Annotated in this window: 45 protein-coding genes (1 of these 45 running past the window's edge); 35 read left to right on the top strand and 10 right to left on the bottom strand. The window is 35.7% G+C overall.

What is annotated here, in order from left to right; genetic code table 11:
- Window positions 1-1,015: the 5' portion of a hypothetical protein gene (locus AWV75_RS09395; protein WP_060874108.1), read on the bottom strand. It extends 509 nt beyond the left edge of the window; only the first 1,015 of its 1,524 coding nucleotides appear in the window; its start codon is at window positions 1,013-1,015; the stop codon falls past the left edge of the window.
- Window positions 1,016-1,221: 206 nt separating this feature from the next.
- Here AWV75_RS09395 and AWV75_RS09390 point away from each other — a divergent pair, with 206 nt between their 5' ends.
- Window positions 1,222-2,040, top strand: a complete 819-nt coding sequence (locus AWV75_RS09390) for a helix-turn-helix domain-containing protein (RefSeq protein WP_231738079.1) — start codon at window positions 1,222-1,224, stop codon at window positions 2,038-2,040.
- 85 nt (window positions 2,041-2,125) lie between these two features.
- Here the strand turns inward: AWV75_RS09390 and AWV75_RS09385 are convergent, their stop codons facing one another.
- Entirely contained in the window at window positions 2,126-2,845 is a 720-nt protein-coding gene (locus AWV75_RS09385; protein WP_060874106.1) for a helix-turn-helix transcriptional regulator, read from the bottom strand.
- A 335-nt stretch (window positions 2,846-3,180) separates the two neighbouring features.
- On the opposite strand from AWV75_RS09385, the gene AWV75_RS09380 reads away from it, so the two are divergent.
- The 8 genes from AWV75_RS09380 (at window position 3,181) to AWV75_RS09350 (ending at window position 13,028) form a co-directional block, all read left to right on the top strand.
- Window positions 3,181-5,565 carry an outer membrane beta-barrel family protein gene (locus tag AWV75_RS09380; protein WP_060874105.1) on the top strand — a complete coding sequence of 795 codons (2,385 nt, stop codon included), beginning with the start codon at window positions 3,181-3,183 and terminating at the stop codon, window positions 5,563-5,565.
- Between the two features lie 151 nt (window positions 5,566-5,716).
- Window positions 5,717-5,887 carry a hypothetical protein gene (locus AWV75_RS18705; RefSeq protein WP_156424187.1) on the top strand — a complete coding sequence of 57 codons (171 nt, stop codon included), beginning with the start codon at window positions 5,717-5,719 and terminating at the stop codon, window positions 5,885-5,887.
- 85 nt (window positions 5,888-5,972) lie between these two features.
- A complete protein-coding gene (locus AWV75_RS09375) occupies window positions 5,973-7,346 on the top strand; it encodes a radical SAM/SPASM domain-containing protein (RefSeq protein WP_060874104.1) in 1,374 nt (457 codons plus the stop codon).
- A gap of 2 nt (window positions 7,347-7,348) precedes the next feature.
- Window positions 7,349-8,263, top strand: a complete 915-nt coding sequence (locus tag AWV75_RS09370; RefSeq protein ID WP_060874103.1) for a hypothetical protein — start codon at window positions 7,349-7,351, stop codon at window positions 8,261-8,263.
- 43 nt (window positions 8,264-8,306) lie between these two features.
- Complete coding sequence (locus AWV75_RS09365; RefSeq protein ID WP_060874102.1) at window positions 8,307-10,508, top strand: peptidase domain-containing ABC transporter; 2,202 nt, start codon at window positions 8,307-8,309, stop codon at window positions 10,506-10,508.
- Window positions 10,509-10,563: 55 nt separating this feature from the next.
- Window positions 10,564-11,118, top strand: coding sequence for a HutD family protein (locus AWV75_RS09360; protein WP_060874101.1), 555 nt, complete (start codon window positions 10,564-10,566; stop codon window positions 11,116-11,118).
- A 20-nt stretch (window positions 11,119-11,138) separates the two neighbouring features.
- A complete protein-coding gene (locus tag AWV75_RS09355; protein WP_060874100.1) occupies window positions 11,139-12,485 on the top strand; it encodes an SMI1/KNR4 family protein in 1,347 nt (448 codons plus the stop codon).
- A complete protein-coding gene (locus AWV75_RS09350; protein ID WP_060874099.1) occupies window positions 12,486-13,028 on the top strand; it encodes an RNA 2'-phosphotransferase in 543 nt (180 codons plus the stop codon).
- Between the two features lie 296 nt (window positions 13,029-13,324).
- Here the strand turns inward: AWV75_RS09350 and AWV75_RS09345 are convergent, their stop codons facing one another.
- Both AWV75_RS09345 and AWV75_RS09340 read right to left on the bottom strand, forming a co-directional pair.
- Window positions 13,325-13,642 (bottom strand): hypothetical protein, encoded by a 318-nt coding sequence (locus AWV75_RS09345; RefSeq protein ID WP_060874098.1) that lies wholly within the window; start codon window positions 13,640-13,642, stop codon window positions 13,325-13,327.
- Window positions 13,614-14,636, bottom strand: a complete 1,023-nt coding sequence (locus AWV75_RS09340) for a M28 family metallopeptidase (RefSeq protein ID WP_060874097.1) — start codon at window positions 14,634-14,636, stop codon at window positions 13,614-13,616. Before AWV75_RS09340 ends, AWV75_RS09345 begins: the two co-directional genes overlap by 29 nt.
- Window positions 14,637-14,796: 160 nt before the next feature.
- On the opposite strand from AWV75_RS09340, the gene AWV75_RS09335 reads away from it, so the two are divergent.
- Both AWV75_RS09335 and fsa read left to right on the top strand, forming a co-directional pair.
- Window positions 14,797-15,606, top strand: coding sequence for an SDR family oxidoreductase (locus AWV75_RS09335; RefSeq protein WP_060874096.1), 810 nt, complete (start codon window positions 14,797-14,799; stop codon window positions 15,604-15,606).
- Between the two features lie 82 nt (window positions 15,607-15,688).
- Complete coding sequence (fsa, locus tag AWV75_RS09330) at window positions 15,689-16,345, top strand: fructose-6-phosphate aldolase (RefSeq protein ID WP_060874095.1); 657 nt, start codon at window positions 15,689-15,691, stop codon at window positions 16,343-16,345.
- A 78-nt stretch (window positions 16,346-16,423) separates the two neighbouring features.
- Here fsa and AWV75_RS18875 read toward each other — a convergent pair whose 3' ends face one another.
- Window positions 16,424-16,579, bottom strand: coding sequence for a hypothetical protein (locus tag AWV75_RS18875; protein WP_197429575.1), 156 nt, complete (start codon window positions 16,577-16,579; stop codon window positions 16,424-16,426).
- Between the two features lie 536 nt (window positions 16,580-17,115).
- Entirely contained in the window at window positions 17,116-18,321 is a 1,206-nt protein-coding gene (gene gltS / locus AWV75_RS09325) for a sodium/glutamate symporter (RefSeq protein ID WP_060874094.1), read from the bottom strand.
- Between the two features lie 252 nt (window positions 18,322-18,573).
- Here gltS and guaA point away from each other — a divergent pair, with 252 nt between their 5' ends.
- The 5 genes from guaA (at window position 18,574) to AWV75_RS09300 (ending at window position 24,446) form a co-directional block, all read left to right on the top strand.
- Entirely contained in the window at window positions 18,574-20,100 is a 1,527-nt protein-coding gene (guaA, locus tag AWV75_RS09320) for a glutamine-hydrolyzing GMP synthase (RefSeq protein WP_060874093.1), read from the top strand.
- Between the two features lie 68 nt (window positions 20,101-20,168).
- Window positions 20,169-22,196, top strand: coding sequence for a LysM peptidoglycan-binding domain-containing protein (locus AWV75_RS09315; protein WP_060874225.1), 2,028 nt, complete (start codon window positions 20,169-20,171; stop codon window positions 22,194-22,196).
- Window positions 22,196-22,603, top strand: a complete 408-nt coding sequence (locus AWV75_RS09310) for an OsmC family protein (protein ID WP_060874092.1) — start codon at window positions 22,196-22,198, stop codon at window positions 22,601-22,603. Before AWV75_RS09315 ends, AWV75_RS09310 begins: the two co-directional genes overlap by 1 nt.
- Window positions 22,603-22,824: a DUF3820 family protein gene (locus tag AWV75_RS09305; RefSeq protein WP_002985168.1), complete on the top strand. Its 222-nt coding sequence runs from the start codon at window positions 22,603-22,605 to the stop codon at window positions 22,822-22,824. Before AWV75_RS09310 ends, AWV75_RS09305 begins: the two co-directional genes overlap by 1 nt.
- A gap of 317 nt (window positions 22,825-23,141) precedes the next feature.
- Window positions 23,142-24,446 (top strand): NAD(P)/FAD-dependent oxidoreductase, encoded by a 1,305-nt coding sequence (locus AWV75_RS09300; protein ID WP_060874091.1) that lies wholly within the window; start codon window positions 23,142-23,144, stop codon window positions 24,444-24,446.
- Here the strand turns inward: AWV75_RS09300 and AWV75_RS09295 are convergent.
- Window positions 24,427-25,542 (bottom strand): DUF3810 domain-containing protein, encoded by a 1,116-nt coding sequence (locus AWV75_RS09295; RefSeq protein WP_060874090.1) that lies wholly within the window; start codon window positions 25,540-25,542, stop codon window positions 24,427-24,429. The genes AWV75_RS09300 and AWV75_RS09295 overlap by 20 nt on opposite strands.
- A gap of 64 nt (window positions 25,543-25,606) precedes the next feature.
- On the opposite strand from AWV75_RS09295, the gene AWV75_RS09290 reads away from it, so the two are divergent.
- The 7 genes from AWV75_RS09290 (at window position 25,607) to AWV75_RS09250 (ending at window position 31,479) form a co-directional block, all read left to right on the top strand.
- Window positions 25,607-25,885: a (2Fe-2S) ferredoxin domain-containing protein gene (locus tag AWV75_RS09290; protein ID WP_002985161.1), complete on the top strand. Its 279-nt coding sequence runs from the start codon at window positions 25,607-25,609 to the stop codon at window positions 25,883-25,885.
- A 24-nt stretch (window positions 25,886-25,909) separates the two neighbouring features.
- Window positions 25,910-26,731, top strand: a complete 822-nt coding sequence (locus AWV75_RS09285) for an AraC family transcriptional regulator (RefSeq protein ID WP_060874089.1) — start codon at window positions 25,910-25,912, stop codon at window positions 26,729-26,731.
- 75 nt (window positions 26,732-26,806) lie between these two features.
- A complete protein-coding gene (locus AWV75_RS09280; protein WP_060874088.1) occupies window positions 26,807-27,559 on the top strand; it encodes an MBL fold metallo-hydrolase in 753 nt (250 codons plus the stop codon).
- Window positions 27,560-28,863: 1,304 nt separating this feature from the next.
- Window positions 28,864-29,106 (top strand): hypothetical protein, encoded by a 243-nt coding sequence (locus tag AWV75_RS09265; protein WP_060874085.1) that lies wholly within the window; start codon window positions 28,864-28,866, stop codon window positions 29,104-29,106.
- A gap of 135 nt (window positions 29,107-29,241) precedes the next feature.
- A complete protein-coding gene (locus AWV75_RS09260; protein WP_060874084.1) occupies window positions 29,242-29,703 on the top strand; it encodes a hypothetical protein in 462 nt (153 codons plus the stop codon).
- A 129-nt stretch (window positions 29,704-29,832) separates the two neighbouring features.
- Window positions 29,833-30,354 (top strand): STM3941 family protein, encoded by a 522-nt coding sequence (locus AWV75_RS09255; protein WP_060874083.1) that lies wholly within the window; start codon window positions 29,833-29,835, stop codon window positions 30,352-30,354.
- An 804-nt stretch (window positions 30,355-31,158) separates the two neighbouring features.
- Window positions 31,159-31,479 carry a hypothetical protein gene (locus tag AWV75_RS09250; RefSeq protein ID WP_060874082.1) on the top strand — a complete coding sequence of 107 codons (321 nt, stop codon included), beginning with the start codon at window positions 31,159-31,161 and terminating at the stop codon, window positions 31,477-31,479.
- Window positions 31,480-31,560: 81 nt separating this feature from the next.
- Here the strand turns inward: AWV75_RS09250 and AWV75_RS09245 are convergent, their stop codons facing one another.
- Window positions 31,561-32,787 (bottom strand): MFS transporter, encoded by a 1,227-nt coding sequence (locus AWV75_RS09245; protein WP_060874081.1) that lies wholly within the window; start codon window positions 32,785-32,787, stop codon window positions 31,561-31,563.
- Window positions 32,788-33,456: 669 nt separating this feature from the next.
- On the opposite strand from AWV75_RS09245, the gene AWV75_RS09240 reads away from it, so the two are divergent.
- The 4 genes from AWV75_RS09240 (at window position 33,457) to AWV75_RS09225 (ending at window position 38,451) form a co-directional block, all read left to right on the top strand.
- On the top strand, window positions 33,457-34,317 hold the full coding sequence (locus tag AWV75_RS09240; RefSeq protein ID WP_231738077.1) for a helix-turn-helix domain-containing protein: 861 nt from the start codon (window positions 33,457-33,459) through the stop codon (window positions 34,315-34,317).
- Window positions 34,318-34,402: 85 nt separating this feature from the next.
- A complete protein-coding gene (locus AWV75_RS09235; protein ID WP_060874080.1) occupies window positions 34,403-35,722 on the top strand; it encodes a TolC family protein in 1,320 nt (439 codons plus the stop codon).
- 17 nt (window positions 35,723-35,739) lie between these two features.
- Complete coding sequence (locus AWV75_RS09230; protein ID WP_060874079.1) at window positions 35,740-36,855, top strand: HlyD family secretion protein; 1,116 nt, start codon at window positions 35,740-35,742, stop codon at window positions 36,853-36,855.
- An 18-nt stretch (window positions 36,856-36,873) separates the two neighbouring features.
- On the top strand, window positions 36,874-38,451 hold the full coding sequence (locus AWV75_RS09225; RefSeq protein ID WP_060874078.1) for an MFS transporter: 1,578 nt from the start codon (window positions 36,874-36,876) through the stop codon (window positions 38,449-38,451).
- 330 nt (window positions 38,452-38,781) lie between these two features.
- On the opposite strand, the gene AWV75_RS09220 is transcribed toward AWV75_RS09225, so the two are convergent.
- Complete coding sequence (locus AWV75_RS09220; RefSeq protein WP_060874077.1) at window positions 38,782-39,549, bottom strand: sulfite exporter TauE/SafE family protein; 768 nt, start codon at window positions 39,547-39,549, stop codon at window positions 38,782-38,784.
- A 52-nt stretch (window positions 39,550-39,601) separates the two neighbouring features.
- Window positions 39,602-40,141: an AAA family ATPase gene (locus tag AWV75_RS09215; protein WP_060874076.1), complete on the bottom strand. Its 540-nt coding sequence runs from the start codon at window positions 40,139-40,141 to the stop codon at window positions 39,602-39,604.
- A gap of 534 nt (window positions 40,142-40,675) precedes the next feature.
- Between AWV75_RS09215 and AWV75_RS09210 the strand changes: the two genes are divergently transcribed.
- The 8 genes from AWV75_RS09210 to AWV75_RS09175 all read left to right on the top strand — a co-directional run.
- Window positions 40,676-41,059: a DUF6660 family protein gene (locus tag AWV75_RS09210; RefSeq protein WP_231738074.1), complete on the top strand. Its 384-nt coding sequence runs from the start codon at window positions 40,676-40,678 to the stop codon at window positions 41,057-41,059.
- A gap of 68 nt (window positions 41,060-41,127) precedes the next feature.
- On the top strand, window positions 41,128-45,465 hold the full coding sequence (locus AWV75_RS09205) for a CusA/CzcA family heavy metal efflux RND transporter (RefSeq protein WP_060874075.1): 4,338 nt from the start codon (window positions 41,128-41,130) through the stop codon (window positions 45,463-45,465).
- Window positions 45,466-45,477: 12 nt separating this feature from the next.
- Window positions 45,478-46,653: an efflux RND transporter periplasmic adaptor subunit gene (locus AWV75_RS09200; RefSeq protein WP_060874074.1), complete on the top strand. Its 1,176-nt coding sequence runs from the start codon at window positions 45,478-45,480 to the stop codon at window positions 46,651-46,653.
- A 154-nt stretch (window positions 46,654-46,807) separates the two neighbouring features.
- Complete coding sequence (locus AWV75_RS09195) at window positions 46,808-48,733, top strand: LTA synthase family protein (protein WP_060874222.1); 1,926 nt, start codon at window positions 46,808-46,810, stop codon at window positions 48,731-48,733.
- 320 nt (window positions 48,734-49,053) lie between these two features.
- Entirely contained in the window at window positions 49,054-50,667 is a 1,614-nt protein-coding gene (locus AWV75_RS09190) for a CTP synthase (RefSeq protein ID WP_060874073.1), read from the top strand.
- 48 nt (window positions 50,668-50,715) lie between these two features.
- Entirely contained in the window at window positions 50,716-52,614 is a 1,899-nt protein-coding gene (yidC, locus tag AWV75_RS09185; RefSeq protein ID WP_060874072.1) for a membrane protein insertase YidC, read from the top strand.
- A gap of 257 nt (window positions 52,615-52,871) precedes the next feature.
- A complete protein-coding gene (locus AWV75_RS09180; protein WP_060874221.1) occupies window positions 52,872-53,651 on the top strand; it encodes a hypothetical protein in 780 nt (259 codons plus the stop codon).
- A gap of 366 nt (window positions 53,652-54,017) precedes the next feature.
- Window positions 54,018-57,671, top strand: a 3,654-nt coding sequence (locus tag AWV75_RS09175) for an MBG domain-containing protein (protein WP_197429574.1), incomplete at its 3' end; no start/stop codon positions are given.

Below are 57,671 nucleotides of genomic sequence, written 5' to 3'. Positions count from 1 at the left end.
TATGAGCAAGTAGCGTAAAATAAATGCCTTCTTTGTTCGATTCAATTTCCTGTATGATTTTTTTTATTTCTTTGTCGGGCTCTTCTTTGGTGATAACCAGCAAATAAACGTGTTTTTGTTGTTTTGTTGGGTATGAATAAAGAATTTCATGAAATTGATAAATCTCCTCAATTTGATTGGTCGCTAAAAGGGAGCATAGTTTTTCTTGGTAGATAAAAGGTTTGTTTTTTTTCTTTCTTGTTTTGCGTTTGAGGGGTATTCGTGTTGAGGGTCTATCCATTTGTTCTAACACCAACAGGACAATGCGGTGAAGTTTCTTTTGAATTTTTTGAAGGGCTGTATTCCACATCTGATAAGGAACATCTTCTACCTCTTGCGCCAAATCATCCAAAATATAGTACACATCTGCTTCGCGTTTGACAAATAGTGTTTTCATTTTAGGTATAAGTTGTTCCAAAAGCAATAATCGATGGGTTAATGTGGTCGCTGTTTGAGGCACACCTAACAAAACAGTTTCTAAGACATCTAAATCATAGGTCAATAACTTGAGCAATGCAGAACTACTTCCGAGGTAATGCTGTGTCATAAAATCGCTACAATACGAAGACAATAAAGCGTGTTTGTCTTGGTAAAGTGCAATAAAGTTCCCTAAGGAGCTAGATACTGCTGGAGGGAGTGGGATGGCTATTGTTTGATAGATGATACGACTAGGAAGTAAGCTGGTTTTGAAGAGAATATTGCCTATTGTTTGGTGATAGGTTAAGTCTGTGGCGTCTAGTATAATAATTAGCAGTTGCTCTTCGTCTAGTACGTTTTTTTTGTATGCGGTAGAAAACAGTGCATTGGTTTGATCTTTATCTTTTACATACATCCATAATCCATGAGGGCTTGAAGATTTCCAAAGGGTTCCAAGCCAAAGGGTGAGTAGTTGTTTTTCTTGAATAGAAACGCTTAACTTCTGGAGAAGTTCTTGCGAAAAATCTTGTTGGGATATGTTTTGCCAAGGGGTACTCATACTAGTTGCTTTTTAGAAGGATTTATATTTGATTTTTGTAATAAATGTGATTTATGTTTGAATTATTATAAATAAAATTGATTATTTTTTATTGATTTTTCTGTATTTTTGCTATTTAAGTGTAAAATCAAATATACGAACAAAGTTTTTTTCTACCATGAAAAATTACGTATAACGTTCGTGTATTTTTTGTAAATTATTTAGATATGGATAAAATTGAACGCCTCAATGAGGCCGTTAAGTGGATTATTTTTGAAGGTTTGGCTAAAAATCATACCGACCTTGCTCAAAAATTAGGGTATAAGAAATCTTCTTTCTCCCAAATTGTCAATGGAAAAGTGAATATCAGTACGAGTTTTATTAATCGACTAGTGACATTTGCACCGATATTAAACCGCAAGTGGCTAGCAAACGGTGAAGGAAGTTTATTTATTTCTCAACCCAAAACAATACATGATGAAGCAATGAAAGGGCAAAAAAGAGGGATACATGTATTATTTGAAAGTGAAGCTACGTATTTGACTAAAAGTCATGTACCCGAGATTTTTTACAATAAGCGCGGGAATACTTTTACTTTTTACCCTGGACAGAAAATAGACATGGAGGTTTTTAAAATTCCATTTACAGCGCATACAACCTATCTTGAAAAGTATCAAGATGTCCATTTGCTTCAAGATCATTTTATTCGGGCAGAGTTTAGCGTAGATTATTTTGAGTTAGGTTATTATCAGGCATTTGAAGTAGTGGGCGATACCATGAATGGAGGAAATATTGAAGATACACCAAATGGAGCAGAGATTCTAGCTAAAGAAGTTCCCAAGAATTTGTGGGAGGGTGGTTTTAAAGAAACAAAATACGGTTTTGTACTGGTGACCAAAGATCATATTCTTCATAAAGATATCGGAGATTTCAATCCGCAAAGTAGACAGTTAATCTTGTCTAGTCGAAATGCTAGTTATGCGATTATGGAATATTCTATGGATGATGTTTATCAAATTTTTCAGGTGATTAAACGCTTTTTTTAAGTAGTAAACTTATGATACAAAACATGAACGCCGTTCGTGTTTTGTAGTTATAGGGAGACAGAGAAAGAGGGTAGAGCATGTATTGTTATAGTAATTTGTTGACAATAGCGAAGCGAATGGCTTCAGCAATGGTATGTACCTGTAATTTTTCTAAAATTTTTTTACGGTGAAATTTAATTGTATCAGGTGTTACATAGATAAAAGACGCTATTTCTTGGATTTTATAGCCTCTGATAGAATACTGTAAAATTTCCAATTCTCTAGGAGAAAGTCTTGGCTTGATTGTGGTTTTCCACGTGTTTTGGTTTAAATCATATGCCCAAGTGGATGCACTATTTAACTTAAATATCTTGCTATTTCCCATTTGATGTGCGGTTGATAGTGAGACAATACAAACAGATTTCCACAGTTGTCCTGTTTTTGTTAAACAAAGTGGGGTTATCTCGTGATGAATCAAAAGGAGTTGAATTTGCTTGTGTTGAAGATGAAAATCACACGCTAATGTATATTGTGTTCGTTCTTCAATAGGAATCGTATACAAAAAATGAAACCCCGCTTTCGTTATTTTAATTAACATATTCCGATCATGATCTGGGATACATTGCGTATAAAATTCAAATCCCATTTTTTGTACTTCATGAGCGGAATGACCACAGAGAAAAAGAGGATTGTCTGAAACGTAATCAAATACTTTCTTTTGATGATCAATGATGTAAATGCTTTTATACGTCATTCTAGCTAAGGCTTGTACTGCCTCTAGGTAATTAGGGAAATTTGTTGCTTTTTCTGACTGTGTTACTTCCATTTTTTTCGTTTTTTCATAATGAATAATGAGGTTTTTACTTTAAAAATAATAGAAAAAAACAGAGGTAAATCAACGATATTTCTTAGTTGTATGTAATAGGTGTAGAATGTTTGAAAAATGATAGGAATAAAGGAATGAACACCTATTTACTCTTAGCTTGCGAGATTGACCTAATCCTTTGACTACTCCTAGGGGTAGTTTTTTGACGTTAGACTAAAAACTACCCTTACGTGTAGTGACTATTTATATCCTCTTTTTTAATTTAGATTTTATCAATTAACACATTGATTTGTAGTGTTTTGATTTTTAAAATCTAAATTAAAAATAGTTGAATTATGTATAACCTCTACTCTTATTTGTTTGTTGTTTGTTTGCTTTTTTGTACAGGAAGTCAAGGGCAATCGTTTCGGCTACAAGGGCAAGTGACAAATGAACAAAAGCAGCCGATTGAATTTATAGACGTTTATTTAACGAGCGATATCCTGTTAACTACACCTCATGTGTATACGGATAGTTTAGGGCGTTTTACTTTAGAAGCACCAAGAGGTTCTTATGTTTTAGCGCTAGCTGAATTTGGTACACAAAAATACAGCCGTGATATACTACTCACTCAGGATATAGATATAGGGATAATTACAGTAAATCAAACGGTTTTATTGGATAGTATTACGATTCAAGCTAAGAAAAAGCTGATTGAACGCAAGGTAGATCGCTTGGTGTTTAACGTAGAAAATTCGGTTTCTGCGAGCGGTGGTGATGCTTTGGATGCACTGAAAGTAACGCCTAGTGTTCAAGTAAAGAATGATAAAATTGCTGTAGCTGGGAAATCCAATGTTTCAATCCTAGTTGATGATAAACGTATAGTCCTATCAGGAGATGAATTAATCCAATTCTTAAAGAGTATAGCTAGTGATAATATAGAGCGGATAGAAGTAATGACAACTCCTCCTTCAAAATATAGTGCTGAAGGAGATGGAGGGCTTATCAATATTAAGCTAAAAAAATCAGCACTACAAAGTTGGAGTAATACGAGTAGAACCGCATATACGCAGGCAACTTATCCATCGACTTCTATCGGTAATACTTTTAATTATCAAAAAGATAAGGTAAGCCTTTTAATAGACGCATCAATGAGGCAAAACAAAACTATTTATACCAATGAAATTCAGTATTATTATCCTCAAGAACATTGGAAAAGTGATTTATATGATCAGATGAAAAATTTAGGTTTTTCTAGTATGTTTAACCTGGGTTATGCTCTTAATGATAAACACAAGATCAGTTTTCAATACATAGGGAGTACGGCTACACCGAAGACAAAGGAAGATGGACTAATAGCAATTTACAAGGAAGAAAATCAGCATTTATCTAGAACATTATCTTCCAAGAGCAATGCAGAAAATAAGTATGACAATCATGCTTTTACCACAGCATTGGTGACTAAATTAGACACGTTAGGTAAGAAATATACCCTAGATGTCGATTATTTTCTTTATTCCTCTACTAAAAATAATAAGCAAATCACTGAAATGATTCAGGAAGTGGATCCCCTTACTGCTACGACAGTATTGAATAATAATGCACAGTATATTAATAATCTGGCGAGTCAAATTGATTTTGAACTTCCTTATACTTGGGCAACCTTGGAATTCGGTGGAAAAATAAGTTTTACTAAAATTAGCAGTGAGATTGATATTGAGACAGCGGAACAGCAAAAGGCAGGATATCAACAAGAAGATCATTTTTTTTATCGAGAAAATACACAAGCACTCTATTTTTCTAGTGCTAAATCATGGGGAGAAAAATGGCAGGTAAAGGCCGGTTTACGGGCTGAATCTACTCAAAATAAAGGGAGTTCTTCTAGCGTGAATCAAACTAATAAGAAGAAGTATATGGAGGTATTCCCTACTTTGTATGTGGCTTATAAATTAAATGACAAGCACGATATCACCCTTCGTTATGGTAAGCGCATACAACGTCCTTCTTATGCAAATTTGAATCCGGCTCGATGGTATTTAAGTTCAACATCCTATGAAGAAGGTAATCCTTTTTTACAACCCTCTTTTACTACAACTTTAGAGCTCTCTCATTCTTTCAAAAATAAATTGTTTACAACGGTATCCCTTAGCCAAGTGAAGAACGGATTTGGACAGCTTACTACACATAATGAAGAATACGATTTTCAAAAATTTACACAGTTAAATTATTATTCCATGCATCGTATTAATTACAATATGTATGCGAGTGCTGATATTCTTTCTTGGTGGACTAATACGTTTGAATTCAACACATTCTATGTGGAATCCAAAACGAATACGACCTATTTAAAACCCAAATATTCTGGTTGGGGTGCCTATTTTATCGCTACAACTACCTTGACTCTTAATAAAGCAAATACAGTGATTGCTGAAATTAGTTATGAACAAAATTTTGATTCCAACTATGTTGGAAATAAGGCAGGTGCAAATGCCAATGTAACTGCAGGAATCAAGTTGTCCCTATTAGACAAGAAGTTGCAATGTGTATTAAATGCCAATAATATCTTAGGGACGGACCGAATGTTACTTTCGAATACTACTCAAAATGTATTTCAAACTTTCAAACAATATTATGACACACAGTATGTCCGATTCTCTATGTCTTATTCTTTTGGGAACAAAAATATTTCAGTAAAAAAACAAAATAGTAGTAATGAAGAGGAAAAAGGGAGAGCAAATTAAGGAAATCAGCGGTTGTGAGTTAGTTGTTCCTTAAAACACTGTTTTAGGAGATATTATGATTGAAATTAATATGGTTAAGAATATTTATATATAAATAAAGGAGATGCCTAAAGCCTATCCAAGTTTAGGTAAACTATAAATTTTATCCAAAATGAAAAGTGAAAAATTAAGAGTCTTTCTTAAAGACATCGACAAAAAATTAGATTTAAAAGATTCAGAAATTATTAAGTTAAGAGGAGGGAATCAGGCTTTGAAAAATAAAGCATCCGATTGTTCTGGATTTGCATGTGGCGCTTATCATGTGCTTGAACCAAATAAATAAATTAACTAATTAGGTCTTATTGAGTTATCTAATAGCTCAATAGGACCCATTTTTATTTTGTTAATAATAAATATTAAATGTTAGGATGAAAAATAAAAAATTTAAACTATCGAGATATAAAGTGACAACAGCATTAGATCAGGGATTTACACTAGTATATTCTACAAGGACATCACAATTATTGCGAATAAAGTCTACCATATTTAATCTAATTGAAAATCAAAAATTTGAAACGATAAATAGTGATGTATTATTGGAGCTTTTTAATAGCGAGATTCTTATTCCTGCTGATGAAGACGAATTTGAAATTGTAATTAATTCGTTTACTAAAGCCACAATGGCGTCTTCGGATATATTTAGCTATACTATTCAGCCTTCAGGTAATTGTCAGCTAGGATGTGGATATTGTGGTCAAAATCATGAAAAGCTAAATCTAACAGATGATCAATCAGAAAAGATATTCGAGTATTTAAAAATTCAGTTGAATAAACATAATTATAAGGAAATTAATATTACTTGGTATGGAGGAGAACCTTTATTAGGAATTAATGGTATTCGTTATTTAAGTGAAAAACTAATTAGATATTCTAAATCAAAAGGGATAAAATATAAAGCGTCTATTATTACTAATGGTTTGGCTCTGAAAAGGAATATTTTTGAAGAATTGGTTAATTTAAAGATATATCATTTTCAAATAACCTTAGATGGAACTGAGCTATTACATGATAATAGTAGATTCATGAAGATCAATAAAGGGGCGACGTATAAATATATTTTGAAGAATGTGATTAATGCAGTAAAAACCCCAATTTATGATGAATTTAAGTGTAATATTTTAATTAGATGTAATGTTAGTAAACAAAACTATTTAGATATACATAATCTAATTGAAGAAATATATAAGCTGAAACTTCATACTAGAATTAGTATGAAGTTTGAACCTATTCATGATTGGGGAAATAATCATATAGATGAAAAAATCGGACTTACACCTGAAGCTTTTGGTGAAATAGAAATAGAATATTTGATAAAATTAAGACAGTTAGGCTTTAGAAGAAATATACCTCTGTTGCCAACTAGAAGATTTAATACTTGCATGATAACAAGTAGTGATTCTGAGTTAATTGATGCTAAAGGTAGAGTGACTTATTGTTGGGAAGTTCCGTTTACTCCAGAGTTTGATTTTGAAGATAGTCCCTTTATAATTGGAGAAGTTAACAATAATGCTCATAAGAAAAATCGTAAAAAACTTCCTTTAGGTGATTGGTATCAAGATATAAAATATAAAAAGTATAATACTTGGTGTAAGGAATGTAATTTTCTTCCTGTTTGTGGAGGCAGTTGCCCAATAAATTGGTATAAAGGAAATCCTGCTTGTCCTTCTTTTAAATACAATTTTGAAGATAGGATTTCTCTTCAATATCTTGACGAGATTAAGTATGATTTTACAAATAGTTAGTTATGAGTGATATTGATACACTAGTAAAAAAATATTTGAAAAAAGATGAAAAATCAAAGGATTTTGAAAGAGGATTGATTTTTATAGAGATGCTCGATTTTATTAATTCTTTCATCCCAAATGAGAAAAGGTTATTGATAATTTATATGTTCTCAAGAATTCAAGAAACTTTTCGTTTTTTTAAAGATAGATCTAATATGGATAATGAGAATGAGTTAGAAAAAATTAATAATTTATATAGATACCTTGATGAAGATATTAAGTTTTACTTAAGCATTTTTTATCTCCCTATGCGTGCATATTATTACTATTCAATATCAAATTTCAAATTGTCATTAGAAGATTTAGAATCTTGTATGGTTAATTCTCATATTATTCTAAATGGAAATTCAAGGTTAGAAGCGTTATTCAAATGCGAACAAGTTCTGAATAAATTTAGGGTATATTTTAATTTAGGAGATTTAGAAAATGCGAAAATCTATGCAATAGATCTTATTATGTGCTCTGTTTATAATAAAGGAAATAATACGACTAAAAATTTAGAAATAAGAGATATTGAATATAGATTTTATTGGACATCACATATTGTTGAATCCATATTTATAAAATACTTAAATGAACATAATATAAGTGATTTAATTATGAGTATTGATATGGATATGAATTATCAAGAAAATAAGTCTTTTCACACAGGTTTTAAATTTTTAAAATCATATTATTCAGGAAACTATAACGATGCTAAGAAATATATTATAGGGTTATTCGAAATTTCTAATGAAGATATCTTACCTGATGTTTTTTTATGCACCATTCTATCTAAATTAGAAAAAATTATGATGATAGATAATAATAATGATTTGGATAGTTGTATAGATACAATTCATGCTTTTATTAGTAGAAAAATAAAAAATACCTAAACCCCCATTCTCTATAATTAATTGTTAATTAAAATCATTATTAATGAAGTTTATCCCTCAACACGACCAAATGGATTGTGGTCCCGCTTGTTTAGTGATGATTGCGAATCATTACAGGAAAAAGATAAGTATTCAATATATAAGGGAGCAGTGTTTCATTACAAGAGAAGGTGTTTCGCTCTTGGGAATTAAAGAAGCAGCGAAAAAGATTGGTATGAAATCAAAAGCAGTCAAAATTACTACACTAGATTTAGATCAATCACTTTTGCCCTGTATTTTACATTGGAATCAAAATCACTTTGTTGTTCTTTATAAAATTTCAACTACTTTATTCTCCAACCAGAAAAAATATAAAATTGCAGATCCTGGATATGGAATGATTTCTTTATCTCAAGAGAAATTTGAAAAATCGTGGTTAGCAGATGAAGGACGAGGTGTCTCTTTGCTTTTAACGCCAAAAGCTACTTTAATGAACAATCTAGCTCCAATAGAAGAAAAACAGACACTTCGTTATGTTTGGCACTATTTAAAGTCCTACCAAAAACAAGTACTTCAATTGTTTGTTTTACTTTTTTTAGGTACTTTGACGATGTTGTTTTTTCCATTTTTAACGCAACAACTTATTGATGAAGGAGTCAACAAAGCTAACTTATCCGTAATCACATATGTGTTGATGGCTCAGCTAGCCTTTTTTTTGGGCAATATTGTGTTCAGTGTAGGTCGAAATTGGATCTTGTTAATTATAGGAACCCAAATCAACATTCAAATTATCTCCGATTTTCTAAAAAAATTATTACAATTACCCATTAAGTTTTTTGATACCAAATTGATGGGAGATTTTAATCAGCGTATTCAAGATCATGAGAGAATTGAACAGTTTCTAACTTCGGATAGTTTGCTAACCGTTTTTTCAATGTTTACCTTTTCTGTTTTCTTTGGGGTATTATGGTATTATGATATTCAGATTTTAATTGTTTATATCAGTCTAACGATTATTTCTATTGGTTGGTCCTTGTATTGGATGAAAAAGAGAAAAATGTTAGATTATTTTCGTTTTCAACAACGCAGCGAGAATCAAGAAGCAATTTATGAAATTATCAATGGAGTTTCAGAAATGAAATTGAACCAACTAGAGGAAAGTAAACGAATCGAGTGGGAAGAAATACAACAAAAACTCTTTGTTACCAATAAGCGGATTTTAAAAGTAGATCAAGTGCAACTTTCTGGATTTGAATTTATCAACCAGTTAAAGAATATTGTGGTAACTTTTCTCACTGCCTATTTGGTGGTACATCAAGCAATGTCATTAGGAGCTTTACTCAGTGTTTCTTATATCATTGGACAAATGAACAGTCCGATTAATCAACTTATTTCATTTTTTAGGTCATTTCAAGATGCGAAGCTTAGTTTAGCCCGATTAAATGAAGTACAACATCATCCTATAGAAGAACATGAGGCATTAAAACCACTAATCGTGGCAGAGGAAAAACAAGATAATGGGAGAAAAAGAGGAATATATTTAAATAAGCTTTCCTTTCAATATGAAGGACCTCAATCTCCCTATGTATTGAAAAATCTCCACTTATTGTTTCCAAAGGGGAAAGTAACCGCGATTGTAGGTGCCAGTGGAAGTGGTAAAACGACATTGATGAAGCTTTTATTAAAATTTTATGAACCTACACATGGAACAATCTATTTTGATGAAGATTCTTTGACTGCACTTTCTCCTAGGAGTATTAGAGAAAATTGTGGTGTGGTTATGCAAGACGGTTTTATTTTTTCAGATACCATTGCACGTAATATTGCCACAAGTGATCAGGAAATGAATGAATCAAAACTAAGATATGCTGTTCAAATAGCTAATTTAGAGTCATTTATATTGGGGTTGCCTTTAGGATATCAAACTAAAATTGGTGCAGTAGGGAATGGTATTTCTGGCGGACAAAAGCAGCGCATTCTAATTGCTCGTGCTGTGTATAAAAATCCTCATTATCTGTTCTTTGACGAGGCAACTTCTGCTTTAGATGCTGAAAATGAGAAGGTAATTCATGACAATTTACAAGCTTTTTTTAAAGAAAAAACCGTATTAATCATCGCCCATCGTTTGTCTACTGTAAAACAAGCAGACCATATTGTTGTACTCCAACAAGGTCAATGTATTGAAGTAGGGAACCATCAAACCTTAGTCGCGAAAAAGGGTACATACTATAACCTAGTAAAAAATCAACTAGAATTAGGGAGTTAATAAGCCAAAAAAATGTGGTAGTTTTAACGTCTCAATTACAAGGTTTATTTGCACGATGCATATTGAATTTATACAAAAAGAAACGTTGACAGCTAACCAATGGTCTGGCGGACAAACGAGAGAATATTTCATTTATCCTAAAACAGCCCAATATGGGGATCGAAATTTTGCATTTCGTATTAGTAGTGCTACTATTGAAACTATTCCCTCTGAGTTTACAAAATTTGAAGGGTATCACCGCTATTTGGCGATGTTAGATGGTAAGCTGGATTTAACCATCAATGAAGTAGATCAGCACTATGAAAATCACGAGCTATTTACATTTAAATCAACAGATACGATTACGTCCTATTCACAAGGTACAGATTTTAATTTGATGCTTCAAGATGCTATTGTCGATGAGGTAGTTGCTGTGCGTCATGAGCCTTTTCAAACGAATCAATCGTTTATTCTATTATTTGCTTTAGCGAAAGGAGAAGTTGTGATTAATACCCAATCTTTTGAAATGCAATCGTGGGATTGTATTCTGATAACCAATGAGGAGGAACGAACAGTAAAAGTAGAATTGAATCAACAGACCATTGTAGGCTATTGGTCGATTCCAAAATAAAATAAAGAAGGAGGAGTAAAGTGGAGATACAACTAAGTAGAATTAAAGCAAAATTAGCGAATATTGAACAATACGATGAAGACTTTGTTGTATTTGGTGCAGATTCGCATGAATATAAAGTAGGAATAGGGATCAATTTTCAGGAAATAACAGCTTTTGAGCAAAAGTGTGGGATTGAATTACCAGAAGCTTATGTGGCTTTTGTAACCCAAATAGGAAATGGAAATACAACAGAAAACGCCTATATGGGAAGTGCTGCTGGCCCTTATTATGGAATTTATCCTTTTGGGGATGGATTAGAAGATCTCAATGCAGGGGATGTCAAACGCTATTTGAGCTATCCTTGTCTATTGCATCCCGATATGACCGATGAGGCATGGACAACTTTAACGCAGGCGATGTATGATGAGGAATTATCTGATGAAGCCTACGATGCAATTGTAGGGCCTTTATTTGGTGGATTATTACCCATTGGTACCCAAGGATGTGCCATTACAACTTGTTTGATTTTAAATGGACCGCATAAAGGTCGCATTGTTTACCTCAATGAGGATTACAAACCTATATTTGCTTATGAAGCTCATTTCTTAGATTGGTATGAGCGTTGGCTAGATGAAATTATTGCTGGGGATTTACTCGCAGAGCAGGCTGGATGGTTTGGCTATAGAAGGGGTGGAACGAGCCCTTATTTATGGGAGGCTTTTCAAATGGCTACGACTGAACAGGAGCAAGTAGAATATTTGGATGGATTAATCAATAAAAATGAAATAAGTGAACCTATTCTTCAAGGGATAATACAAACAATCCCTCAAGTAACAGTTGTAGTAAGACAACGCTTGCTTTCGATTTTAGCGAAAACAGCTTTTGATCGCGCAATCCCTTTTTTAGAACAAGAAGTGGAGGCGAATTTGTTATTTGTCTTACAGCAAATTCACTGGTATGGAGCTAACGAGGCATATTGGCTTCCTGTATTAGAAGCGCATAAAGATCAAATAGAAGAGGAAGAAACGTATCGTTTCTACAGTTATATCGCAATAAAAGCAACAGCGGACTATGCCCATTTAATTGTACCTGGTTTAACGTCAAGACTGGCTGAAATTCGCAGTCAAGCCATTTATACGCTAGGTAAATTAGAAAATAAAGAAGCTTATATTGTTTCTTTTAAAGAAGCATTACAAGATGAAAATGAAAATGTGGTGTTGTATAGTTTACAAGCGCTAAGAGGGATCATAGATGAAAGTTTACTACCAGTATATCAAGCCGTTTACCACAAGTATAAAGACAGTGCGGAAGAGAATTACATTATGACTAATCTAACGCAGCGTTTGAAAGAAATGAAATTAACTGTAGAAGATTTACAAGCCTAAATGGAAGAAGCTAGGAAGAAAAGTATAGGGAAGTTTTTGTCTTTGATTTTGCGTCATGAACCTAGTAAAATAGGAATTCAACTGGATGCGAATGGCTGGGCAAATATTGATGAATTAATTCAGAAATGTGGCAAGCACCGCGTATCCTTTACCCGAAAAGAATTAGATGAAATTGTAGCAACTAATACAAAGAAAAGATATTCTTTGAATGAGGATCAAACGAAAATACGCGCCAATCAAGGGCATTCGATTGTGGTGGATTTAGAATTTACTCCACAAGTGCCACCAGTATACTTGTACCATGGAACAGCCGATCGTTTTTTGCCTTCCATTTACCAAGAAGGAATCAAAAAAATGAATCGCCAACATGTACATTTGAGTCGAGATAAAGAAACCGCAATTGCCGTTGGCTCCCGTCATGGACGAGTTGTTGTATTAACGATTTTAGCAGGGAAAATGCAAGAAGATGGTGTGTTGTTTTTCTGTTCTGCAAATGGTGTTTGGTTGACCGATTATATCGATAGGAAGTATATTTCTAAATAGTATACGGTTTACGGTTTACAGTTTACAGTATACGGTTTACGGTGTACAGTTTACGGTGCCCAGTTGTTCGGACACTCATCGCCTCATCGCCACACCTTCTTACATCGCCACACCATCTCACCATCTATCTCACCTATTTTATATTGGTTTTGGTGTTCGATGAATCTTCACTACGTTTCGATTTCACCCTCTCACCTCACATCGCCACACCATCTCACCATCTCATCCTCTCACCATCTATCTCACCTACTTTATATTGGCTTTGGTGTTAGATGAATCTTCACTGCGTTCCGATTTCATCGCAAAATAAAAATCAAAATATACGTAATAACCAATGACTTAAGGGATAGAAAAGCAAAAGAATCTACTGATAGTTTGCGGTTTATCACGCTAAATCCCAAGGCAATAGGAAGTGCATATAGCGCATAATACATGGAAGTATACAAATGATTGTATACCCAGGTTGCCCATGGTCCTGTATGGGAACCCGTGATATAGGAAGCGCGAATAATCCACAGGATTAAATGAACAAAACAAAGGACGAAAATCGAAATATCAACGATTTTAGCCCATTTTATTCTATTTTTAGTTGAGTTGAGGTCTGTTTGCTCCATTAGCTAATTTCCAAGCAGTTTCAAATATAAATTGGGTTCTTTTGGTTAGAATAGGAAAATCTATTTTATCAAACGTATCAGAGGGTAGGTGATAGTCATCATGCGTACCATTGTAAAAAAAGATCGCCGGAATATTGTTTTTAGCAAAATTGTAATGATCAGATCGATAGTAAATTCGCTGTGGATCATTATCGTTATTAAAGGTGTAATCCAAAATTAATTGTACCGATTCCGCATTGGCTTTTTCTGCCGTATCATGTAAATCCTGACTTAATTTATCGGACCCTACTAAAAAGATATAATCATCTGCTGAAGGATGTTCAGGGCTTCGTCTTCCAATCATGTCAATGTTTAAATTGGCAATGGTGTTGGCCAATGGAATAGGTGGGTTTTCTGTGTAAAATTTAGAACCAAATAAACCAAATTCTTCCCCTGTAAGATGGAGAAATAAGATGGAGCGTTTAGGTCTAATGCCTTCTTTTACTAAGGATTGAAAAACACGTGCAATTTCCATTACTGCAGAAGTACCTGAACCATTGTCATCTGCGCCATAGTAAATTTTGTTTAGCAAAATACCCATGTGATCAAAATGAGCAGAAAGGACCAAAACTTCTTCTGGTTTTTCACTTCCTTCAATATACGCCCAAACATTTTCACTATCTTTTAATCGCATTTGCCAGTTGGTCATAAATGAGGCAGGAATCGGTTGAAAATAACTCGTAGTCTGTGGAGGCATTCCAATCCCCAGTTTTTTATAGTAATTCGCCAAATAGTGAGCAGCTTTTTTTTGACCAGGTTCACCTGTACGACGCCCTTCTAAACTATCTGCCGTTAAAACCAATAAACTTTTCTGAATTGAATCAGAAGAGATGCGCTTAAAATAAGCCTCTTCCGTTAATGTAGGAGGGCTTTGTACCACGGTTTGTGGGGATTGGCATTGAACGAAGCCCAACGACAAGGCACTAAGGGTAACTAGGATACTATATTTTTTCATAGGATATTCGATAGGATAAGTATTGGATCACAAGTGTTCAAAAATACTAATTATTTTCTGTTGTATAGACATCTTCTGTGATTCCCTTTCTTTTTAAAAGACGACTTCCAATTGTCTTTTTTATTAGTTGTGCTATATTTGTTGAAAACAAAGCAAAAACATGACGAAGGTAGTTTTTATTACAGGAGGATCATCTGGGATCGGTAAATCGATTGGTAACTTTTTACATGAAAAAGGATACAAAGTATATGGAACTAGTAGAAATCCAGAGCGTGTAACGACTTCTGTGTTCCCTCTAGTGCAATTAGATGTTCGCGATGAAGCTAGTATTGCGAAAGCTATTCGAACTGTAGTAGAGCAAGAAGGGCGCTTGGATATTCTGATTAACAATGCAGGTGTTGGAATTACTGGAGCAATTGAAGAGGTGCCTACTGCTGAAATTGTTAATAATTTTCAAACCAATGTATTCGGACCTATTGCGGTTATCAAAGCAGCTTTACCAACCATGCGCAAGCAAAAGACAGGATTGATTATTAATGTAACATCTATCGCAGGGTATATGGGATTGCCTTTCCGTGGCTATTATTCTTCCTCTAAAGGGGCACTAGAATTGATTACAGAATCCTTGCGTATGGAGTTGAAACCGTTTGGTATTGAGGTGACTAATGTAGCGCCAGGGGATTTTGCTACGAATATTGCAGCAGGGCGTTATCACGCACCTGTGATTGAAAAATCACCTTATGAAGAGGTGTATAAAATGTCGTTGGAGATGATGAATGAACATGTTGATGATGGAGGAGACCCTATTGAAATGGCACAAGCGATTTACAAAATTATCCAAACTCCCAAACCGAAAGTGCGTTATGTAATTGGAGCACCAATGCAGAAATTCTCGTTGTTTTTGAAAAAGATTCTCCCTGGTAAAACCTATGAAAAGCTCTTGATGAACCACTATAAAATTAAAGGGTAAAAAAGAAGAGTAAGGATGCCGGAAACGGAAATTAATATTGTATTTTTGACACACAACATAACAAATTTTAAGTTTTAAAATTATGAAGTTTTTTATTGACACCGCTAACTTAGATCAAATTAAGGAAGCAGAAGCACTGGGGGTATTAGATGGAGTGACGACCAATCCTTCACTAATGGCTAAAGAGGGAATTACAGGTGCAGCAAACATTTTAAACCACTACAAAGCGATTTGCGAAATTGTAGAAGGTGATGTTAGTGCTGAAGTAATTTCAGTAGATTACGAAGGAATGATTAAAGAAGGAGAAGAGCTTGCAGCTTTACACCCACAAATCGTGGTAAAATTACCAATGACAAAAGAAGGGGTAAAAGCTTGTAAATACTTTTCATCAAAAGGTATTAAAACAAACGTTACTTTAGTATTCTCTGCTGGTCAAGCTTTATTAGCTGCTAAAGCAGGAGCTACTTACGTTTCTCCTTTTATTGGTCGTTTGGATGATATTTCAACAGATGGGTTAGTGCTTATCGAAGAAATTCGTCAGATTTATGATAACTACGGATATGAAACACAAATTTTAGCTGCTTCAGTTCGTCATACAATGCACATTGTGAATTGTGCAAAAATCGGAGCTGATGTAATGACAGGTCCTTTATCTGCTATTTTAGGATTGTTGAAACACCCTTTAACAGATAACGGATTAGCTCAATTTTTAGCGGATTACGCAAAAGGGAATCAATAACCTTTACAATACAAAACTTATTTACAAACATACAAACTAAAAAAAACCAACCTCAAAAGGGTTGGTTTTTTTGTTCATCTATTTTCCGTGTTTTGATTTGTTCATTAAGAATAATACTCCTATAAGAATAAAACCAATCCCTGTGATTAAAGGAGGTTGCATACTCGCTTTAACTCCTAGAAAAATCATGTAGATTCCTAATAAGATGACGACAATAGCTAGAATACGATACATAGAGATATTTTTTTGAGGGTTGTTCTTTGTTCTTTGTGAAATGGTGAAATGGTGAAATGGTGAGGGGGTGAGGGGGTGAGATTGGTGAGGTTTGCTTTTTGTTAGGTTTGTTCTTTGTGAAATGGTGAAATGGTGAGGGGGTGAGGGGGTGAGATTGGTGAGGTTTGCTTTTTGTTAGGTTTGCTCTTTGTGAAGTGGTGAGGCGATGAGAGGGTGCGATTGGTGAGGTAGTGTCGACTTGTGAGGTTGTTCACGCCTAACTCTCATCATCTCATTATCTTGTATCTACACCCAGTATGTCACCCCGACAAAAGGAGGGGTCGCATCCTCCGAGTCCATAATACGTTGTGCTTTGTGAGGTTTGCTCTTTGTGAAGTGGCTAGGCGATGAGAAGGTGAGATTGGTGAGGCAGTGTCGACTTGTGAGGTTGCTCACGCCTAACCCTCATCATCTCATCGCCTCATCGCCTCATCGTCTCATCGTCTCAACATCTCATCGCCTCATCATCTCAACATCTCATCGCCTCATCATAACCCCTAAGATATAAACGTCAAAAAGATATTCAAAATCAATGCATTGATGATATCAATAAAGAAAGCTCCTACTAAAGGAATAATTAAGAATGCCTTATAAGAAGGACCAAAACGATTGGTTACTGCTTGAATATTAGCAACAGCCGTAGCCGTAGCACCTAGTCCAAAGCCACAGTGTCCAGCACTTAATACAATTGCATCATAATCTTTCCCCATCCAGCGGTAGGTAACATAAGCAGCAAAAAATAGCATTAGTGCTACCTGGAATAAGAGAATAAGTAAAATAGGCAGTGCTAAATCAACAATTAGCCATAGTTTTAGTGACATTAAAGCACAAGCTAAAAAGATAGAAAGACCTGTATTTCCTACAACATCAATATTTCTGCTGTGTACTTTATATTTAAAGATATACGTTAAACTATTTCGAATAAGTAATCCGATGAACAAACACCAAACAAAGGTTGGTAATTTGAATGAATATTTCGCATTCCAATCCGCTAACCATTGCCCTAAAACCAAACAAATAGCCATCATGGTTACTGTATGCATCATGGTAGTATAGCTAATAGGAGAGAAGTTTTTGGATTTGGTAATATCCTGTGCTTCCTCTTGCTTTTCAATAGTTGCTGGATCAACTTCTTTGTAATTGTTTTTCTTCAATAGGCGGTAAGCTAAAGGGCCACCAATAGAGCCACCAAAAATTAAACCGAACGTAGCACAAGCCATTCCGATTTCTTTGGCTCCTAAAAGAGGATTTCCGCTCACGGCAAAATCATCTGCCCAAGCACCCGCTGTACCATGTCCTCCAGTAAGGGTAATTGAACCAGCAATCAAACCAAATCTCAAATCCAAGTTAAGTACCTTCGCTAAAAGCACCCCTAAGGAATTTTGACAAACGATAAATAATGCGGCAATGACAAGAAAAATAACGAGTGATTTCCCTCCTTGTAGTAATTTAGAAAAATCAGCATTTAATCCAATAGAAGAGAAGAAGACAAGCATCATGCTCTGTTGAATGGCTTCATTAAAAGTAAAATCAGTTCCTAAAAAAGAATGAGCTCCCCAAGTAAATAGGGCGATAAGGAAGCCACCGACTACGGGTTCTGGAATATTATACTTTTGTAGCCAGTTGACTTTTGATACAATAAAATGTCCCAGTAATAGAACAAAACAAGCTAACATTAAGGTTTCGTAAATTCCAAAATCCATATTGAATATATTTAAGTTTTTTTCCTCCTGTTCGTAAGGGAAACAAGGATACTTGATGCACAAATATAAGTAAAGATCAAGTGAGTTCGCACGATGTAAAATAATTTTTGCGTGTTTTTTAAGTATTTTATTTATGGGAATGTGAAAATATTTAAGTCTTTTGTTTTATTAAGACGTAATGCTGAGAATTTAGCAATAAAAAAAATGCAGTAAAACTTTTTTGTAGTCTGTGTGAAATATCTATTTTTGCATATGCAACACAATGTACTTATTTTAGATTTTGGTTCGCAATACACACAGTTAATTGCGAGAAGGGTTCGAGAATTAAATATATTCTGCGAAATCCTGCCTTATAATGCTTTACCCGAGGATTTATCAGCGTATAATGCGGTAATTTTATCAGGAAGTCCTTATTCTGTTCGTTCACAGGAAGCTTTACATCCAGACCTTGCTCAGATTAAAGGTAAAATGCCTTTATTAGCCGTGTGTTATGGTGCGCAGTATTTAGCTCATTTCTTCGGTGGAGAAGTAGCTCCATCAGATACACGTGAATACGGAAGAGCAAATCTTGCTTTTATTGCTGAGGATCCTTTCTTAAAAGATATTCCACAAAACAGTCAAGTGTGGATGAGCCACAGTGATACCATTAAAGTATTACCTACTAATGCTGTTTTATTGGCAAGTACTGCTGATGTTACCAATGCGGCTTATAAAATTGAAGGAGAGCAAACGTATGCGATTCAATTCCACCCTGAAGTATACCACTCAACAGATGGTGCTCAACTATTGAAAAACTTCTTAGTAGATATCGCTGGCGTAAAACAAGACTTTACTCCTGCCTCTTTTGTAGATGAAACAATAGCTGATTTACGTGCTAAAGTAGGAGATGAAAAAGTAGTTTTAGCTCTTTCTGGAGGGGTTGACTCTACCGTTGCTGCTGTTTTATTAAGTAAAGCAATTGGAGATAACTTACACTGTATTTTTGTAAATAACGGATTATTGCGTAAAAACGAATTTGCTAACGTATTGAAGCAATATGAAGGAATGGGATTAAACGTAAAAGGAGTAGATGCTTCTCAACGTTTTATGGATGCTTTAGCAGGACAAGATGATCCTGAAACAAAACGCAAGACAATTGGACGCGTGTTCATCGAAGTATTTGATGATGAATCAAAATTGATTCAAGATGCGACATTCTTAGGACAAGGGACTATCTATCCAGATGTAATTGAATCAATCTCTGTAAAAGGACCTTCAGCTACGATTAAATCACACCACAATGTTGGTGGATTACCAGATTTCATGAAGTTGAAAATAGTAGAACCTTTGCGTATGCTATTCAAAGATGAAGTACGTCGAGTAGGAGCTTCTTTGGGAATTGATCCTGAATTATTAGGTCGTCACCCATTCCCAGGTCCAGGTTTAGCGATCCGTATCTTAGGAGATATTACACCAGAGAAAGTAAGTTTATTACAAGAAGTGGATGCTATCTTTATCAATGGATTAAAAGAACACGGATTATACAATTCAGTTTGGCAAGCAGGAGCAATCTTGTTGCCAGTAAACTCAGTAGGAGTAATGGGAGATGAAAGAACATACGAAAAAGTAGTAGCGCTACGTGCAGTTGCTTCTACAGATGGTATGACAGCAGATTGGGTACACTTACCTTATGAGTTCTTAATGGAGATTTCAAATAAAATCATCAATAAAGTAAAAGGGGTAAACAGAGTGGTATATGATATCAGTTCTAAGCCACCTGCAACAATTGAATGGGAATAAAATTAGAAAAATAAATAAGTCGCTGTATATTTGTATAGCGACTTATTCGCTTTTATAAAATGACCAAGATGAAAAAGAGAATTGTTATAGCTATTGCAGCATTTATTTTTACCAGTGGATTAGCATTCGCTCAAGAGCAAAATTATACAACGTATCGCGTGAGTAAAGGCGAGACAATTAGTAAGATAGCCCGCGAGCATAAAATTTCTGTTAGTGAAATTTTACGATTAAACCCAGATGCAAAAACCGGGATTAAAGAAGGAGATGTTATCCAAGTTCCTGCAAATAAAACGCAAGCAAAATCTGCTGTAACGAGCAAACCTACCACAACACAAACGGCACCACCAACTGATAGCAAGCGAAAAACACATCTTGTACAATCGAAAGAAACAGTTTTTGGAATCAGTCGTCAATATAATGTGAGCGTGCAGGATTTGTATCAATGGAACCCTGAATTGGAACGCAACGGATTAAAAGCAAATTCCTATCTTTATATTTCTCCTGCTGCAGCTTCTGTAGCAACAGATCAATCGGCACAAGTGAATGTCTTACTTTCGGCGACAAAAGCAGATACCCCTGTAGATAAAGCAAAAATAGGATATAAGGAAATTGAAATTGAGCCAAAACAAACGCTGTATAGCCTAGCTGTAGAATACCAAACCAGTGTTCAGAAAATTATGGAGCTAAATCCAGAATTGAGCGAAGGCTTGAAAAGTGGACAGAAGATCAAAGTACCAACAACAGGTAAAGGAACTGTTTCTACAACGACGACACCAGAGGTAAAACCGACCACTACAGGAACTACATCGAAAGAAACAGAACAATATAGTACGATTACCGTAGCACCTAAGCAAACCCTTTTTGGTCTAGCTAAGGAAAATAATATCTCTATTGAGGATTTGATTGAACTCAATCCTGAATTGAGAAAAGGGTTACAAGTGGGCATGGAAGTAAAAGTACCTACTACAGGAGAAGTAAAAGCGAGTGGTTCTACTACAGCACCCAAATGGAACATAGAATCTTCAGGTTCTTTTGTAGACTTGACGCAGTCTTTGGATCGTTATACCGCAAAAGAATTAGTCTTGTTGTTGCCTTTTAATACTTCACGTGTTGGAGATAATGCCAGTGAACGCATGAAAACGGATGGGTTCTTAAATATGACGATGGATTTTTATTTAGGAGCTAAATTAGCGATCGATAAAGCAGTAGGTATGGGATTACCCCTTACAGTCAAAGTTTTTGATTCTAACGAGACAAAAAGCAGCTCAGATGTGAAGCGAATCTTAGCTAATGAAAACCTGGCGAAGACAGAAGTTGTCATTGGACCTTTTTTTCAAAGCAATGTAGATGATGCAGTAAAAGCATTACCAAATAGCGATATTGTTTTGGTTTCTCCTTTGTCTAATGAAAAAGCCAATCCCTCTTCTCAATTGGTGCAAACGATGCCTTATGGCGACGTGTTAAAACAATCGTTGCTGGAGTACTTTATTCAAAAAGACAGTAAGATTACAGTTATTGTAGACGAAAAGAAAGCTTCTACGAAGCGTTTCATGCAGCGTCACTATCCGAATATTAAGTTGATTGAAACAAAAGACTTAAAAGATATTGATAAAACCTTAGTGGCAGGAAAAAACAATGCGTTTATCTTAGATTCGAACAGCATTGAATCTGCGCTATTGTTGACCGATAAATTAAAAAACAAAACAGATAAGTTCGATATTCAAGTCGCTTCTTTTGACAAAAGTGAAGTATTTGACTATGGAGAAATTAAAATTGAAACCTTAGTTGCTTTACATTATACCTATCCTTCGGTAACAAGAGATAGTGAAACGAGTTTGGATACTGCTTTTGCAAGAGAATATAAAGCACAGAATAATGTGGTACCAAATCGCTTCGCAATTCGAGGATATGACGTAACCTTAGATGTTATTTTACGCATGTTCCAAAAAGATGGATTTACAGGTGCTTTGGGATTGAAATCGACAGAAATCGAAAATAAATTCGTTTACAGTAAGAATCCAGAAGGAACTGTACGCAATAGAGGAGTGTATATCCTACAATACAATGATGATTTAACCGTAAAAGTAGTAGAGTAATGCTGTCAAAAATAACATACTTAGGAGATTTAAGAACAGAATCGGTTCACTTGCAATCAGGTGAACATATTATAACTGATGCGCCAGTAGACAACCACGGAAAAGGCCAAGCTTTTTCCCCAACAGATATGGTGACCAATGCAGCAGGCTCTTGTGCAATGACCATCATGGGCATCAAAGCCAATGAATTAGGGGTAGATTTAGTGGGTTCAACCATTGAAGTGTACAAAGAAATGCAGGCAGACCCAAGGAGAATTAAAAAAATTACTTTGCACTTGTCGATGTTGAGTACAGCCAATGGGAAAGAGCGTATCATTTTAGAACGTGTGGCGATGCATTGCCCCGTTTTGTTGAGTTTACATCCAGAAATTGAGAAAGAAGTAACCTTTAAGTGGACGCAAAAATAATGCTAGACAATCAAAAAGAACTGATTGAGTTGGCTAAAGCCAAAATGCCCTTCGGTAAATACGAAGGCAAATATTTGATTGATTTGCCTGAATATTACGTGGTATGGTATCACAACAAAGGTTTTCCCAAAGGAAAATTAGGACAACAATTGGCCTTGGTATACGAATTAAAACTAAATGGTTTAGAACCGTTAATCCGAAATATTCGAAATAATTTTTAACGATTAAACTGACTCTTTGGGGTCAGTTTTTTTGTTGATAGACCTTGCTGAAATAAGCTGTAATGCCCGTAAATAGGGCGAAGAGTGTTAATTCTTTCTTTAAATAAAAAATTAGGACAAATTAAAAAAGAGGAAGGTATTTTGCTTAATTTTTTTGAATCGTTAGTTTAACCTCCTTTTTTTAGTAATTGAATAGGAAAAACCTTTATTTTTTGTGTAGTAGATAAAGTGATTGCTTGCGTTTCCTTCATTTGCCCAAACAGGAAACGCAAAACTTGATAAATAATCGTAAATTTGTAAGATAAAATAGTGCAGTTATGATGAATATTCCTACATCTAATCGTCCGAGAGTAGTAATTATTGGGGGAGGATTCGGTGGATTAGCATTAGCTAAGAAATTGAAAAATAAAAATTTTCAAGTTGTTTTATTAGATAAGCATAATTATCATACGTTTCAACCTTTACTTTATCAAGTCGCAACAGGCGGTCTTGAGTCGGGATCTATTGCATTCCCAATTCGTAAGGTGGTTCAAAATTATGAGGGAATTTACTTTCGCGTAGCTCAAGTTCAACGCATCGATACCGAAAACAAAAAAGTAGTGGCTGATATTGGAACAATCTTTTTTGATTATTTAGTTATTGCAACAGGATCTAAAACGAACTTCTTTGGCAATACTGCTATTCAGCAACACAGTATGGCGATGAAAACGATTCCACAATCGTTAAATATCCGAAGCTTAGTGTTGGAAAATTTTGAAGAAGCACTATTGACTAATGACGAGAAGGAAAAAAGAGCGTTGATGAACTTTGTGATTGTTGGAGCAGGACCAACTGGTGTAGAACTAGCCGGTGCTTTAGCAGAAATGAAGAAACACGTTTTGCCTAAAGATTATCCTGATTTAGATATCAGACAGATGGAAATCAACGTAATCCAAGGGGGATCTAAAGTATTAGATGCCATGTCTGAAAAATCTTCTCGACGCGCACAGGAATTTTTAGAAAAATTAGGGGTTAATGTGTGGGTCAATGAAATTGTAACCAATTTTGATGGTAAAACAGTAGAGACCAAATCAGGCTTGTCGTTTCAAACAGAAACAGTAATCTGGACAGCAGGAGTAATGGGAGCTGTGATTGATGGTTTTGAAGCCTCTGTCATTCAGCGAGGAAACCGTTTAAAAGTAAATGAATACAATCAGGTAGAAGGCTTTACGGATATTTTCGCTATTGGAGATGTTGCTGCCATGGTAACGGAAAATTTACCTATGGGGCATCCGATGATGGCACAACCAGCTATTCAACAAGGACAACTATTAGCAGCGAATTTAATTCAGTTGAGAGATGGAAAACCATTGAAGAAGTTTGCCTATAATGACAAGGGATCAATGGCGACCATCGGAAGAAATAAAGCGGTAGTTGATTTGCCAAAATTTCACTTTAGTGGATTCTTTGCTTGGTTTGTATGGATGTTTGTCCACTTGATGTCGTTGATTGGATTTAGAAACAAATTCTTGGTGTTTTGGAACTGGGTGTACAACTACTTGATGTTTGATCGTCAAGCGCGTTTAATCGTACGACCATACAAGAAAAAGAATGAAGAAAGTTTTACAAAGAATAATGAATAAACGAAAAAGAGCCTGTAAATACAGGCTCTTTTTTATTGTAGTGAATCAGTAGATCGATAAATTTATTATAGGAACGAATCCCTTCTTTTTGGTTGTTGATTTTGAGGAAGTTGCTGTAAATGAACTTGAAAATCGAATCGGTTACCGTTTTATAGGATTCCCAAAAGAGCGTGTTTTCAATTAAATTAGTTTGTACCCCTGGGTGAATCTGCGCATACAATGCTTGGAAATTAGCCTCTGTTTCTTCAGTTCCAAGCGCTTTTAGACAATAGCGCAAGGCAAATATATTAGCAGAATATTGATAGCGGATATCCTGTTGTTTTTTGGCTGCGAGAAAACCAATAAAATTTGCCTCACTCTCTTTGGCATAGCCCACTTGGTGTGCAATTTCATGAGAAGATGTAACGATAAGCGTAGAGGCTGGTATTTTGGTATTGACTTGTGCTTCTAAAGTAAAGGGATTGATATAGCCCGAAAATCCCATATAGGTTAAGGGTAAACTGTAAAGCGAGCCTTTGGCTTTTTGATTCCTATAGGTAAACCATTGGGTAGCTTCGCTTAATCGCTGTACGCCAAATTGAGCATCCTGTCTAATTTGTTCTTTGTCAGCGGGCAGGACAACTGCTTGTAATGAATCTTGGGTTATCGCCAATTGTAAGGTATTCGTTTGTTGAATCATTGCTTTCGTCAGTTCCAAAAGCTCTTGTTTGGTATATCCTTGTTGTAAATCGAGTTGAGTGGCTAGGGGAATTCGATAGTTGTTGAGTCCCCAAAAGAGAGTAAAGGCTACGTAAAAAAGAAAACACCCTTTGATAAGTAAACGGGCATAAGCGCGTATCCGTTGCTTTGTTTCTTGGTTCTTTTTCCAAAGCTGGCGAATTTTCCAACACAAGAAGAGACCTACCGCAAAGTATAGAACATCGCCAATAGAGAAGGGGAATAGGTTGGTACAAGTGGTAATTATACGTAAATAAAACGCATAAAAGCCATGAGTATAAAACCGTTCAACCCATTGAGGGTTAGTGGTCAATATTGTTTTTAGTAGGAGAAAAGCAACAAACCCTACCAGATAAAATCTCAATTTTATTGGGCGCATTTTAACTAAAATTTATTTAGAATAGATAAATATAACCATATATTTGCAGCAAACTTTGATCCAAATGAGTAAAGTTAAGAAAGGTGAGCGAACAATCTTCGTTTGCGATGGAAAAAAATGTTGCCGATACAATGAAGAAGCCAAAGCGTGCTTTGAAGACCTGCTAGAAGAAAGTGGTCTTGGAGCAGATTACGCTTTGTGTAAAATGAAATGTCAAGGCATGTGTAAAAAGGCTCCTGTAGTCTACCTTTCTGAACATGATACCTATAAAAAAGAAGTAACAAAGAAAAAAGCAAAAAAAATCTTCGAAAAATACGTCACAGCTGCCGTTTTATCTTCTTAACTTTAGTCTTTACCTAAAGACAATATGACGATACAACTTTTTGAACCACCTGCTGCTTTACATTGGATTGTAAAGGGATATTGGTATTCCGATGCAACGAGTGGGAAGCATGCGTCTTATCGCATCTATGCGGATGGTTATCCTGGAATGATTTTCCAACACCGACAAGGACAATCGGGGTTGTTTAGGGGAGATACTCCTTTGCCTTTGTGTTTTGTTTATGGGCAAAAGACCAAGGGATTTTGTTTGAATCAATGTGTAAACGGAACGCTGTTTTTCGGTATTCAATTTCAACCCTATGCGTTGAAACACATTTTCGGAATCGATACCGCTCAATTGACGGATCAATGTATCGATGCTCAAGAATTGTTTGAAGGTATTCAACTGGATCAATTGTTGCACTTGACGAATGGACAGCAGTTCCTCGATTATTTTACGACTTATTTGAGTCAATTTATCCATCAAAGTATTGCTCAACCGTCTTATATTATGCCTATTGCGCATGCTTTTGAACAATATATCGGCTGTTCGAGTCTCCAACTAGCAAAAGAATGTCGCGTTTCTCCTCGTACTTTTCAGCGCGATTTTAAAGCGCATATCGGATTGAGTTTTGAGGCTTATAAACAATTGATTAAATTTCAACTGGCTGTATGCCAATTGCAACAATTGCAGGAAGAGAAGCTCGTGGAGGTGGCTTACGATTTGAATTATGCCGATCAGGCTCACTTCGGGCGTGTATTCAAAAGCTATGCGGGCTATACACCCAAAGAGTTTGTACAAAAAATCGGGCGTTACAAACAAGAGGAGCAGTTGTATACCCAACGGTTGCGGATTGTAGCCAATTAATGCTGTCGTTTTTGTTCTATTTTTTGTGAAGGAGATACCCGTAGTTTGTTGCCTTCATTTAAAATTTGAATATCGATGAAAATACATCACCTGAATTGTGTCTCCATTCAATCTCCAATAGGCGATAATGCAATTGGACATTGTGTACTAATTGAAATAGGAACAGAATTAATGCTGCTAGATGCTGGAATCAGCAGTATTGATTTAGCTCAACCTTCTCTTCATTTTAGCGAGGAACTTATACAGCAAATTGGACTTGACTTTACTAAAATGCGTTCAGCAAAAGAACAAATCCTTGCTTTGGGATTGGATCCCAATCAAGTAACAGCCGTAGTGTTGACTCATCTCGATTTCGACCACAGTAGTGGATTGCTCGATTTTCCGCAAGCTACGGTGCACCTAGGCGCAGAGGAATTGAACAGTTTTGTTCAAGGAAATCCTCGATACTTGTCTTTCGTATTGGAACATCAACCGAAAATGAAAACATATGCTACTTCTCCTGCAAATTGGTTGGGGTTTGAAGCGAGGTATCTCTCGATTTACCCAGCGTTAAAAATGGCCCTAATTCCCCTGTTTGGTCATACGATGGGCCATTGTGGTATTGCTTTTGAAGTCGATAACCAAGTGTACTTCTATATTGGGGATGCCTATTATCTACGTGCAGAATTAACAGATCCCCATCATCCTGTCCATGGGTTAACTGCCGCTCGGGCAGTAGATAATGCTCAACGCATTGAAACCTTACACCGACTAATGACTTTCGTCAAAGACCATCCAGAAGTTTGTATGTTTGGGTATCACGATGCAGCGGAGTTTAAGGGTTGGTAGGTATCATGGTAATTCTATACCTCATTCATGACTTTGTTTTTTATTGGTATTTGGTGCACTTCGTGAGGGAAGTACTTCGTATATTACAGACGTTTTTATTTTATATTGGTATTCGATGCAAGTTGTGAGGAACGATCGTGCAATACTTAGAGTATTTACCGTTTGGGGAAATCGAAACGTAGTAAAAATCAAAACGAGAGTGGTATAATAGAAATAAATCTAATTCGAGTTATCCCAAAAGATTAAATCAAGTAAATTGATAGATATGAAAAATAAAATATTAATTGGAGGAATTCTAATACCGCTATTTTTTATGATTCTTGGATGTCAGAATAAAAAAATATCAGAAGGAAGATAACTCTGGTGTCTTGTATAGTTTAGTTAAAATTAAATATAGTTTGCTTAATCTAGCATTAGAATGGAGTAAGGAAGGAATAGATGCAGTACAAATAGGTGGAGTAAAAAAAATATCTAAAGATTGTATTTTTACAGCTTGGAATAATAAGAATATTTTAGTTATAAATTCAATTGAATACTTACCATTAATACTATAAGGACTTATAATAGATATGCTTATAATGGGATTAGAACAAGCCATAGATCATGGTAGAAGTAATTTAGTTGGATCATTTTATTCTGGATATGATAAGTAGAGTTTTATTATATATATTATTATTGTTATGTGTTTATACAGTTATTTACACAATAATGGAAAAAGATTTTTGGAATAAAAATAGAACGCTTTATAATAATTTATTTACTCTTAAATCTTTTATTATGGGAGTAATTTTTGATTTAATTTTAATTTTTATGATTTTAAAAGACAATGGTTTAATATGAAGTATTAGCTCCTTTATTGCGTGGATTTGAAGTTCGTACGCATAAATTGTAAAAGAAAAAGATGGTAGTGTATATAATGGACTCATCAATGTACCTCAAGTCAAGGAACTAGAATTACTAGTTCATATTAGGATGCTGGAGGCAACCTTTTACCAAATGAAAGGAGTGTTCAAGTAAAAATGTGAAAGAATATGTCAAATAGAAAGATATTTAATTTGTTGCTTTAAATCATTGAATCAATCCATTCATGAAGTTATTATGACGGAGTATATGGAATAGGTGTGGATACTCAAAAGAACGATTCTTTTTTACCCAGAAGATTTCTCCAGTTCGTATGTCCTTGAGGCACATTACAAAAGAAGTACGAATAAAGTTTTGAATTCTCTAATGCTTGAAATAACGTGAGAATATATGTAAAAAAGCTTTAGAATCATAAGTAGATGATACTGTTAACTAACTTTAATATGAAAGAAATTTATATAAAGAAGTGCTGGGATGAAGAAAATGTATTGTTTTATTTGCATTTTCAGGATGATAAAGCAGTAAGACAAGTAGAAATAACATCTACATCTAAAGTATTGCTTACATTGGATAGTCCAATGATAGGAGATACGATGTTGTATGATCAATCACTTGAAGAATTGGAGCTAAAAGAAGCTGATTTTATTACGGAAGTGGAGTTTAATGAAATTTGGGAGGAAAAATAGGACAAAGCCCTATTCTTGTTTGTTGCTTAAAATCAATGATTGTTTTTTTGAAATAGCTAAATAAAGTATCGCTTATAATCACATTGAGTTGTCATCTAGACTAGATCATATTATAAGGATTTAAAAAATAGGATAATGAAAAAAATACTAGTTTTTGGTGTTTTACTCCTCTGTGTATTGGGGTGTAAAAATAAGAATACAGAGGAAGAAGCTACAAAGCTGCAAGAAGATTACGGTACGATATATTTTGTTCGATTTATGGTTGATACCGAAATGGCTGTTAGCTGTAATAATTTTATGAACAGCTTGGGCTCTTTGAGTTCCTATTTTAAGATAGAAGATGAACATTTCATAGATGAACTATTGTATGGTACAGAAATAGATGAAACGGTAAGTGGAAATTATGGGATGGATGTCCGTTATCGAATTGAGTTGGAAGATAAAATAATTTGTATTGATGATTTTGGTAATTATTCTATTGATAATAAATATATTGGCAAACTAAGTAATTTTCAACTACTTTTAGACTATATTGAAAAACATAGAGAACATAGTATAAAACTGGAAGAAGATTTTCCTTTTTTGGATGATAATTAGGATTGAATTTATTCTCTATTTATACATTGGAGAAAAATCCCTTACAATCACATTAAGTTGACACCTGATACACAGGAGGTAGCCCCTTCTAATAGATGCAAAGCGTCATTTTGCATAAAAGATAAAATAATGAGTGAAAAAGTTATATTTAAATTGAATAAAAAAAATATTGTTTATACTCTTTTAATATTGTTTTTATTAATTATTGCTGGGGCTTTATTTATATTTTATTCTTCCATTTTTATTTCTTCTCTTGTTAGGAGTGAGGTTTTTATTAAAATAGTAGGAAGCCTTCTGATTTTTTTTTCAATCCCCCTTTTTATTGGATATTGCATACTTCTAATTGATGAGGATGGGGTGATTGTATCGAATGAAGGAATGATAAATAACACTAATTTAATTAATACAGGACAAATAGAATGGAAAGATATTACGCTAATTAGAACGAAAAAATTGAAAAAGAATATTTTGCTCCTTATTTTTGTTAAAGATGAAAGCAAATATTTTAGAAATAAAGGTTTATTAAAAAAATTAAATGCTTTTGGATATAAAAGTTCGTATGGAACATCTATTGTTATAGAAACAAAGAATTTGCATTGTTCTTTAGAAGAATTAAAGTCGATTCTTAGTAAAAATGTCAGATTTGAATAAGATTTATTTATCTTTTTGTTTGAGTCAATAAAATCAAACTACCCCCAACCTTCCAAAACAGATTGCTGGGGTTTGTTCTAGTTAAGAGTTTACTGTTAACGGTTGATAGAGGTATTATGCTATACAAAGTGAATTAAAACTGTTCTTGCCATGTATAGTAATCAATCGGAGTGGATGAAGGGGTGTATTTGTGATGCAAAAGCAAAAACACAACGAACAAAAAGCAAAATTACATGGAGTGACCGATGCGATGCTTCCTTCGTCAGCATGACATACTGTTCGGCATGTGCTTGTGTGAGTTCCTGTATAGGATAGCAGTCGTTGTAGTTCTGTTTCATATGCTGTCTCCAGTACCTAACCAGTATGTCACCTCGACGCAGGAGAAATCGAAGTGAAGATTCATCGAACACCAAAGCCAATATAAAATAGGTGAGATAGGTCGCATCTCGCGTTCGCGTTATGCTGTGAGTGACAAGTGTTGTAGTTCTGTTTCATATGCGCTGTATCCAGTACCTAACCAGTATGTCACCTCGGCGTAGGAGAAATCGAAGCGAAGTGAAAATCGGAACGTAGTGAACATTCATCAAACACCAAAGCCAATATAAAATAGGTGAGATATATTCATCGAATACCAAAACAAAATATAAATGCTATGAGATAGGTCGCATCCTATGCTCACAAAAAAGCAACTAGCAAAAAAACAAAATCACACCCAACAAAAAACAAAAAAGCCTTCATAACAAGTATTATTTTTCTAAATCAAGAATTTAAATTGTAGTTTTATCCAAATTAAATATACACCCATTGAAAAAGAGTATTATTATTGTTGCAGTAGTTGTCATTGTTGCTATTCTTCAGTTTACTTATTTTATGAAGAATCAGCCTAGTACAGCAGAACAAAAAGAAGAAATTTATTTTGTTGTAGATCAAGTTGAATTCACACCAGATTCGACCTATTCTTTTTACGATGTAGAAGGAACTAAATTTACGAGCTATACATTCTCTTCACCATCAACAATAACAAAAGGAGATATTATCGCTAAAGAAGCAAATTCAAATGAAATTGTTGTGTATCGATTTGACCAAAATGGCAAAAAAGAGATCTTTTTAAAAGTTAATAGATAGGAAAGTGGAAAGTGGAGAAGGGAGGAAATTCTTTTTTAATCGATAAACCTCACAAAGCACAAATCTCACAAATCACAACCCTCACCTTTTCGTATTAATCAATTGATTGACGCGATACATCAACACAATACTCAAACAAGAAACCCCTACGACTACGTATCCTACGATATCATAATTCATTAAGGGACTGTTTTTGTGCTCTTGATAAACGATGAGTCCAGCAATAGCTGCGGCGATTCCGCCAGCAATCTGTTGAATAGACGCGTTGATACTCATGAAGGCTCCGCGGTCTTTTCCTTCAGGAACCGCACTTGTAAGGGCAGAAGAAGGCACCATGCGACTCATAATTCCAAACATCATCAAGATATTGATAACCATGACCAACCACAGCGGAATTTGCGCCAGATTGGTATAAACCACACAAACGAGCATCAACCAGATAGAAGCAATACTAAACAGAAGGTATTTGTTCATTCGATCACTCAATTTTCCGATAAATGGCATGAAAATAAGAGAGGTAACACCAGAAACCATGAACAATAAAGGCAGTTGATCGGGGTGCACCCCTAAGTTATTGACAGCGAATATCGTTCCAAAAGGCATCATCATAAAGCCCCCAACCGATAAAAAAGCGGTGGCGATAAAACCAACGCGATAATCTTTGTTTTTTACCGTATTCCACAAGTGAATTAAGGGTTTATGATTCTGTTGTAAGGCAAGATGTGCATTGACTGGATGTAAACACAAGCGAATGAGAATCGCAATGATAATAGAAAGAACGACAATCAAAAAGAAAGGCGCTTCCCAGGCCCATTTGTTGGCAATATATAGCCCTATAGGAATCCCCAATACCTGACTAGCTCCAAAGCCCATTTGGATGAATCCCATAACACGTCCACGTTGTTGTAAGCTAAAAATATCCGTAATAATGGCCATAGAGATAGAGCCAATCACTCCACCAAATAACCCTGTAAAGATTCGAGCAGCAACCAATGTTTCATAAGAATAGGCTAAACCACAGCCTAGAGTTCCTATAATAAAACCGATATAGAAAAATAGCAATAACTTTTTGCGGTCAAATTTATCCGCAAATCCCGCGGTTAATAAACCAGAGGCACCTGCACTAAATGCATAAGCGGATACTGCAATACCGAAATCTTGCGTATCCATAGCTAAACTTTTGAGCAATAAATCCCCTAGAGGAGCCATAACCATGAAGTCTAAAATAACGGTAAATTGTGTAATAGCGAGTATAAAGATGACAAATTTCTCATACCTTGAAAAAGGCACGGTTGAAGTTGCTTTCATAATTGACAAATAAATAGATTGAGCTTATTTTGCGTTTGACTATTGTAACGCTACAAGCAATAGCAGGCAAAGATAGCATATTATTCATGCTATTTTGGAGTTGTTCATCATGTAGCCAGCTATTTAGAACAAGATAAAATAGAAGAGTAGAACAGAGGTTCCTTTTGATGACTTCTTTGTTGGTTCAGCTGTGGAATATCGACTTTAATAAAGACAATAGAGGAAAAAAGAACTACTATTTGCAGCTGCAAATCCAAATCAAATCTATGGGCAATCTAATTTTGTGCTTTATAAGCATCAAAAAGTTTTGCAAATAGTAGTTCAAAAAAACAAAAAAATGTGGGAACGCAAGCTTTCTTTTCGATGAGAGGTAGGTTTAGTTCTTAATCAATGAAAAACTTATAACGATACGATTACAACATAACAAACTAAATCGTTCAACCTATAACCTAGAAAACTCGCTGGCCTTTTTTAAGTAATTCAAAAAACATGCCTAATTGGAAAAAAAAGCTGGATAAGACAGGATAAATTTGAACATTGCATGCAATACCAGTAATTTTTTTGAATATTGTAAGTTTTAGATGAAGGAAAGATTATTGTCGTTCTTTTATTCAATTATAGCTTAGCATTTTGTACTTTGTACCCCATAAGATGGAAAACTTGGCCGAAATGTCTATACCAGAACCGAAAATCTATGATGCACTTCGCATTTATGACGAAGATACTATTTTTGAAACTGCAGCTTCAGGAAGGCCGTATCGTCCGAAGCGTTCTTCTATCTTGTTTGTCCTGAAAGGGCGTATTCGAATGAAGGAGCAAATTAACGAAATTGAAATTGTAGGTTATTCGTTTCTCCTCATCAATACCAAATATGTATATGAAATTTTAACGATAGATCCCCATACAGAATTTCGACTGTTGGGGTATAATCGGGCTTTTGTTGAAAATAGTACCTTTCAGCTTAATAGAGTTAAAGTCTACAAAGACCTGAAAAATCAGTTGAAACGAACCTTTACAATTTCAGCTGCTGAATTCGCAATCTTTTGGGAGAATTTGAGTTTGTTGGATAATTATATTAAACATTTTCAAACCACTACGTATGCGGAACAAATCATTCAAAGTTATTTCAATATTCTGCTGTATCACTTAGTAAGTATCGTCGCTCCTTTACATGAAGAACAAGTTGCACATTTGAATCGGCAAGAAAAATTGACGTATAATTTTGTCAATTTAGTTTCGGATCACTATTTACAGGCAAAAAATGTACAGTTTTATGCAGATGCCCTGTCGATTTCGATTCGATATTTGAGTGCAGTTGTCAAAGAAGTAGCGCAACGTACCCCCAATCAAATCATCAGCGAATTTATTGTGAACGAAGCTAAAGCCCAATTGTCCGATTCGTCTATTTCCCTCAAAGAGATTGCCGCTAAACTCCATTTTAGCGATCAATATGCTTTTACTCACTTCTTTAAAAAACATCAAGATATGAGTCCGACGCAATATAGAGCGTTGATTAATAAGAGTAAATAGTACTTTTGAACATCTTATCGGTCATTTTAATCATTGTATGCCCTAAAGGCAAGGGTTACCTTTGTAAGCATCAAACAAAGGAAAAATGAAAAGAAAATTGCGCACAATCCTCGGTGGTTTAGGTGCTTTATTGTTTTCAACTATAGGAAGTTACGCTCAAGAAAAAACAAAGCAACTCTCCGTAGAAGAACTCATTGAATTAGCGTTAGCCAATCATCAACAACTCAAAATAAGTGCCCAACAAAAAGAAATTGCAACCCAACAAACTCAAATCTTAAAACTACAACAAGTACCGACAATTGGTTTAACTGCAACAGCTGCTTATCTAGGAGATGCAGTAATTCTCGATCGAGATTTTTCGAAGGTCATGACTCGAGATATGCCTCATTTTGGCAATTCGTATGCTATTCAAGCTTCTGAATTACTGTACAAAGGTGGGGCAATTAGAAAGTCAATTGAGCTTGCTGAAATCGGCGAACAGTTGGCGGAGTTAGATTGGGTCAACGATCAACAAAGTATTAAGTTTTTAGTGATTTCCAACTATTTGGATCTCTATAAGTTGTTGAATCAACAGGAGGTGTACCAAAACAACAAGAAGTTAGGACAGCTTCGCTTAGAGAATGTCAAACAATTTTACAGTCAAGGTATGTTGACGCGCAATGAAGTGATTCGCGGAGAATTGGCGCTTCAAAACATAGATCAAGCGTTGTTAGTTGTCAATAACAGTAGAAAAATTGTCAATTACAATTTGAATATCGCCTTGGGATTAGAAGCAAACAACCAACTGATTCCTTCAGAAACCATAACAGAGAAAGAATTGATGGGGAAATATGAAAGTTATTTGGCTTTGGCTTATGAGCATCATCCAACTTTACAAATGACGCAAAAGGCGATAGAGGCGGCGGATAAAAAAATTGAATTGGCCAAAACCGATCAATATCCTGCTTTAGCTGCTATTGGCGGTTATAACATGAGTCGACCTATTACGACTTCTAATCCGGTGCAAGATATGTATGCCAATACGTGGCAGGTGGGTGTATCATTGAGTTATAGTCTAGATAATCTGTACAAGACACCTAAAAAAATCAAGTTGGAACAACTCGAAAAAACAAAGGCTACGGATACGCAAGTACTGGCGATGCAACAAATTGAAATGAGTGTGCATGCTGCTTATACCAAATATGAAGAATCCATTCAACAGGCAAATCTCTTAGAGAAAAGTCAGCAATTGGCTCAGGAGAATTACCGCATCATTGAAGCAAAATACTTCAATCAATTGGCTATTCAAGCGGAAATGACGGATGCGACCCATGCAAAACTAGAAGCTGAATTACAGTTTGCCAATGCTCAAATTAACGTACTTTATCAATATTATAGTTTATTAAAAGCAACGGGAACGTTGTAAAAATTGCTACAATTACTATGGAACAAACAGACAAAACTACACATACAGAACCTCAAGAAAAAAAGAGTGCACCCATTACGATTAATTATAAACAAGAAGTAAAAAAGAAACGCAAAATTATTCTGGTGAATATGCTGACTTTTTTAGTTGTTGCTTTTGCATTTTATTGGTTGCTAACCCAATATTTTCATATTGGAGATAAGGACTATACCGAATCTGCTCAAGTAGAAGAGTATATTAATCCAATTAATACCCGGGTATCTGCTTATATCAAGGAAATAAAATTTATAGAACATCAACAAGTAAAAAAAGGAGATACGTTAGTTGTGTTGGATGATCGAGAGATACGCACCCAGTTAGAACAAGCGGAGGCAGCCTATTTGAGCGCTTTAGCAGCGAAAGAAGTAACCCAATCTAGTATGCAAACGGCAAGTAACAACATTGGAGTATTTGATTCCAATATTCAAGGAGCACAAGCGCGTTTGTGGAATGCAGAACAAAATCAAAAGCGCTATCAGCATTTACTTCAAGTAGAAGCTGTAACACAGCAGCAGTTTGATCAGGTGAATACGGAGTATCAAGCCGCGAAATCTGCCTATGAAGCATTGAAGAAACAACAAACAACGACGCGTTTATCAGTGTCAGAAATACAAACGCGAATCGCATTAAACGACGCAGATATTAAGCGTACGAAAGCGATGTTAGACATGGCTCAACTTAACTTGTCCTATACGGTGATTCAAGCACCTTATGATGGTACGATGGGAAGGCGTTTAATTAATTCAGGACAATTACTAAACCCTAGTCAGCAAATTACTACGATTGTACGCGACGATGAAAAATGGGTAACGGCAAACTTTTTAGAATCCCAAATGCCAGATGTACAAGTGGGAACCATTCTGACGATGACAGCAGATGCAGTAAAAGGCGAACGATTTGAAGGGGTGGTAACAGCAATTTCTGCCGCAACAGGAAATCGCTATTCTAGTATGCCAACAGATAACTCAACGGGTAATTTTGTAAAAGTACAACAGCGTATTCCCGTGCGTATTGAATTTACGGAAGCGAATGCACAAGAAGCAATTCACCGCTTAAAAGCAGGAATGAATATGAATGTACAACTAAAAAAATAAGAATAGAACCAACTAAAGATGAAATATAATCAAGGTTTATTTTACGCTTGGGTACCCAAGTCAGTCATGCTATTGCTCATTGTAGTGATTGCATTGATTTTCTTTGGAGTAAGCGCTATTTACACCCCAAATATTACGTATTTGGTAGGGAGTACAGGCGCCATGAGTGAATATTATTTATGGGCTAACTATGCCAGTGTAGTGGGGATGGGAGCGGTTATGCCTTTGATTGTTCGCATCAAAGCACGATTTCGAACCAAAGAAATTCTAGTTGGTAGTTTGACGGGAATTGCACTCTTGTTTATCGTCATGGGTACAACACATCAGCCTCAGGTGATTATTGGCGCTTCTTTTCTGATTGGTGTCTTTAAAATGGTAGGGATGATGGAGGTAGTATTACCCTTGATGTTTATTCTCGCTAAAGATGGTAATCGCGGGCGTTTTTACAGCATTTTTTATACTGCAGTTTTACTTGTTACGCAAGTTTCAGCTTACTACATCACGAAAGTATCCTACTATGCTAATTGGCAATTCGGCTATTTGATTTATGCTTCCATTTGTTTAGTAGCCGCTTTAATTTGTTTGGTATTTCAACACAATCAGCGTTTTATGCGCAAGGTTCCGCTGTATTATATTGATTGGCTCAGCGTTCTCTTATATATCAGTTCTTTTATGATTTTGGGTTATGTACTGGCTTTTGGCAAGCAACAAAACTGGTTTGAATCCAACCAGATAAAATATGCAATTTTGACGTTTTTACTCTTGGTATTTGTTTTTTTCTTGCGCCAACAAGTACTTACTCGTCCTTTCTTGTCCTTAAAGGCATTCAATAAGAATAATGTACGCCATGGTATTGTGATGTTGCTTTGCCTAGGGATGTATTTGGCTACAACAAATTTACAGAATACGTTTGCCATGGGGGTATTGGGATATAATGCCTTAACGAATGCTTCATTGAATGTGATGATGATCCCAGGACTATTAGTTGGGGCAATCATCGCCTATAAATGGTTCAATCGTTTAGTCCCTATTCGCTTATTGACCTTTTTGGGATTCGCTTCCTTTATGCTCTATACCGTGACGATGTATTTTTTTATGGTACCAGAATTAAACTACAACCTGTGGTTGTTACCTCAATTCTTTAAAGGAATGGGAATGAGTATTTTGTTTATTGTTATTTGGTATTATACGCTGGATAAATTGGATATTCCAAGCTTATTGAGTCTTATAGGCTTCGTTTTGCTTTGGCGTACGTTCATTTCGCTGGGAATTTTTAGCGCATTATTCACCTGGTTGCAATATAAATTACAACTACAGAGTATGAGTAATTTAGCCGTGTATCTCGATGATGTATGGCTGATTCAATCAGGAGGAAATGTCAGCTTGAGTGCCGTTCAACTCAATGCAATCTTAGCTGCAAACAAAATAATCTTTGGATGTATTAATATCTTAGGGATAGGTATTCTGCTCTATGTCTTGTTTCATCACTATGGTCGAACTCAAGATGTATTAACGCGAATCCGCCTATCTAAAATTGGTCAGCTGTGGATTAGCAGTAAAGACCAAGAAAAAATTGAGGAAGAACTTATGGAGTAAAGGCGATGATACGGTGAGGTGATGAGAGGGTGAGATTGGTGAGGTTCGCTCATCGCTTCATCGTCTCATAATCCACGCCCAGTATGTCACCCCGACGAAGGAGGGGTCGCATCTCGCGCTCACACAACTGTGCATTGTGAGGTTTGTTTTTTGTGAGGGGTAAGAGGGTGAGGCGATGAGACGGTGAGGCGAATTTTTTTAAATTAAAACCTAACCCTAATATATTTTTATGAATTTATACCCTTTAAGAGATAGAACTAATTTCTCATCTTCTCACCAATCTCACCACCTCACCAATTTCTCACCAATCTCACCAATTTCTCACCAATCTCACCCTAAAACAACCTCATATCCAAACCTGAAAATAGCAACCAACATAATAAATAAGAAAACATACCTTACCCATTGTTGTCCTTTTAGGATGGCCATTTTAGCACCAAAATATCCGCCAATTCCATTGCATATCGCCATGGGTAAAGCGACAGACCAAAGAATTTGCCCTTTGATTAAGAATAGTATAATACTTCCTAAATTCGTAAATAAGTTGATAAGCTTGGCATAGGCTGATGCCTTAAAGAAATCAAATCCAATGAGGAAGATAAATCCCATAATGAAAAAGGTACCTGTAGCAGGACCAATAAATCCATCATAAAAACCAATGACGAGGGAAATGATAATCCCATAAGTATATCTCTTTTGTTTGGTAATTTCCGTAAGGTGTTTTTTTGTAAAATCCTTTTTAAAATACGTAAATACCCATAATGCAATAAGAATAATAAGCAGCAGTGGCTTCATAAAATCATTATTGACAATGGTTAAAACATAAGAACCAAAGAAAGCACTTCCACAAGAAAGCAGAGCCAATAAAAGGAAGTAAGACCACTGTATTTTTGTTTGTTTCAGGTATTGTCTGACAGCAATGGCTGTTCCTGAGAAAGCGGGTATCTTGAGTGTTCCAATAACAGAAGAAACGGGAATATGGGGGAGTAGAGCTAAACCTAAAGGAGTTTGAATTAATCCACCACCACCAGCAATAGCATCAATGAAACCTGCGCAAAAAGCAATGATACACAGGTAAAATATAATATCGAATTCCATACAGTGAAGAATAAAATAGTCGTTCGTTTGAATGCGTACAAAGTTAATTCATCTACGGTTTTAAATGTAAATATTCAAGGATAAATTCGACACGTTCTTCAATAGAAGTACAGGGGACTTCAACTAGTTGATATCCAAATTCTTTATAGGTGGTATACATAACTTCATAGGTTTGTATGGCAAGGGTGAAATCTTGTTTTCGCTCTTCGTCATTGACGTAAATGGATTCCCAAGGAGGGAAGATAAATACAGGAGAAGCATAAAGCATTTGTTTTGCTACATTCAGTTGGGTCGGTTGTATTTCTAAGTGTTCCAAACGCGCATATCCGATACTGTCGAGTAGACCTCGATCAAAGAATAACGGTGTTTCAGCAGGATGCGATTGATAATCGTGAACAGATTGATTAAACATCGCTTCAAAAAAGCGTTGCTTGTTGAGCCATGGAAGTGCATCACCTGCTGTGTGCATTTGCTGTTGAATAATAGCGCGTCCTACTTCAGGTACAGTAGGGTAAGTTAAATGCGCCAGTGCTTGGAGGACCGTAGACTTTCCGCTGCCAGGTCCACCAGTAAAAATATAGTATGGTTTCATATACAATTAATATTATAGCGAGTTATTTTTATAGGAGGTATGAAGCGAGAACAAGGGGATAAAACGCTTGTTGACGCCCAAACCAATCCAAAGACAATTCAAGTTGAGAGATAAAATGAGGATAACGTGGAAAAGTAAAAAACGAATTTGTTGAGTAGGTATAAGACACACCTTGTAGAAAATTTCCAAAAAAAGTAGAAGATAGAGGCAGTCTAAAACAGTACTGCATATGGAATAAGTGATACGAATATACTTATTTTTAGGGTGAGGTGTTTCGAAATGAGGTGTTTTTGCGAAAAAAATAACATTATTTTAGCATTAAAGTTATTTTGGCACGAGTTTTGAAATAAACTAAATACGAAAGACACAAACAACAAATAAAACAGAATACCCAAAAGTAGTCCGCATATCACATGCAAAAACAACAAACCTGAAGTAACCTTTTCTTTTTTAGGAAAAGGTTACTTTTTTTATAACCAACACTGGGAATATTCTAAAGGAAAGGGAATAGAAAAAGATGCAATTGCATTGCAAATGAAGAAGGAGAGGTATGGAAATTCAAAAAGTCTTGCTATTTTTGTAGGGATGAAACAGTATAACTACATACTATCTTTACTTTTAGCGATAACCGTCATGGTTATCTCTTTCTACCCTTGTGCGGATAGATATGTTTCTTCTGTGGTGTCAACAGAAACAGTTGCAACTTCGGTTGTGGAACAGCAACATGCAGACCATGCAACTGATGCTTGTTCTCCTTTTTGTGCTTGTGTATGTTGTGCTGTTTCCGTGAGTTTAACACTGCCGAATTACACTGTGCCCCAAGTGGTACAACTTGTAAGTAAGGAAAAAACACTTTTACCATATTCTTTTGTCGAGACTGTAGTATACAGCATCTGGCAGCCCCCTAAGCTCGTATAGTTACTTCGTATACTTGTCGTTGATCTCAGTTCGATTGACGCATTTTTCACGTTTTTAATTATACAGAGATGCTAGATAAAATCATTCAGTTTAGTATTCGTAACAAATTTATTATAGGACTTTTCGTACTGGGACTTATCGCAGTAGGGAGTTATTCGTTGATGAATTTGCCTATGGATACCCAGCCTGATATTACGAATAATCAGGTACAAATTATTACAAGTTCACCTACTTTGGCAACCCAAGAGGTAGAGCAATTTATTACTTATCCCATTGAACAAGCGGTTAAGCCCATTCCCAACATTACAGAACTTCGTTCGATTAGTCGTTTTGGATTAAGTGTGGTAACCGTTGTGTTTAATGAAGGTACAGATATCTATTGGGCTCGAAATCAGATTAGTGAGAATCTGAAAGCCGCACAAGAAGTGATCCCTAAAAATGTTGGAACACCAGAACTGGCTCCAGTTAGTACAGGACTTGGTGAAATCTATCAATATGTTGTTTATGCCAAAGAAGGGTATGAAGAACAATACAACAGTATGGAACTTCGTACGATTCAGGATTGGATTATTAAACCTCAATTGATTGGGGTAAAAGGGGTTGCTGAAGTCAATACCTTAGGGGGGCATTTGAAGCAATATGAGGTATCCGTTCAACCTGATCGCTTAAAAAGTATGAATACCTCCATCATCGAGATATTTGATGCCTTAGAGCAAAACAACGAGAATACTGGAGGGGCTTATATTGATAAAAAACCCTATGCTTACTTTATTCGCAGTATTGGAATGGTGCAATCCATGGAAGATATTGAGAAAATTGTGGTTAAAACAGTCAATGGTACTCCTATTTTAATTCGCGATGTAGCCGAAGTTAGAATTGGAAGTAGTATTCGCTATGGTGCAGTAACCAAAGATGGAAAAGGAGAAGATGTGAGTGGTATGGTGATGATGCTAAAAGATTCAAATACCCAAGAGGTGGTGAAATTGGTCAAAGAAAAAATGACGCAAATTGAAAAAACACTTCCTGAAGGGGTTGCAATAGAACCGTTTATTGACCGTACCAAGTTGATCGATAAAACAGTAAGTACCATTCAAACGAACTTAATTGAGGGTGCCTTAATTGTGGTGTTTGTTCTGGTTTTACTTTTAGGAAATTGGCGTGCAGGACTAATTGTAGCTTCTGTAATTCCGTTGTCTTTGCTCTTTGCCATCAGTTTGATGAAGCTATTTGGTGTCAGTGGAAACTTGATGAGTTTGGGAGCTATTGACTTCGGATTAATTGTCGACGGAGCTGTAATTATTGTCGAGGCCATTGTCCATCGACTCCATCTTGGGAAGAATAGGAAACTCACCCAGCAAGAGATGAACGAAGAAGTGTTTCGTGCCTCTTCCAAAATTAGAACTAGTGCTTCTTTTGGAGAGATCATCATCTTGATCGTTTACCTTCCAATCCTAGCATTAACGGGAATAGAAGGGAAAATGTTTGGCCCAATGGCGATGACGGTGTCTTTTGCTATTTTAGGAGCTTTTATTCTTTCTTTAACCTATGTTCCGATGGCTTCTTCTTTGTTTTTGAAGAAAGAAGCAGGTAAAACAAAACCGAATTTTAGTGATAAATTAATTGATAAGCTATACAGCATTTATAAACCTATTTTAGAAAAAGCATTTAAAATCAAGCAATTTGTTCTAGTTATTGCCTTTGGTTTGTTTGCCTTGGCCTTAGTGGTGTTTAGTAAAATGGGAGGGGAGTTTATCCCTACTTTAGATGAAGGAGATTTAGCGACGCATATTATTATTTCTTCAGGAAGTTCACTGTCACAAGAAATTGAAACAACCACCAAAGCAGAGCAAATCTTAATGGATAACTTTCCGGAAGTGAAGATGGTTATTTCGAAAATAGGAAGTGCTGAAATTCCAACGGATCCAATGCCGATGGAAGCGGCGGACATGATTATTGTCCTCAAGGAGAAAAAAGAGTGGACATCTGCCACAACGAAAGAAGAATTAATTGATAAAATGGAAGCGGCTTTAGAGCAAATTCCAGGTGTGACAACAGAGTTTTCTCAGCCGATTCAAATGCGTTTTAACGAATTGATGACGGGAGTGCGAAGTGACGTAGCCATCAAAGTATTTGGAGAAGATTTAGATCGGTTGGCGAGTATTGGAGACGAGATTAATGGCATGATTGCCAACGTTCCAGGAGTTTCAAGTCCGAAACTAGAGCGCGTTACTGGTTTACCGCAAATTTCCATTAAATACGACAAAGATAAATTGGCGTTATACGGATTGAAAATTGCCGATATCAGTCAGATTATTCGCGCGGGATTTGCAGGTGAAACAACAGGATTGGTGTATGAAGGAGAAAAGCGATTTGATTTGGTGGTGCGTTTGGATCAAGCATCGAGATCAGATATTGAAAATTTGAAAAACTTTTTTATTCCATTAGCAGACGGACAACAAATTCCGTTGAGTCAAATTGCTGATATTGCTTTTGAAGATGGACCGCAACAAATTAGCCGTGAAGATGGAAGAAGACGTATTGTGCTGGGGTTCAATGTAAAAGGGCGTGATGTGAAAAGTGTTGTACAGGATATTCAAGCCAAATTAGATGCGCAATTGAAGTTACCTGATGGCTATTATATTACCTATGGTGGACAATTTGAAAATTTAGTGGAAGCAACCAACCGCTTGATGATTGCTGTTCCTATTGCCTTAGCGCTCATTTTTGTTTTGCTGTATTTTACTTTTAAATCAGTGAAGCAATCTTTAATTATTTTTACCGCAATTCCATTGTCCGCTATTGGAGGTGTTGCAGCATTGTGGTTGAGAGATATGCCTTTTAGTATTTCTGCAGGTGTTGGATTCATCGCCCTATTTGGTGTGGCTGTATTGAATGGTATTGTATTGATTGGTCAGTTTAATCAACTAAAAGCACAAGGAATGGATTTATATGAACGAATTATAGAAGGAACCAAAATTCGATTGCGTCCGGTATTATTAACGGCTGCTGTTGCTTCTTTGGGATTCCTGCCTATGGCACTGAGCACAAGTGCAGGTGCTGAGGTACAAAAACCATTGGCTACGGTAGTGATTGGTGGTTTAATAACAGCTACGTTATTGACGTTGATTGTTTTACCTATTATTTATTATTACGAAGAAAGAGGATTTAAAAAAACAACAAAAATACAGACTGCTAGCTTGACTTTACTTGCGCTTTTAGCTGTAGGCGGAGCACAAGCACAAGAAGTAAAGCGATTGGCACTGGATGAAGCTTTAGCATTAGCACGTGAGAATAACCAAAGCTTACAAGCTTCTAGAGCCAATGTATTGAGTCAGGAACAACTCGTTAAAACAGCTTATGATATCCCTAAAACGGAGGTATCTATGGGGTATGGTTATCTCAATGGCAAAGAACAAAGAGACATGAGCTTGAATGTATCCCAGGCGCTTAGTCCTTTTACGTATGGCAAAAAGAAAAATATCCTACAAAAGGAGTATGAAAGTGCAGAAATTCAATTGCAAGGAAAAATGATTGCAGTCGAATTTGAAATTAAGCAAACATGGGAAAATATCCTTTATGCACAATCCAAAAAGAAATTGTTAGAACAGCAATTTACGTTGTTAAAAGCGTTTTCTAAATCTGCAAAATTGCGCTATGAAACAGGAGAAACAACGTTGATGGAAAGTAATGTAGCACAAGCCAAAGAACAGGAAATTAGTGTTTTAATTACGCAAAACAATACGTTTTTGCAAAACGAAAAATCGAAAATCAAAACTTTTTTAAACCTTGAAACAGATTTTGAATTGAGTGAACGTGAATTGGTCTATGATGAACATGATCCGTGGGCTGATTTGAATTTAGAGGAAAACAACAGCTTGCAATTAGCCAATAAGGAAATTGAACGTGTGGAGGCTACACGTAAGTTAGAAAAATCATTGCTCTTACCTGATGTAACATTAGGCTATGCTATTGAATCAGGAGCTGGATTACGAGCAAATGGAACAAATTATGGCAGAGAATTGCGTATCCCAAGTTATACGGTAGGATTGAGTATTCCAATTTTCTTTGGTAGCCAGTCCAAAAAAATAAAAGCAATGAAATACAGCATAGAACAAGCAGAACTAGAAAAGAGTTATTTGCACAAGCAGTTGAGCGAATCGGTTCAGCAGCAGTTAGAAATTATCAATGCACAACAATCCGTGATTGATTATTACCAAGAGAGTGCCTTATTGAATGCCTCTATTATCCAAGATCATGCGAATAAATCGTACAATAATGGAGATATTTCCTATGTGGAGTACATTCAATCGATGGAAACAGCATTGAACATACAGATTAATTACTTAGATGCTGTATTGCAATATAATTTGGGACACAATGCCCTTCATTATTTAGTTAACCAATAATTCGAATTTAAAATGAAAAGAATATATATCACTTTATTTGTTTTGGGAACCCTTGCATTTGTAGGTTGTCAAAATAAAAAGGACACAGTAGATACAGCAGTTGTACAAGAAGTAGAGCAAGACAACGAAGAAAGTTCAAGTAAAGAAGTGGAACTAAATAGTGCGCAAAAGAAGGCTGCAGGTATTGTCATGGGGCAATTGGAAGACAAAAACCTATCTGATGTAATTAAAGTCAATGGACAAACTGAATTACCCCCTCAGAACCAAGCAGATGTTACTACTTTTTTAAGTGGAACTATTACGCAGATTCTCGTTAATATTGGTGATCGTGTCAATAAAGGGCAGGTATTGGCTATTGCAGATAGCCCTGAGTACATTAAATTACAAGAAGACTATCAGGTTTCAAAAAACAATTTGGAGTATTTAGAATTGGAATATAAACGACAACAAACGCTTCGAGCAGAGAATGTCAATTCAGAAAAAACTTATCAGAAGACGAAGTCAGAATTGAATATTGAGAAATCGCGTTATCAATCGCTTACCAATCAATTGTCCTTGGTTGGAGCAGGTTCTTCTCGAACGCTAAAAATTGTCGCACCGATTAGCGGAAACGTATCTGCTATTCCAATTCGCATTGGAACGAATATGATTAATGGACAAACGTTATTTTCGATAGTAGATAATTCTAAAATTCACTTGGATTTAAAGATTTACGAAAAAGATTTGCCTTATGTACATGAAGGGCAAAAGGTATCGTTTAATTTGACGAACATCAATAAAGCAGAAGTAACCGCTACTATTTTTAGTATTGGAAAAGCGTTTGAACCAGGAACAAAGACGGTTATTGCGCATGCCAATATTGATCAAGTACCAGATAATCTGATTCCAGGATTATATGTAAATGCTTTGATTGATGTGGGAACGAATACCGTAAAAGCCCTGCCCAATGAGGCCATTGTAAAAGCAGATGGTCGAGAGTTTATTTTTATTGCAGAGGACGGTGAAGCACATGAAGCCCATTTTCACTACAAACGTGTGGAAGTGAAAACAGGGGTGAAGGAGTTGGGATTCACTCAAGTCGATATTATAGAAGCAGTACCAGAACAGTATAGTATTGTTACCCAAGGGGCTTATTATTTACAAAGCCATTTAATCAAAAACGAAGGTGGCGGCGGACATGACCACTAAGAAATAGTAGCCTCGTCTTTTTAGACGAGGCTTTTTTTATGGTGCCAAGCAAAGGACCCTCTGTTCTTTTTCCAAAAAAGAATTGAGCGATCATCTAGCTAAAGCCCTAGAAATAATTAAATTTGTATTTCAATTTTTAAATGAGGAACCTATCATGCTTTCAAATCGCTTCAGATTAAACGAAATGTTGGTATTTGCATATCGACTATTTTTAGCATTCTTTTTTTACTTTATAGCGCGAGTTTTATTCTACTTTTACAATAGTGATTTGCTTGCCGTTGATTCTGTAGGACAGTTTATGAAACTGGCTTATCACGGATTGACCTTTGATCGAATGGCTATTTTTTATGTCAACATTTTGTTCATTTTGTTGTCTATTTTACCCATTTTTAAAAGTACATCGAAAGGATACCAAAAGGTCGTTTTTTGGAGCTATATCATTCCCAATTTATTGGCTTATGCAACCAATTTTATTGATTTTATTTACTATCGTTTTATCTATGCACGTACTACAATTGCAGTATTTGATAGCTTAGAGCACGAATCAAATAAAGGGCAATTGTTCTTGAATTTTTTGGTGAACTATTGGCATGTATTTGCCTTGTGTATTGCGCTTTGCGTTTTATGGGTGTTTTTGTATAAGCGAGTGAAATTTACGCAGACACTAGAAGTAGAAAGCAAAAAAAATTACTTTATTTCAAGTGCTTGTATTATTGTACTTGTAGGGGTTGGATTTATTGCTGGTGTACGTGGGGATTTAAAGAAAACAACACGTCCATTGAATATTATTGATGCCAATCGCCATGTTGAAAAACCAGAACACGCAGATATTGTATTAAATACGCCTTTTGCTATTTTGCGCACCATCGGTAAAACGAGTTTCAAGAAAGTAGAATATATGGATGAAGCGACATTGAATCGCTACGTTAGTGGAACTAAACAGTACTATTCTACGGACCCATCTACCCCAAATATCGTCTTGTTTATTACAGAAAGTTATGCAAGAGAATATATAGGAGCTTTTAATCAAGAGATGAATATTCCGAATTTCAAAAGCTATACTCCGTTTATTGATTCTTTGGCACAACACAGTTTGATTTTTCCGAATGCTTTTGCCAATGGATATAAATCTATTCATGGGGTATCTTCTGTTATTGCAGGTATTCCATCATTTAAAGATGCTTTTACGTCTTCGCCATTTCCAAAACAAAACATAGAATCTTTGGTTTCTACTTTAAAATCAAAAGGATATGATACATCTTTCTTCCATGGAGCACCAAATGGTTCGATGGGATTTTTAGGATTTGGAAATATCTTGGGCTATGACCATTATTATGGAAAAACAGAATATAATAATGACGATGATTTTGATGGAACTTGGGGAATTTGGGATGAACCTTTCTTCCAATACATGCGCAAAACACTGAACGAGAAAAAAGGACCATTCTTTGCGACGTTGTTTACAGTTTCCTCTCATGAACCTTTTCAAGTGCCTAGTCAATATGAAGGGAAATTTCCAAAAGGAAATCAGCAAATTCACCAAACCGTAGGGTATACCGATTATGCATTCAAGCGCTTCTTTGAAGAAAGCAGCAAAGAACCTTGGTTTAAGAATACAATTTTTGTCATCACAGCGGATCATACCAATCAAATTGATTATGATGAATATAGAAAATTGGTGAATCGCACAGCAGTTCCTATTTTATTCTATACGGCTGATGAACGTTACAAAGGAGTAAATAAGGAATTAGCACAACAAATAGATATTTATCCAACCCTATTAGATATGATTGGATATGATAAACCATTTAGAAGCTGGGGAAGAAGCTTATTAAATGATACGATTGTGAAACCATTTACGATTAACTATGGTGGGAATGAGTATACTTACCAAGAAGGAAACTATATTGTTCGCTTTAATGGAAAAGAAGTAACAGGATTCTATGCAATCAATGACAAGGGATTGGAACACAATTTAATCCAAAACAAAAACAAAGAAATGGAAGAATTGGAGATGAAGTGTAAGGCGTTTATCCAGGATTACTTTGATCGAATTATAGATAAGCGTTTGGATAAGTAAATGTGAGGCGATGAGGCGATGAGGAGGTGAAATCGGAATGCAAACCGCGCAAAGAACAAACCGCGCAAAGAACAAACCGCACAAAACACAAACCGCACAAAACACAAACCATGCAAAGAACAAACCGTGTGGTTCTTTTTATACCCATAACTCATAATACCACATAACTCTTCTCTTATAACCAATTTTACAAGCTAATTGCTTTATATAGAAACGAGTAAATTTTAAAGTTATTTTACGACTTTTAAAATTAGAAGAATAGCTGGAAAAGTTGTACTTTTGCCAAGTTTTATTCTTTACAACACAACAAATAAATATAAATGAGACAAGCTAAGTATATTTTCGTAACAGGGGGCGTTACGTCATCCTTAGGAAAAGGAATTATAGCAGCATCGCTGGCAAAATTGTTGCAAGCGAGAGGTTATTCTACGACAATTCAAAAATTCGATCCGTATATTAATGTGGATCCAGGTACATTAAACCCGTATGAGCATGGAGAGTGTTTCGTAACGGATGATGGAGCAGAGACGGATTTAGATTTGGGTCACTATGAGCGATTTTTGAATGTTCCAACTTCTCAGGCAAACAATGTAACAACAGGACGTGTCTATTTATCTGTTATTGAAAAAGAGAGAAGAGGGGAGTTTTTAGGAAAAACGGTTCAAGTGGTTCCTCATATCACCAATGAGATTAAAGATCGCATGCAGTTACTTGGTAAAACAGGAGACTATGATATCGTAATTACAGAAATTGGAGGTACAGTAGGGGATATTGAATCTTTACCGTACATTGAATCTGTTCGTCAATTGTTATGGGAATTAGGAGACAACAATGCTATTGTGGTTCACCTGACATTAGTTCCATACTTAGCAGCAGCAGGGGAGTTAAAAACAAAACCGACGCAGCACTCTGTGAAGACATTGATGGAAAGCGGAATCAAAGCGGATATCTTAGTTTGTAGAACGGAACACAATTTAAGTGCTGAAATTCGTCAAAAATTAGCGCAATTCTGTAATGTAAAACCAGAAGCGGTAATTCAATCTATTGATGCAGAAACAATTTATGATGTGCCTAACTTGATGTTGCAAGAAGGGTTAGATAAAGTTGCTTTAAAACGCTTAGACTTACCAGAAAAACAAACACCAGATTTAGTAAAATGGAATGAGTTTATTCACCGTTTAAAATTCCCTAATCATGTAGTAAACATTGGTTTAGTAGGAAAATACGTTGAATTACAAGATTCATATAAATCAATTTTAGAGGCTTTAGTTCACGGAGGTGCACAAAACCAAGCCAAAGTAAATATCATTACGATTCAGTCTGATTTAATCACAGCAACGAATGTAAACGAGAAATTGAAAAACCTAGATGCTATTTTAGTTGCTCCAGGATTTGGATCACGTGGTATTGAAGGAAAAATTGAAACAGTAAAATACGCAAGAGAAAACAAAATTCCTTTCTTGGGGATTTGTTTAGGAATGCAAATGGCTGTAATTGAGTATGCTAGAAACGTTTTAGGATACCAAACAGCAAATACAACCGAAGTAAACGAGAGTACACAATATCCAGTAATTACTTTTATGGAAGACCAAAAAGATATTACTGATAAAGGAGGTACCATGCGTTTAGGAGGATGGGATTGTAAATTAAAAGAAGGTTCTAAAGTATTTGAAATCTATGGAGACAGTATGATCAATGAGCGTCACCGTCACCGTTATGAATTCAACAATCAATATTTAGAGGATTTCGAAAAAGCAGGATTAACAGCTTCAGGATGGAATCCAGAAACTGGATTAATCGAAATCGTTGAGTTGGATACACATCCATTCTTCGTTGGAGTTCAATTCCACCCAGAGTATAAAAGTACGGTAGCGAAACCGCACCCGCTTTTTGTTCATTTTGTAAAAGCAGCGATTGATTATAAAACAAACTAATCAATCGACTTTTTTATATCATAAATTTTATCACTTACAAACTAAGTAATGGAGAAAAAAAAATTAGATCGTAACAGTATTATAGGCTTTGTGATTATTGCAGGATTGCTGATTTGGATGATGTTGAACAACATCAATAAAGAGCAAGAGTCTATCAAGAAAGATACTGAATTAGCAGAGAAAGAAATTGTTAAACAAGAACAATCCGCTACATTTGAGAAAGCACTTCAAGAACCAGTAGCTGGAGATTCTTTACAATCGGAACAAGTTCGTGCTACATTCGGTCCTTTTGCTTATAGTGCAATGTTACCAGCAGCTAAAGGCGGAACTACAACTTTAAAATCAGATTTACTTACACTTGAAGTTGATAATAAAGGAGGAAAATTATCTCATGTTGTTGTAAATGATTTCAAGAGATTTAGCAAAGATTCAAATGAAATCGTTGCTTTAATCAAAGATCACAATGCGAAATTCAATTTACAATTACATACAACTGATAATCGAGTTTTCAATACAGAAGATTTGTATTTTGAACCTACTTTAACGAAAGAAGGAGAAAATCAAGTATTAGCTATGCGTTTAAAAGCTTCTGAAACAGAGTTTTTAGAGTATCGTTATGTATTGAAACCGAATGATTATATGCTTGATTTCTCAATCCGTACGCAAGGATTGAGCAAAATCGTTGATGCATCAAAAACACCGGAGTTAAACTGGGAAATGAAAACATACCGCAATGAGAAAAGTATTGCGTATGAAAATAGATACGTTCGTTTGTACTATGAACACGAAAAAGGAAAAGACAACAACCTAAGTGAATCGAGTAAAGATGATACGAAGGAGTTGAAAGATGTTTCATACATCGCGTATAAACAACACTTTTTCACTTCTGTTTTATTGACAAATAAGAACTTTGAAACAGCAACATTAAACACGAAAAATTTAGTGGCTGATGAAAAAGTTGATACAGTATTTACTAAACAATTTGCAAGTGTTATTCCGTTGAACTATAGCAATGGAGAGTTAAACTATGATATGAATTGGTATTTTGGACCATCAGATTTCAAAATATTAAAATCATACGAGCGTAACTTAGACAATATTGTACCATTAGGATGGGGAATTTTTGGATGGATTAACCGTTTCTTATTTATCCCAGTATTTGGATTATTAACTAGTTTCTTACCTTACGGTATTGGTATTATTGTATTGACGATTTTAGTTCGTTTATTTACTTCACCGTTGACATATAAGTCTTATGTTTCTCAAGCGAAAATGAAAATGATTCGTCCAGAGGTAAATGAATTGAATGAAAAGTTCAAGAATGATCCAATGAAGAAACAACAAGAAACAATGAAATTGTATTCTAAAGCAGGGGTGAATCCAATGGCAGGTTGTATTCCAGCCTTGTTACAGATTCCAATCTTCTACTCGTTGTTTCAATTCTTCCCGTCTTCATTTGATTTAAGACAAAAGAGCTTCTTATGGGCAGACGATTTATCGTCGTATGACTCGGTGTTACAATTGCCATTTAATATTCCTTTCTATGGTAATCACGTGAGTTTATTCCCATTATTGGCATCAATTGCAATTTTCTTCTATATGAAGATGACGACAGGAGATCAGCAAATGGCTCAACCAACACAAGAAGGGATGCCAGATATGAGTAAAATCATGAAAATCATGATTTACGTATCGCCGATTATGATGTTATTCTTCTTTAATAACTACGCTTCAGGTTTATCGTTGTACTACTTCATCTCGAACTCTATTACAATTGGAATTATGTATGTAATTAAAAACCACATTGTAAAAGACGAAAAGATTTTAGCTACAATCGAAGAGAATAAAACGAAAAAGCGTCCACAAGGAAAATGGCAGAGAAAAATGCAGGAAATGATGGAACAAGCACAAGAACAACAACGCTTGAAAGATCAAAATAAAAAATAATACTAGTGATAGATAGAAAAACTCCTCTTCTTTAAGAGGAGTTTTTTTATTTTATATAGTGATGGTTAAATGGAGATTAGATCATACCGTACGTTGCTCGTTGTTATTTGCTCTTTGCACACGGTTTAGTGAATAAAGTACAAAACACAACGAACAAAGCGCAAACAACAGTTCACCCTTTTCCAATCAAAAGATATCTTTGTACAAATTAGCAAATGATACTATATTATTGTTACTTTTGGGTAAATTTAAATTTTATGAAAAAATTAATACTTTTTAGCTTTTTAGCAACTGCGGCAGTGGTGAATACGCCGATACATGCACAAGAAAAAGTAAAATTCACAAAAGAACAGATAAAAGTGATGGATGATATGCTTTTTGATGAAGTATTCGTCGGTGTCAGTTCTAAAAAGAATTCAACCCTTTTACTGAAAGATGGAACCAAAAAAGTGGGATCTGTTTCTGGAGTATCAAGAAAAAAAGGACAAATTACATCCATTAAAATGAAAGATGCTTCAGGTAAAAAAGTAGAATACCAAGCGGATGAAATTGAAGAAATGTATTTACCTATTTCGGGATATGTTAAGGGAGCTAAAGTAGCTAGCTATTTTGGCAATACAAAAAACTGGGGAAGCAAAAGCTTAACTAAATCAACCAATCCAGATGAAGTCTATGTAAAAAATATTACAGCTTCTTTAAAAAACAAAAAAGCAGAAAAGGAATACTTGATGCAATTGATTAATCCAAGCTTCAGTAGTCAAATTGAAGTGTATGCTGATCCAATGGCTTCTGAAACAACATCTATTAGCTTTGGTGGAGGACCTGGTATCGGTGGAGGAGTAATTAAATCGTATTACATCAAAAAAGGAGAGGAAGTAATCTGGCTTAAAAAAGGAGAATTTGAAGAAAACTATAATTTCCTTTTTGGAGACAATCAAGAATTTCTACAAAAATTCCCATACAATTCAATTAAATGGGACTACTTAAGCTATTTAATCGCTGAATACACGAAAATGTCTGAAGAGAAGAACGCTTAAATGAACAAGAAAAAGGGTGTCCCAAAGTGGATACCCTTTTTTATTTTAAAAAAAATACCTAAAGCAGAAGATGCGATTTTTGTTTGAAACAACAGGTTTTGGTTGGATATGATTCTATAATACCAAGACTTGTTCGGTATAAATGCAGGTATTGTACTATTTTATAACCGCATGCTCGAAGAAGAAATCTTATTGCCTCTTCTTTGGTTTTCAATGGTTTAGTGTTTTATTTGGGTGCTATTTTTATTTGTCCACCCTTTTGTCCACCCCTCATTTTGTCATTTTTTTTACGAAAGATTTAATTTTGCAAAAATTAGGTTAACCTATTTGACTTGATTGCTAACAAACATTTGATCCCTTTAAAAAATGAAAAAAGTTCACCTTACTTTTCTACTTCCTGTGCTTTTGCTCTGGAACTTTCTTCTTTACGGACAATCTTATCAAGCTTTGGTATTAGGTGGTTTCAATGAAGATGTGATTGCTAATGGGATAGGATCCGCAGCATCAAGTACAACTAATTACTTGGATAGGGATGCTTTCTGTGTTCAAAGTTTAGATTGGAAATTAACCGCTAGTTCTTCAGCTTTAACTTTCGGATTGCCTGTTGATGGAATTATTAATTCAGTTGTATCAGCTACTCCGGGGTTATTTTTTAAACTGCAAGATTACAGTGCTAATAATGTTATTCAATTGCGTTCAAATGGAAATAGTATCACTTCAAGTGTAACTGGGCAAGTAAAAGCAGAAAAACTTTATTTATTAGCTAATTCAGCCTCCGGTTCTTCTTCCTTACAATGTATGGTGAACTTTGATGATAATTCTTTTCAAATCCAATCCATTATTTTACCTGATTGGTATGATGGAACAAACCCACCAGTAGCCTATTTGGGGTTTGGAAGAGTTACTCGTTTAAGTAGTGTGCTGGAACATAGCATTAGCAATCCTAGACTTCATCAGATTACTTTACCTATTAATCTTGAAAATCAAAATAAAGAAATTAGATCTATTAGTTTTACACATGTACAAGGTAATGGAATTATTAATATTTTTGGCGCCACAGCGGAACTTGTAACTCCCTGTAAAAGCCCCGAGATTGTATCTTTCAGTTCCATTACTTCCTCTTCTGCTCAAGTTAGTTTTGTTCCGCCAAACCCGCTTCCTGCAGCTGGATATGATTTTGAAGTGCGAAGCAGTGGACTTCCTGACTCTGGAACAACAGGATTATTAGGAAGGGGATCAATTGCTAATTCTTCTACTACAATAACTTGCTCGAGTTTGCCTATGGGTGAACGAGTGAATTTTTATATACGTTCCAAATGTAGCGCTATCTCATTAGGTGAATGGAAAGGTCCATTTACTTTTACTACTTTATGTGCAGCTAGGGGAGCTTTTAATGAAAATTTCGAGTCTCAACCTGTAGGTTCAACAATTGATGCTAGTTTGCCTTCTTGTTGGGGAAAAATTAGTAATGGAAATGGCTATTTATACACCAGTAATGCATCCGCTTATTCTGGTATACACAGTTTATATTTATACAATAGCAACCAAACTACCGGTGATTTAATGGTGGTGTCTCCTCCAACAAATCAGTTGGGTAATGGAGGGTATCGCATTCGATTTCGAGCGAGAAGTACATTTTTTCAAGAGGTAACGCTAAAAGTAGTTACGTTAGAAAATCCTTATGATACGGCTAATATGCAAATGTTGGATGAAATAGAACTGACCAATTCATATAAAGAGTATTTCGTTAATGTGCCTGCTGGAACTGCTAATTATTTTGGATTAGCCCATGGACTCAAGACAGGGTATCAAGCCATCTATATCGATGATATTCATTTGGAGCCTATACCACCGTGTATTGTTCCAACCGATTTAACCGTTTCAGCTGTAGGTTTAAGTACAGCAACAATCGCTTGGACAGCGACGTCATCGCTCAATACGGATGGTTATGTTTACGAGGTAAGAACATCAGGAGAAGCAGGTAGTGGAACAAGTGGATTGGCTTTTTCTGGAAGATCAGATTCAAATGTAACGAGGGTAAACTTGAATAATCTAATTGCAGGAACAACGTATCATGCTTATGTAAAAGCCAATTGCACGGCAACAGATGAAAGTTATTGGACTGATGCCGTAACGTTTACGCCCAATTGGTGTATGCCAACCTATCAAAATGGATCGTCTAATCACCGTATTACAAAGGTTAATATTGATGAATTAGCTTTTACAGATGAGATCACTTCTTATACCCAAAGAGATCGAACAAACCTGTCTATTCCTGACTTACAAGCTGGAAGTAGCTACACTTTTAATGTAACTACTACAGGATATACAGTTATGGGAGTTGCTATTGATTTTAATAATGATGGAGTTTTTGATCAAAATACAGAGGTATTAGCTTTACCTGATTATATTGTCAATAATACCCAAGTATATACAGCTCAGGTGATTATACCCAATAGTATTGCTTCTGGTAATTATCGCATGCGTATTTGGAATCGCGGTGCGAATGCTGGTGGAGGAATGGGAGCTGATCCCTGTGGCGCTTATAATTATGGAACATGGGCAGATTATACCGTACGGGTTCAGGAGGCTACACTACCTCCTGTGGCTGTAAATCAAGTTTTTTGTAAAAGCGAAAATAAAAAAGTAGGTGATTTAATCGCAACTGGAGAAAATATCAAGTGGTATACTAGTGAGACAGCAACAACCGCTTTGTTGCCATCCACGCTATTGAGCAGTGGAACCTATTATGCTACCCAAACCATAGGAGGGTATGAAAGTGTTCGTCGAACAGCCATTCAGGTGGAAGTGGACGATCCTAAATTAAACTCGATTAGTGTATCTTCCTCTTTTCAATATGGTACGCAGACCCAAGTGGTGTTAATCGGTATTAGAACTGTATTGGGACCTCATGTGTTAACTTGGTATGAAACTGAAGCAGGTGGAACGAGTATTCCTACACCAGATATTAATTTGTTACCAGTAGGTACCCATGTATATTGGGTAAGTACATTTAGTACATACGGTTGCGAAAGTAAAAGGAGTAAAATTAATTTAGTTGTTAACCCAATGTCACTTTATATTACTCCTACAGTTGTAAATAAATTCTATGGAGATGCAGATCCTGAGTTAACGTATACAATTTATGGGGGGTATAATGATGTACCATTAACAGGAAGTTTAGTTCGAGACGTAGGAGAAAATGCGGGTAATTACGCGATTCGCCAAGGGACTTTGACTGCTTCTGCTAATTATAGTTTGACTATAACTACAGCCTCCTTGACCATTTTACCCGCTCCATTAACGGTTACTGCGGATGCAAAAACCAAAGAAATAGGGGCTGTTGATCCTATTTTAACCTATCAGGTTTCAGGGTTAAAAAATGGGGAAACAGCTCATGATATCTTACTTGGTGATTTAACCAGGACACCTGGAGAATTGGAGGGAATTTATCCGATTACCCAAGGAAGTTTGACTTTGCAATCACCCAATTATACCTTAACCTACAATTCCGCTAATTTAACCATTGAATCCAAGGTAGTAACGGTAAAAGCAAATACCCAAAGGAAAAGCTATGGAGACGCTGATCCAGAGTTAACTTATACGGTATCAGGATTGGGGTCAACTGTTGATCCAGCAACGATCCTCACAGGAAGTTTATCGCGTGAACCTGGGGAAACCAGGGGAACTTATCTTATTACACAAGGTACCTTAGCTGTAGTTTCGGGTTATACGCTTGAATTTGAAGGAGCAAACTTAACTATTGATCCTGCTGTACTAACAGTAACAGCCGATGCGCAAACGAAAATCTATGGAGATATCGATCCTGCTTTAACGTATACCGTTTCTGGATTACAAGGGGCTGATCGTCTTACAGGCAGTTTGGTTCGTGAAGTAGGAGAGTCTGTGGGTACCTATGAAATTCAACAAGGTAGTTTAGGTGCACCTGCAGATTACACCTTAGTTTATCAAGGAGCAGATTTAGCAATTACCCCTGCTGTACTAACAGTAAAAGCGAAT

This window comes from Myroides odoratus (assembly GCF_001549985.1).
GTDB classification, from domain to species: domain Bacteria; phylum Bacteroidota; class Bacteroidia; order Flavobacteriales; family Flavobacteriaceae; genus Flavobacterium; species Flavobacterium odoratum_A.
Note: the sequence above shows the minus strand (reverse complement) of the source record. Positions and strands in the feature narration are given on the sequence as shown.

What these genes read in the sequence shown, in the direction of transcription:
- AWV75_RS09390 (WP_231738079.1), top strand. Translation starts at nt 1,222, where the DNA reads ATGGATAAAATTGAACGCCTCAATGAGGCCGTTAAGTGGATTATTTTT.
- AWV75_RS09385 (WP_060874106.1), bottom strand. Translation starts at nt 2,845, where the DNA reads ATGGAAGTAACACAGTCAGAAAAAGCAACAAATTTCCCTAATTACCTA.
- AWV75_RS09380 (WP_060874105.1), top strand. Translation starts at nt 3,181, where the DNA reads ATGTATAACCTCTACTCTTATTTGTTTGTTGTTTGTTTGCTTTTTTGT.
- AWV75_RS18705 (WP_156424187.1), top strand. Translation starts at nt 5,717, where the DNA reads ATGAAAAGTGAAAAATTAAGAGTCTTTCTTAAAGACATCGACAAAAAA.
- AWV75_RS09375 (WP_060874104.1), top strand. Translation starts at nt 5,973, where the DNA reads ATGAAAAATAAAAAATTTAAACTATCGAGATATAAAGTGACAACAGCA.
- AWV75_RS09370 (WP_060874103.1), top strand. Translation starts at nt 7,349, where the DNA reads ATGAGTGATATTGATACACTAGTAAAAAAATATTTGAAAAAAGATGAA.
- AWV75_RS09365 (WP_060874102.1), top strand. Translation starts at nt 8,307, where the DNA reads ATGAAGTTTATCCCTCAACACGACCAAATGGATTGTGGTCCCGCTTGT.
- AWV75_RS09360 (WP_060874101.1), top strand. Translation starts at nt 10,564, where the DNA reads ATGCATATTGAATTTATACAAAAAGAAACGTTGACAGCTAACCAATGG.
- AWV75_RS09350 (WP_060874099.1), top strand. Translation starts at nt 12,486, where the DNA reads ATGGAAGAAGCTAGGAAGAAAAGTATAGGGAAGTTTTTGTCTTTGATT.
- AWV75_RS09345 (WP_060874098.1), bottom strand. Translation starts at nt 13,642, where the DNA reads ATGGAGCAAACAGACCTCAACTCAACTAAAAATAGAATAAAATGGGCT.
- AWV75_RS09340 (WP_060874097.1), bottom strand. Translation starts at nt 14,636, where the DNA reads ATGAAAAAATATAGTATCCTAGTTACCCTTAGTGCCTTGTCGTTGGGC.
- AWV75_RS09335 (WP_060874096.1), top strand. Translation starts at nt 14,797, where the DNA reads ATGACGAAGGTAGTTTTTATTACAGGAGGATCATCTGGGATCGGTAAA.
- fsa (WP_060874095.1), top strand. Translation starts at nt 15,689, where the DNA reads ATGAAGTTTTTTATTGACACCGCTAACTTAGATCAAATTAAGGAAGCA.
- AWV75_RS18875 (WP_197429575.1), bottom strand. Translation starts at nt 16,579, where the DNA reads ATGTATCGTATTCTAGCTATTGTCGTCATCTTATTAGGAATCTACATG.
- gltS (WP_060874094.1), bottom strand. Translation starts at nt 18,321, where the DNA reads ATGGATTTTGGAATTTACGAAACCTTAATGTTAGCTTGTTTTGTTCTA.
- guaA (WP_060874093.1), top strand. Translation starts at nt 18,574, where the DNA reads ATGCAACACAATGTACTTATTTTAGATTTTGGTTCGCAATACACACAG.
- AWV75_RS09315 (WP_060874225.1), top strand. Translation starts at nt 20,169, where the DNA reads ATGAAAAAGAGAATTGTTATAGCTATTGCAGCATTTATTTTTACCAGT.
- AWV75_RS09310 (WP_060874092.1), top strand. Translation starts at nt 22,196, where the DNA reads ATGCTGTCAAAAATAACATACTTAGGAGATTTAAGAACAGAATCGGTT.
- AWV75_RS09305 (WP_002985168.1), top strand. Translation starts at nt 22,603, where the DNA reads ATGCTAGACAATCAAAAAGAACTGATTGAGTTGGCTAAAGCCAAAATG.
- AWV75_RS09300 (WP_060874091.1), top strand. Translation starts at nt 23,142, where the DNA reads ATGATGAATATTCCTACATCTAATCGTCCGAGAGTAGTAATTATTGGG.
- AWV75_RS09295 (WP_060874090.1), bottom strand. Translation starts at nt 25,542, where the DNA reads ATGCGCCCAATAAAATTGAGATTTTATCTGGTAGGGTTTGTTGCTTTT.
- AWV75_RS09290 (WP_002985161.1), top strand. Translation starts at nt 25,607, where the DNA reads ATGAGTAAAGTTAAGAAAGGTGAGCGAACAATCTTCGTTTGCGATGGA.
- AWV75_RS09285 (WP_060874089.1), top strand. Translation starts at nt 25,910, where the DNA reads ATGACGATACAACTTTTTGAACCACCTGCTGCTTTACATTGGATTGTA.
- AWV75_RS09280 (WP_060874088.1), top strand. Translation starts at nt 26,807, where the DNA reads ATGAAAATACATCACCTGAATTGTGTCTCCATTCAATCTCCAATAGGC.
- AWV75_RS09265 (WP_060874085.1), top strand. Translation starts at nt 28,864, where the DNA reads ATGAAAGAAATTTATATAAAGAAGTGCTGGGATGAAGAAAATGTATTG.
- AWV75_RS09260 (WP_060874084.1), top strand. Translation starts at nt 29,242, where the DNA reads ATGAAAAAAATACTAGTTTTTGGTGTTTTACTCCTCTGTGTATTGGGG.
- AWV75_RS09255 (WP_060874083.1), top strand. Translation starts at nt 29,833, where the DNA reads ATGAGTGAAAAAGTTATATTTAAATTGAATAAAAAAAATATTGTTTAT.
- AWV75_RS09245 (WP_060874081.1), bottom strand. Translation starts at nt 32,787, where the DNA reads ATGAAAGCAACTTCAACCGTGCCTTTTTCAAGGTATGAGAAATTTGTC.
- AWV75_RS09240 (WP_231738077.1), top strand. Translation starts at nt 33,457, where the DNA reads ATGTCTATACCAGAACCGAAAATCTATGATGCACTTCGCATTTATGAC.
- AWV75_RS09235 (WP_060874080.1), top strand. Translation starts at nt 34,403, where the DNA reads ATGAAAAGAAAATTGCGCACAATCCTCGGTGGTTTAGGTGCTTTATTG.
- AWV75_RS09230 (WP_060874079.1), top strand. Translation starts at nt 35,740, where the DNA reads ATGGAACAAACAGACAAAACTACACATACAGAACCTCAAGAAAAAAAG.
- AWV75_RS09225 (WP_060874078.1), top strand. Translation starts at nt 36,874, where the DNA reads ATGAAATATAATCAAGGTTTATTTTACGCTTGGGTACCCAAGTCAGTC.
- AWV75_RS09220 (WP_060874077.1), bottom strand. Translation starts at nt 39,549, where the DNA reads ATGGAATTCGATATTATATTTTACCTGTGTATCATTGCTTTTTGCGCA.
- AWV75_RS09215 (WP_060874076.1), bottom strand. Translation starts at nt 40,141, where the DNA reads ATGAAACCATACTATATTTTTACTGGTGGACCTGGCAGCGGAAAGTCT.
- AWV75_RS09210 (WP_231738074.1), top strand. Translation starts at nt 40,676, where the DNA reads ATGAAGAAGGAGAGGTATGGAAATTCAAAAAGTCTTGCTATTTTTGTA.
- AWV75_RS09205 (WP_060874075.1), top strand. Translation starts at nt 41,128, where the DNA reads ATGCTAGATAAAATCATTCAGTTTAGTATTCGTAACAAATTTATTATA.
- AWV75_RS09200 (WP_060874074.1), top strand. Translation starts at nt 45,478, where the DNA reads ATGAAAAGAATATATATCACTTTATTTGTTTTGGGAACCCTTGCATTT.
- AWV75_RS09195 (WP_060874222.1), top strand. Translation starts at nt 46,808, where the DNA reads ATGCTTTCAAATCGCTTCAGATTAAACGAAATGTTGGTATTTGCATAT.
- AWV75_RS09190 (WP_060874073.1), top strand. Translation starts at nt 49,054, where the DNA reads ATGAGACAAGCTAAGTATATTTTCGTAACAGGGGGCGTTACGTCATCC.
- yidC (WP_060874072.1), top strand. Translation starts at nt 50,716, where the DNA reads ATGGAGAAAAAAAAATTAGATCGTAACAGTATTATAGGCTTTGTGATT.
- AWV75_RS09180 (WP_060874221.1), top strand. Translation starts at nt 52,872, where the DNA reads ATGAAAAAATTAATACTTTTTAGCTTTTTAGCAACTGCGGCAGTGGTG.